Annotated in this window: 47 protein-coding genes, 1 tRNA gene and 1 pseudogene (2 of these 49 cut by a window edge); 29 read left to right on the top strand and 20 right to left on the bottom strand. The window is 65.6% G+C overall.

Annotation, left to right across the window (positions count from 1 at the left end; all coding sequences use genetic code 11):
• Positions 1-1,713, top strand: the 3' portion of a protein-coding gene (locus HY058_05260) for a response regulator (protein ID MBI3496693.1). It extends 1,122 nt beyond the left edge of the window; 1,713 of the gene's 2,835 nt are visible here — the last part of the coding sequence; its start codon lies beyond the left edge, outside the window; the stop codon is at positions 1,711-1,713.
• 165 nt (positions 1,714-1,878) lie between these two features.
• On the opposite strand, the gene HY058_05255 is transcribed toward HY058_05260, so the two are convergent.
• Positions 1,879-3,585: a response regulator gene (locus tag HY058_05255; GenBank protein MBI3496692.1), complete on the bottom strand. Its 1,707-nt coding sequence runs from the start codon at positions 3,583-3,585 to the stop codon at positions 1,879-1,881.
• 321 nt (positions 3,586-3,906) lie between these two features.
• Positions 3,907-4,920, bottom strand: coding sequence for a fatty acid desaturase (locus HY058_05250; GenBank protein ID MBI3496691.1), 1,014 nt, complete (start codon positions 4,918-4,920; stop codon positions 3,907-3,909).
• 186 nt (positions 4,921-5,106) lie between these two features.
• Here HY058_05250 and HY058_05245 point away from each other — a divergent pair, with 186 nt between their 5' ends.
• The 3 genes from HY058_05245 (at position 5,107) to HY058_05235 (ending at position 8,284) form a co-directional block, all read left to right on the top strand.
• Positions 5,107-6,093, top strand: coding sequence for a 2-dehydropantoate 2-reductase (locus HY058_05245; GenBank protein ID MBI3496690.1), 987 nt, complete (start codon positions 5,107-5,109; stop codon positions 6,091-6,093).
• A gap of 105 nt (positions 6,094-6,198) precedes the next feature.
• The gene (locus HY058_05240; GenBank protein MBI3496689.1) at positions 6,199-7,539 is read left to right on the top strand and encodes an amidase; all 1,341 of its coding nucleotides are present in this window, start codon (positions 6,199-6,201) and stop codon (positions 7,537-7,539) included.
• A 7-nt stretch (positions 7,540-7,546) separates the two neighbouring features.
• Positions 7,547-8,284 (top strand): aldolase, encoded by a 738-nt coding sequence (locus HY058_05235; protein ID MBI3496688.1) that lies wholly within the window; start codon positions 7,547-7,549, stop codon positions 8,282-8,284.
• Positions 8,285-8,302: 18 nt separating this feature from the next.
• Here HY058_05235 and HY058_05230 read toward each other — a convergent pair whose 3' ends face one another.
• The gene (locus tag HY058_05230; GenBank protein MBI3496687.1) at positions 8,303-8,815 is read right to left on the bottom strand and encodes an Lrp/AsnC family transcriptional regulator; all 513 of its coding nucleotides are present in this window, start codon (positions 8,813-8,815) and stop codon (positions 8,303-8,305) included.
• 128 nt (positions 8,816-8,943) lie between these two features.
• Here HY058_05230 and HY058_05225 point away from each other — a divergent pair, with 128 nt between their 5' ends.
• A complete protein-coding gene (locus HY058_05225; GenBank protein ID MBI3496686.1) occupies positions 8,944-10,317 on the top strand; it encodes a serine hydroxymethyltransferase in 1,374 nt (457 codons plus the stop codon).
• A gap of 27 nt (positions 10,318-10,344) precedes the next feature.
• Here the strand turns inward: HY058_05225 and HY058_05220 are convergent, their stop codons facing one another.
• Together HY058_05220 and HY058_05215 are read right to left on the bottom strand one after the other, a co-directional pair.
• On the bottom strand, positions 10,345-10,740 hold the full coding sequence (locus tag HY058_05220) for an L-2-amino-thiazoline-4-carboxylic acid hydrolase (GenBank protein ID MBI3496685.1): 396 nt from the start codon (positions 10,738-10,740) through the stop codon (positions 10,345-10,347).
• A gap of 10 nt (positions 10,741-10,750) precedes the next feature.
• On the bottom strand, positions 10,751-12,139 hold the full coding sequence (locus HY058_05215) for an aminotransferase class III-fold pyridoxal phosphate-dependent enzyme (GenBank protein MBI3496684.1): 1,389 nt from the start codon (positions 12,137-12,139) through the stop codon (positions 10,751-10,753).
• Positions 12,140-12,318: 179 nt separating this feature from the next.
• On the opposite strand from HY058_05215, the gene HY058_05210 reads away from it, so the two are divergent.
• On the top strand, positions 12,319-12,810 hold the full coding sequence (locus tag HY058_05210) for a RidA family protein (GenBank protein ID MBI3496683.1): 492 nt from the start codon (positions 12,319-12,321) through the stop codon (positions 12,808-12,810).
• Between the two features lie 34 nt (positions 12,811-12,844).
• On the top strand, positions 12,845-14,014 hold the full coding sequence (locus tag HY058_05205) for an N-acetyltransferase (GenBank protein ID MBI3496682.1): 1,170 nt from the start codon (positions 12,845-12,847) through the stop codon (positions 14,012-14,014).
• Positions 14,015-14,164: 150 nt separating this feature from the next.
• Here the strand turns inward: HY058_05205 and HY058_05200 are convergent, their stop codons facing one another.
• Genes HY058_05200 through HY058_05190 form a run of 3 tightly spaced genes read right to left on the bottom strand, consistent with a single transcriptional unit; the run spans position 14,165 to position 18,134 of the window.
• Entirely contained in the window at positions 14,165-15,601 is a 1,437-nt protein-coding gene (locus HY058_05200; GenBank protein MBI3496681.1) for a hypothetical protein, read from the bottom strand.
• The gene (locus HY058_05195) at positions 15,601-17,532 is read right to left on the bottom strand and encodes an AAA family ATPase (GenBank protein ID MBI3496680.1); all 1,932 of its coding nucleotides are present in this window, start codon (positions 17,530-17,532) and stop codon (positions 15,601-15,603) included. Before HY058_05195 ends, HY058_05200 begins: the two co-directional genes overlap by 1 nt.
• Complete coding sequence (locus HY058_05190; protein ID MBI3496679.1) at positions 17,532-18,134, bottom strand: hypothetical protein; 603 nt, start codon at positions 18,132-18,134, stop codon at positions 17,532-17,534. The genes HY058_05195 and HY058_05190 overlap by 1 nt, the downstream gene beginning before the upstream one ends.
• A gap of 84 nt (positions 18,135-18,218) precedes the next feature.
• Here HY058_05190 and HY058_05185 point away from each other — a divergent pair, with 84 nt between their 5' ends.
• A complete protein-coding gene (locus HY058_05185) occupies positions 18,219-18,512 on the top strand; it encodes a hypothetical protein (protein MBI3496678.1) in 294 nt (97 codons plus the stop codon).
• A 170-nt stretch (positions 18,513-18,682) separates the two neighbouring features.
• On the opposite strand, the gene bcp is transcribed toward HY058_05185, so the two are convergent.
• Positions 18,683-19,147: a thioredoxin-dependent thiol peroxidase gene (bcp, locus tag HY058_05180; GenBank protein ID MBI3496677.1), complete on the bottom strand. Its 465-nt coding sequence runs from the start codon at positions 19,145-19,147 to the stop codon at positions 18,683-18,685.
• Positions 19,144-22,146 (bottom strand): bifunctional [glutamine synthetase] adenylyltransferase/[glutamine synthetase]-adenylyl-L-tyrosine phosphorylase, encoded by a 3,003-nt coding sequence (locus tag HY058_05175; GenBank protein ID MBI3496676.1) that lies wholly within the window; start codon positions 22,144-22,146, stop codon positions 19,144-19,146. The genes bcp and HY058_05175 overlap by 4 nt, the downstream gene beginning before the upstream one ends.
• Positions 22,147-22,257: 111 nt before the next feature.
• Between HY058_05175 and HY058_05170 the strand changes: the two genes are divergently transcribed.
• The gene (locus tag HY058_05170; GenBank protein MBI3496675.1) at positions 22,258-25,374 is read left to right on the top strand and encodes an AsmA-like C-terminal domain-containing protein; all 3,117 of its coding nucleotides are present in this window, start codon (positions 22,258-22,260) and stop codon (positions 25,372-25,374) included.
• A gap of 105 nt (positions 25,375-25,479) precedes the next feature.
• Here the strand turns inward: HY058_05170 and HY058_05165 are convergent, their stop codons facing one another.
• Positions 25,480-26,769 carry a tyrosine--tRNA ligase gene (locus tag HY058_05165; protein MBI3496674.1) on the bottom strand — a complete coding sequence of 430 codons (1,290 nt, stop codon included), beginning with the start codon at positions 26,767-26,769 and terminating at the stop codon, positions 25,480-25,482.
• Between the two features lie 86 nt (positions 26,770-26,855).
• Positions 26,856-27,518: an alpha/beta hydrolase gene (locus HY058_05160; GenBank protein MBI3496673.1), complete on the bottom strand. Its 663-nt coding sequence runs from the start codon at positions 27,516-27,518 to the stop codon at positions 26,856-26,858.
• A 186-nt stretch (positions 27,519-27,704) separates the two neighbouring features.
• On the opposite strand from HY058_05160, the gene cysE reads away from it, so the two are divergent.
• The 10 genes from cysE to iscX all read left to right on the top strand — a co-directional run bounded on the left by cysE (position 27,705) and on the right by iscX (position 35,542).
• The gene (gene cysE, locus HY058_05155) at positions 27,705-28,418 is read left to right on the top strand and encodes a serine O-acetyltransferase (protein MBI3496672.1); all 714 of its coding nucleotides are present in this window, start codon (positions 27,705-27,707) and stop codon (positions 28,416-28,418) included.
• A 100-nt stretch (positions 28,419-28,518) separates the two neighbouring features.
• On the top strand, positions 28,519-29,001 hold the full coding sequence (locus tag HY058_05150; GenBank protein ID MBI3496671.1) for an Rrf2 family transcriptional regulator: 483 nt from the start codon (positions 28,519-28,521) through the stop codon (positions 28,999-29,001).
• 13 nt (positions 29,002-29,014) lie between these two features.
• The gene (locus HY058_05145; protein MBI3496670.1) at positions 29,015-30,133 is read left to right on the top strand and encodes a cysteine desulfurase; all 1,119 of its coding nucleotides are present in this window, start codon (positions 29,015-29,017) and stop codon (positions 30,131-30,133) included.
• A 19-nt stretch (positions 30,134-30,152) separates the two neighbouring features.
• Positions 30,153-31,442 (top strand): IscS subfamily cysteine desulfurase, encoded by a 1,290-nt coding sequence (gene iscS / locus HY058_05140; protein ID MBI3496669.1) that lies wholly within the window; start codon positions 30,153-30,155, stop codon positions 31,440-31,442.
• A 42-nt stretch (positions 31,443-31,484) separates the two neighbouring features.
• A complete protein-coding gene (gene iscU, locus HY058_05135) occupies positions 31,485-31,880 on the top strand; it encodes a Fe-S cluster assembly scaffold IscU (protein MBI3496668.1) in 396 nt (131 codons plus the stop codon).
• 31 nt (positions 31,881-31,911) lie between these two features.
• The gene (locus HY058_05130) at positions 31,912-32,247 is read left to right on the top strand and encodes an iron-sulfur cluster assembly accessory protein (protein MBI3496667.1); all 336 of its coding nucleotides are present in this window, start codon (positions 31,912-31,914) and stop codon (positions 32,245-32,247) included.
• A gap of 157 nt (positions 32,248-32,404) precedes the next feature.
• Positions 32,405-33,052, top strand: a complete 648-nt coding sequence (gene hscB, locus HY058_05125) for a Fe-S protein assembly co-chaperone HscB (GenBank protein MBI3496666.1) — start codon at positions 32,405-32,407, stop codon at positions 33,050-33,052.
• Positions 33,049-34,953, top strand: a complete 1,905-nt coding sequence (hscA, locus tag HY058_05120) for a Fe-S protein assembly chaperone HscA (protein ID MBI3496665.1) — start codon at positions 33,049-33,051, stop codon at positions 34,951-34,953. Before hscB ends, hscA begins: the two co-directional genes overlap by 4 nt.
• 22 nt (positions 34,954-34,975) lie before the next feature.
• A complete protein-coding gene (locus HY058_05115) occupies positions 34,976-35,314 on the top strand; it encodes a 2Fe-2S iron-sulfur cluster binding domain-containing protein (protein MBI3496664.1) in 339 nt (112 codons plus the stop codon).
• 33 nt (positions 35,315-35,347) lie between these two features.
• Complete coding sequence (gene iscX, locus HY058_05110) at positions 35,348-35,542, top strand: Fe-S cluster assembly protein IscX (protein ID MBI3496663.1); 195 nt, start codon at positions 35,348-35,350, stop codon at positions 35,540-35,542.
• 152 nt (positions 35,543-35,694) lie between these two features.
• Here iscX and HY058_05105 read toward each other — a convergent pair whose 3' ends face one another.
• Entirely contained in the window at positions 35,695-35,895 is a 201-nt protein-coding gene (locus HY058_05105; protein MBI3496662.1) for a DUF1127 domain-containing protein, read from the bottom strand.
• Between the two features lie 169 nt (positions 35,896-36,064).
• Between HY058_05105 and HY058_05100 the strand changes: the two genes are divergently transcribed.
• Positions 36,065-36,898, top strand: coding sequence for a winged helix-turn-helix transcriptional regulator (locus HY058_05100; protein MBI3496661.1), 834 nt, complete (start codon positions 36,065-36,067; stop codon positions 36,896-36,898).
• A gap of 29 nt (positions 36,899-36,927) precedes the next feature.
• Here HY058_05100 and HY058_05095 read toward each other — a convergent pair whose 3' ends face one another.
• Both HY058_05095 and HY058_05090 read right to left on the bottom strand, forming a co-directional pair.
• Positions 36,928-37,455, bottom strand: coding sequence for a methylated-DNA--[protein]-cysteine S-methyltransferase (locus tag HY058_05095; protein ID MBI3496660.1), 528 nt, complete (start codon positions 37,453-37,455; stop codon positions 36,928-36,930).
• Complete coding sequence (locus HY058_05090) at positions 37,397-38,944, bottom strand: helix-turn-helix domain-containing protein (GenBank protein MBI3496659.1); 1,548 nt, start codon at positions 38,942-38,944, stop codon at positions 37,397-37,399. The genes HY058_05095 and HY058_05090 overlap by 59 nt, the downstream gene beginning before the upstream one ends.
• Positions 38,945-39,098: 154 nt before the next feature.
• On the opposite strand from HY058_05090, the gene mnmA reads away from it, so the two are divergent.
• Together mnmA and HY058_05080 are read left to right on the top strand one after the other, a co-directional pair.
• Positions 39,099-40,307, top strand: coding sequence for a tRNA 2-thiouridine(34) synthase MnmA (mnmA, locus tag HY058_05085; GenBank protein MBI3496658.1), 1,209 nt, complete (start codon positions 39,099-39,101; stop codon positions 40,305-40,307).
• Between the two features lie 90 nt (positions 40,308-40,397).
• Positions 40,398-40,472: transfer RNA gene (locus tag HY058_05080), tRNA-Met, on the top strand.
• Positions 40,473-40,753: 281 nt separating this feature from the next.
• Here HY058_05080 and HY058_05075 read toward each other — a convergent pair.
• Positions 40,754-42,193 carry an MASE1 domain-containing protein gene (locus HY058_05075; GenBank protein ID MBI3496657.1) on the bottom strand — a complete coding sequence of 480 codons (1,440 nt, stop codon included), beginning with the start codon at positions 42,191-42,193 and terminating at the stop codon, positions 40,754-40,756.
• Between the two features lie 897 nt (positions 42,194-43,090).
• Positions 43,091-43,831, bottom strand: coding sequence for a cupin domain-containing protein (locus HY058_05070; protein MBI3496656.1), 741 nt, complete (start codon positions 43,829-43,831; stop codon positions 43,091-43,093).
• A 90-nt stretch (positions 43,832-43,921) separates the two neighbouring features.
• Between HY058_05070 and HY058_05065 the strand changes: the two genes are divergently transcribed.
• The 5 genes from HY058_05065 to HY058_05045 all read left to right on the top strand — a co-directional run bounded on the left by HY058_05065 (position 43,922) and on the right by HY058_05045 (position 48,227).
• Positions 43,922-44,062, top strand: coding sequence for a helix-turn-helix domain-containing protein (locus tag HY058_05065; protein ID MBI3496655.1), 141 nt, complete (start codon positions 43,922-43,924; stop codon positions 44,060-44,062).
• Between the two features lie 202 nt (positions 44,063-44,264).
• Positions 44,265-44,384 carry a MucR family transcriptional regulator gene (locus tag HY058_05060; protein ID MBI3496654.1) on the top strand — a complete coding sequence of 40 codons (120 nt, stop codon included), beginning with the start codon at positions 44,265-44,267 and terminating at the stop codon, positions 44,382-44,384.
• A 102-nt stretch (positions 44,385-44,486) separates the two neighbouring features.
• Complete coding sequence (locus tag HY058_05055; GenBank protein ID MBI3496653.1) at positions 44,487-44,798, top strand: SPW repeat protein; 312 nt, start codon at positions 44,487-44,489, stop codon at positions 44,796-44,798.
• Positions 44,799-45,208: 410 nt separating this feature from the next.
• Entirely contained in the window at positions 45,209-46,258 is a 1,050-nt protein-coding gene (locus HY058_05050; protein MBI3496652.1) for a homocysteine S-methyltransferase family protein, read from the top strand.
• Between the two features lie 286 nt (positions 46,259-46,544).
• On the top strand, positions 46,545-48,227 hold the full coding sequence (locus HY058_05045) for a SagB/ThcOx family dehydrogenase (GenBank protein MBI3496651.1): 1,683 nt from the start codon (positions 46,545-46,547) through the stop codon (positions 48,225-48,227).
• A gap of 689 nt (positions 48,228-48,916) precedes the next feature.
• Here the strand turns inward: HY058_05045 and HY058_05040 are convergent.
• Positions 48,917-49,269 (bottom strand): annotated as a pseudogene (locus HY058_05040) (XRE family transcriptional regulator).
• A gap of 90 nt (positions 49,270-49,359) precedes the next feature.
• Entirely contained in the window at positions 49,360-49,713 is a 354-nt protein-coding gene (locus HY058_05035) for a hypothetical protein (protein MBI3496650.1), read from the bottom strand.
• Positions 49,714-49,936: 223 nt separating this feature from the next.
• Between HY058_05035 and HY058_05030 the strand changes: the two genes are divergently transcribed.
• Positions 49,937-53,764, top strand: a complete 3,828-nt coding sequence (locus HY058_05030; protein ID MBI3496649.1) for a hydantoinase B/oxoprolinase family protein — start codon at positions 49,937-49,939, stop codon at positions 53,762-53,764.
• A 53-nt stretch (positions 53,765-53,817) separates the two neighbouring features.
• The gene (locus HY058_05025) at positions 53,818-55,419 is read left to right on the top strand and encodes an OPT/YSL family transporter (protein ID MBI3496648.1); all 1,602 of its coding nucleotides are present in this window, start codon (positions 53,818-53,820) and stop codon (positions 55,417-55,419) included.
• Between the two features lie 3 nt (positions 55,420-55,422).
• Here HY058_05025 and HY058_05020 read toward each other — a convergent pair whose 3' ends face one another.
• On the bottom strand, positions 55,423-57,488 hold the 3' portion of the coding sequence (locus HY058_05020; protein MBI3496647.1) for a glycoside hydrolase family 31 protein. Its footprint extends 202 nt past the window's final position; 2,066 of the gene's 2,268 nt are visible here — the last part of the coding sequence; its start codon lies off the right edge, out of view — the gene reads right to left on this strand; its stop codon occupies positions 55,423-55,425.

Below are 57,488 nucleotides of genomic sequence, written 5' to 3'. Positions count from 1 at the left end.
GACTTCACCGAGATCAAGGATCGCGCCGACATGCTGCGAGCCGTCATGGACACCATTCCCGACGGCTTGGTGATCTTGGCGGAGGAGCTGGGCGCGGTGTTCTGGAACCGGGGCTTCCTTCGCCTCTGCGGCCTGGCGGCGGCGGCCGCTCGGGAGGCCGAGGCCCTCCAAGGAAGGACGATCGAAGGTCTCTTGCGTCGCTTCGGCCTCGAACCGGCGGCGGTCGTGGACATGGAGACGACCGCGGAGCGGGCGATGGAACGCACGCTCGCCGATGGCCGCTCGGTCCGCTTCCAGGTGCTCAAGGTCGGCGGCGGCAGCGAGCTCCTGTGGGTCTCCGACACGACGGAGCGGCGGCGCCAGGAACGCGACAAGCTGGCGCTCCAGGAGCGGGTTCTGCAGACGCAGAAGAGCGACGCCATCGGCGCCATCGTCGGCACCGTCGCCCACGACTTCAACAATCTCTTGACCGCGATCATGGGCTTCGCCTCGCTGAGCAAGGTGCAGCTGGATCTCCTGATGGCGATGCCGGAGAAGCTGCAGGCGCGGGATCCCGAAACGATGCGGGTGATCATGCAGGTGGTGGATGCCGCCGTGCTGGTCGCCAAGACGCACCGGGACATCGTCGATGGCGCGACGCGCGGCCAGCGGATCGTCCAGAACCTGACGGAGTTCGTGAAGGCGCGGAAGGGCGAGAGCGCGGTCGGCGACATCATGACGACGGTGCGCGAGGCCAGGAAATTGATCGCCATCGCGCTCCCGTCATCGGTGGCGCTCGAGGTCGAGGGGGCCGAGTCGGTGTCGGTGGCGCGCCACGACCGGGTGACCTTGGAGCAGGTTCTCTTGAACCTCTGCCTCAACGGGGCCTATGCGCTAGGCGGCCGCCCCGGTCGGATCAGGGTTAGGGTGCAGACGGTGCGCACGGACGGGCGGCGCGCCGAGGTTCTGCGGGCCGAGGGCGCGGGAAAGCCGGAAAACCAGAACACGGTGGCGGTGGACGACACCGGCTGGGTGCATGTGTGGCGGGGCGTCATCGCCCCCGGCCCCTATGTCAGGATCGACGTCAGCGACGACGGCAGCGGCATGGACCAGGAGAAGATGTCGCGGATCTTCGAGACGTTCTTCACGACCAAGCCCAAGGGTGTGGGCACCGGCCTCGGCCTGGCCTCGGTTGCCAGCATCATGGACAGCCATGGCGGCGCCATTCACGTTCGCTCCCGGCCGGGACACGGCACGACCTTCTCCTTGTTCCTGCATGCCGCGAGCGAGACCGAGATCGTCGCTCCAGGCGACGGGGCCGCGGTGGCGGCCGAGGCGCGGGCGACCTCGAAGAAGGATGTGCGCAAGGGTGCCCGCATCGTGGTGGTCGATGATGAGCAATCGCTGGCCCGGCTCATGGAAATGACGCTGACCGATCAAGGCTACGTGGTCGAGCGGTTCACCGATTCGCTGCTTGCGGTGGACCGGTTGAAGCGGGATCCGGAGACCGTCGATCTGGTGGTGACCGACCAAACCATGCCCGGCATCACCGGGGTCATGCTGGCCGAGCAGATGGCCATGGTTCGCCGCAACCTGCCGGTGCTGCTGTGCACCGGCTATTCCGCCGAGCACATCGACGATCACGAGCTGCCGCAGGGGGTGAGCGGCGTGCTGCGCAAGCCGTACAAGCCGGAAGAGCTGGCCGAGCGCGTCAGGCGCATGCTCGCCTCATGAGGCGGGCGGCGGGCGTGGCGGGCCTTGCGCCATTGCTAATCCCGCGCAACTTTGAATCGTCATGGCCGTGCTTGTCACGGCCATCCACGTCCTGCAGCTGCTCGATGGAAGACGTGGATGCGCGGGTCAAGCCCGCGCATGACGGTCTTCTAACAGGAACGCGCGTTAGTTCAACCGGCGTTTGCGGGCGATGAGTCTCGCCACCTCGGCCTGCAAGACGCCGGGCAGGACGGGCTTGCGTAGATAGGCGTCCACGCCGGCCCGGCGCGCGGCGGCTTCCGAGAGCATGTCGCTGGAACCGCTATAGATCACGCAAGGCGTCGCGGGTCGGAGCCCTTTCACCCGATGAACGAGGTCGATTCCCTTGAGATCGGCCATGCCTTGGTCGGCAAAGACCACATCCCATGCATCGGGATCCGCCGCGAACGCCTTCCAAGCGTCCTTGCCATTGCCGTAGAGGCGTACCGTCATGCCGGCGCGCTCGAGGGCCATGGCGTTGAGCTCGCCCACTTCGAGGCGGTCCTCGGCCATGAGCACGCGCGCGGTGGCGCTGGCGTTGGCGATTTGCGGCGTTGCGGCAGCCGCATCCGGCTCCGCGACCGGCAGAAACACTTCGACCGTGGTCCCCTTGCCCCTGGCCGTCGTCAGGCACAGGGCTCCGCCGGCGGCCAGCACGATTCCATGCACGACCGAAAAGCCGAGCCCGGAACCCTGGCCCACATCCTTGGTGGTGAAATACGGATCGAACACCCTCGGCAGAATCTCCGGCGCGATGCCGCATCCCGCGTCGGCGACCATGAGCCGGACATAAGAGCGAGCCGGATCGAGATGGCTCACGAAGATCCGCTGCGTTCCATCGATGGGGGAGGTGACGGACACCCGCTCCGGCGAGGTCAGCGCCGACTTCGCGAGCAACCGGTAGGTCGAGCACTCCGGCGGCGCCCGGCCGATCGAGAGCTGGATGGTCGCCGCCTCATCGCGCGCGCTAGCCGACCGATAGGCATCGCCGGCATTGGCGCAGAGATTGGCGACGAGCTCGATCAGCTCCGAATGCGCGATCACCACGGCTTCGTTCGAAATGTCGATCCGCGTCTTGATGCGCAGCACCGCGGGAACGGCGGAATGGGCGCGCAAGAGAACCTCGTTCACGACGTCGGCAAGGCGCAGCCGCTCCGGTGCCGCATTGCTCCGCCGTGCGAAGGACAGCAGCCGCTCGATCAGCTCCTTGGCCCCGTGACCGGCCTGGATGATGCGCTCGAGCAGCCCGTGCTTGGCTGCATCGCCCCTAAGGTCTTCCTGCAACAGGGCGGAAAAGCCGATGATCGCGGCCAGGAGATTGTTGAAATCGTGGGCAATACCGCCCACGAGCTGGCCCATCGCCAGCATGCGTTCCTGCTGCGCCAGGCGCAGGCGAGCGAGCTCGAAGGAGGTGACGTCGGAGGCCATGCAGCGAAAGCCCCGAAACGCCTCGTCTCCCGCCGGCTCATGGGCGTCCGTGCGGGTCCCGTGCATGTCCTCATCAAACACCGGAACGCCGCTCATGCGGATCCAGAAATGCTTGCTCCCGGGCAGCACGATGGGCACGACCAGATCGCGGAACGGCACCCGCCGCTCGAAGGCGTGCCGGAACGCCAGAACCCCGTCGTCGTCGAGCGAGGGATCCGGCAGGTCGGCGGATTTGCGGCCGATGATCTGATCCGGCCGAACGCCAATGAGCTGCTCCACCCGAGGCGAGACATCGACGATGGTGCGCTCGCGGTCGAGCTCGACATAGACGTCGTTGGTGATCGCGAGCACATCCAAGAGCTTGCGCTCGGCGCAGCTCACCCTTCGGCTCATCGGCGCCGGTGCCTCCTCGGTCTTCCCCGCCATCGGTTCCTCCTTCGGGCGCTCGCGGCAAGCGCGTGCCCCGAATCCCAAAGGATGGAGCATCCGATCCCGCCTTGCGCGCATTGTCGGCGGAGACCGACGGTGAAGCGACTATGCAAAAGTATGAACGAGTCTTTAATCGGTGCGTCCGGCCCAAGTGTTCCGCCCCTGAAATTCGTCCGCGAATTTCAGGGATAAGCGGGCCACCAATCTATTGAATCTAGTGTGATGATTCCGAAGTTCGCCGACGAACTTCGGAATCATCACACTAGCGGCGGAGGGCCCGGCCTGGGATCGGCTTCTCGTCCGGACCGGCGTGGCGGCTCAGCCTTGGGCGCGAACCTGCCGGAACGAGACGAGCCGTTTCAGGTCCTCGTCCCAGAGCGCAAGCCGCGCGCATCTGAGGCTCTGCCTGAGCGAGACTCTTTCAACCCGGTGAAACGCCGGATTTTGCTCGAAGCAGGCGCGCAGGCGATAGTTGGGAATCTTGCTCGACAGGTGATGGATGTGATGGAACCCGATATGGCAGGTGAGCCAGTGCAGCAGGCGGGGTAGATCATAGAGGGAGGAGCCTTCGAGAGCCGCTGCGTGATAGCTCCAGCGCGACCCGGTTTCCCAGTAGGCGTGCTCGAACTGATGCTGGACATAGAACAGCCAAACACCCGCCACCGCGGCAAGGATGATGACCGGAAGATAGCCCGAGAGGAACGGGCCCAACCCGACCGTCCAGGCGAGGAGCACGCTAACGCCCGCCAGGGCCGCGTCCGTGCCGAGCACGCTCGACCATGAGCGCCATTCGCGAACCGGGCTTCCCGTCGGGATCCGGTAGCGGAGGAGAAACAGATAGATCGGGCCGAGCGCGAACAGGATGAGCGGGTGGCGATACAGACGGTAGACCAGCCGGCGCCATGGCGGGCTCGATACGTATTCGCGAACCGTCAGGGTGGCGATGTCGCCGGTGCCGCGACGATCGAGATTGCCGGAGGTCGCGTGATGCACCGCGTGGCGGTGGCGCCAGAACGCATACGGGGTCAAGGTCAGCACGCCCAGTACGCTGCCAAGGAGATCGTTGGCCCAGCGCGATCGGAAATACGACCCATGGCCGCAATCGTGCTGGATCATGAAGAGCCGCACCAGAAACGCCGCCGCCGGCACCGCCAGCATGGATGCGGCCCAGACGCCATGGTCGAGCCCGCCGATGATCGCTGCGGTAAGGCCGAGGAACGGCGCGGCGGTGCTCAGGAGCTGGATGACGCCCTGCCGCGTGCTGGGCCTGGCGTAGGGCCGCACCAACTCCCGCCATGAGCCGGCGGCGCGATCGGCAAGCGAATTGAGGATTTCAGGCAGGAGCGTTTCTCTTCATAGCAGCGGCGGCATTGTAGCAAATGTATGCATGGGCCGCGCGGCCTTATCGGAAATATTGTTTGGGGAGCGGGCGCTCGAGCGGAATCCTCTTGCGCCGCTCTTGGAGATCCGGATGCTGATGCGACGCGAGACTCGTTGTTCGTCGAGGGGACCCCTACCGTGAAAATCTGCATTTTCGGCGCCGGCGCCATCGGCGGCTATTTGGCTGGCTTCCTGCATCGCTCCGGGGCCGCTGTGTCGGTGGTCGCCCGTGGGGCTCACCTGAAGGCGATCCAGGAGCGCGGGCTCACGGTCGAGCTGGCCGACGGCAGCTCAATCCATGCCCGCCTTCCGGCCAGCGACGATCCGACCCGGCTCGGAATCCAGGATGCGGTGATCGTCACCGTCAAGGCGCCCTCCTTGCCTTCGGTCGCAGACTCCATCGGGCCGTTGCTCGGGCCCGATACACCGGTCGCCTTTCTCACCAACGGCATCCCCTGGTGGTACTTCCTCGGGCGGGGCGGGCCCGATGACGGCAAGAGCCTGGCGCGCCTCGATCCGGGCGACCGTCTGCGGGCCGCGATCGGGGCCGAGCGGCTGGTCGGCGGGGTCATCTGGCCGGCGAGCTCGGTGCCGGCCCCGGGTCATATCAAAATGGTGAGCGGCAATACCCGGGGCACCTTCCTCGGCCGGCCCGACGGCAGCACGACGCCCGGGCTGGAGGCGCTCGCCGAGGCGTTTCGCGCCGCCGGCTTGCCGATCACCGTGACCCCGACCATCCGCAACATGATCTGGGAGAAGGTCGCCTTCAACCTCAGCGCCGGACCCATGTGCGTGCTGACCCGCTCGCCGGTGCGCGCCACCTATGAGGAGCCAGTGCTGATCGAGACCTCGCGCCGGGTGATGGGCGAGACCTTGGCGCTGATCCAGGCCATGGGCTGCGCCATCGAGTTCGACGTGGAGCGGGTGGTCGCCACCAACCTGAAGCTCGGCCACCGCCCGAGCGTGCTGCAGGACCTCGCCGCCTGCCGGCCCATGGAGATCGACGCGCTCTACACCGTCCCGCTCGAGCTGGCGGCCTCCGCCGGCGTCCCCATGCCGACCCTGGCGCTGTTGGCGGCGCTCATCCGCGTGCGCGCGCGGGAGGATGGGCTCTACCCGCGCTAAGACGCCCGCCCCTTATTGACAGCCGCCATCTCCTCCTGTGCAGTTGCGCCCGCCGCTCTCTATCTTCGCGGGCGGCCGCAGCGGCGACAGGGGGCGGCCAAATAAATGACGGATCTCAGCTTCGGCCGGGCACGTGAGCGCTTTAGCACCGGCCGGCAATCTCCACGTGAATTCCTCGAAGCCTGCTTGAAGCGCATCGAGGAGCGTGAGCCGACGGTCAAGGCCTTCGTCGCGATCAACCCCGAGGGCGCCAAGCGTGCGGCCGACGCCGCAAGCGAGCGCTACCGGGCCGGCAAGCCGCTCTCGCTCATCGACGGCATGCCGGTCGCGATCAAGGACATCATCGAAACGCTGGATCTGCCGACCGAATTCGGCAGCTCGGTGTTCAAAGGCTGGAACGGCGGGCGCGACTCGGCGGCGGCCTATGCTCTCCGCCAGGCGGGTGCGGTGATCGTCGGCAAGGCGGTCACCACCGAGTTCGCCGGCGCACCCCCGGGGCCGACCACCAACCCCCACGACCCCAAGCGCACGCCCGGCGGCTCCTCCTCGGGCTCGGCCGCGTGCGTTGCCGCCGGCATGGTGCCCGTCGCACTCGGGACCCAGGTCGGCGGCTCGGTCCTTCGCCCCGCCAGCTTTTGCGGCATCGTCGGCTTCAAGCCGACCTTCGGGGCGCTCAACCGCGGCGGATCGAGCGACAATTTCAGCCAGAACTGCCTCGGCACGCTCTCCCGCACAATCGAGGATGCCTGGGCGGTCTGCCACGAGATCGCGCTCCGCGTCGGCGGCGATCCGGGCTTCCCCGCCTTCGCCGGCGGTGCGGCGCCGGCGGGGCCGCGCCGGCCCGACGTGCTGGCGGTCCTGGAGACCGCCGGCTGGGCGGTGGCGGATGCCGGCGCCAAAGTCGCGTTCGAGGCCTTCCTGCCCAAGCTGACGGAGGCCGGCGTCAGCCTCGTCAACCGCCGGACCTCGCGGCGGGTGGAGCAGCTCGAGCGGGCGCTCGCCGATGCGATGGAAATCTCGCAAGGCATCAATGACTGGGAGAAGCTCTGGCCCTTTGCCGAATTGGATCATCGCGCCGGAGCCGGCCTCAGCCCGGGCTTGCGCAAGGCGATCGCCGATGGCCGCGCCATGACCCCCGATGCCTATGCAGCGCTCCTGCGCCGGCGCGAGCATATGCGCTCGATGCTGCAGTCGCTGACGGGCGACGTCGATGCCTGCATCACGCTGGCGGCTCCCGGCATAGCACCCCTGGGCCTCGCGTCGACCGGCAACGCCATCTTCAACCTGCCGGGCTCGGCCTTGCGCACGCCGGCGCTCTCGCTGCCTTTGCTCATGGTCGACAAGATGCCTCTGGGCGTGCAGCTCATCGGCTATCCCGGTCGCGACCGCGATCTCTCGGCCATCGCCGGCTACGTGCTTGGCCTCGGCGGCAAAGAAAGGAAGTGAGCAGTCCATGCGACGGAACGACGAACTCTTCGAGGCGCGCACCGATCTCGCCGCCATTTGCCGCTGGGCCTATCGGCTGGGCTACCAATCGGGCGTCGGCAATCATTTCAGCCTGATGGTGCCGGGCTCGGAGGAGCATTTCCTGGTGACGCCGGAAGGGCTCTACTGGTCGGAGGTGACGGCCTCCAACCTGGTCGTCTGCGATCTCGACGGCAAGGTGATCGAGGGCGAGCACACGGTCGAGGCGACCGCCTTCTATCTGCACGCCCCGATCCACCGCGCCAACAAAGCGGCGAAATGCGTGCTGCACACCCACATGCCGAACGCAACCGCGCTCTGTCTCATCAAAGGGGCGCGGATCGAGCCGGTGCATCAAAGCGCGCTCGGCTATGTCGGACGCACCGCCTATGACGAGGTCTATTCCGGCGTGGCGCTCAGCTACGAGGAAGGCCTCCGGGTCGCCGCCATCCTCGGCGACTGCCACACCATCATGATGCGCAACCACGGCCCGCTGGTCGTCGGCGACACGGCGGCGGAAGCGTTCATGCGGCTGAATTCCCTGGAGGATCTCTGCCGCTGGCAATTGCTGGCGATGCAAACCGGACGGGAGCTGCAGCCGGTCGCACCGGCGGTTGTTACAAGCGTAATGAACGTCGTCGAGACGGATGGCGGGAACTATTCGAGGAAGCTCATCGCCGCGATGAAGCGCGTGCTCGACAAGGAAGAGCCCGACTTCCGCCACTGACCGCAAGCGGGAAGAGGCTCACGCCTCCAGCGGGATCTTGGTCTCCGCCTTGATCCGGGCGAGGTTGAAGCTGGTGCGGAAGCACTTGATGTTGTGCTCGTTCGCCAGCACCCGGCGGGCAAAGGCGTTGTAGCTGTCGATGTCCTTGCAGGCGACGACCAGGAGATAGTCGATCTCGCCGGAGACGAAGTAGCACTGCTGCACCTGCGGCTCCTTGGCGATCTTCGCCTCGAAGCTGGCGAGCACGTCCTCGCGCTGGCGGTCGAGCTCGACCCCGACGAAGGCGATCACCGTCTGGCCGACCTTGGCCGGATCGACCAGCGCCACGTCCTTGATGATGACGCCTGCCGTGCGCAGGCGCCGGACGCGCCTGAGGCAGGCCGGCGCCGACAGCCCGACCCGGTCGGCGAGCTTGAGATTGGTCAGCTGGTTGTCGTCCTGGAGCGCGTTCAGGATCTTGCGGTCGATGGCGTCGAGCGACGCGGGTGCCGCCGTTTCCGCCGCTTTCGCTTTCCTTCGTATCTGGCGCATGACTTTCCACCGATTGCGTGAAACCCCCATCCGGCCCGGCTATTTTGCCAAGTTTGGCATGGAAAATGGCAATTTCTTTTTGCCGATTGCACGCTAGCCTTGGTCCCGGATTTGTGGGGGAGGCTCCGATGACGGAAGCGGCGGCGCGGTTTGCGAACCGGATCGAGGTGCACGATCCCGACGTTCTGGCCGAGGCGCGTCGGATCCTCGATGCCGCGGGCGATGCCGAAGCCATGGGCAGGGCGATCGTCGAAGCGGTCGACCGCAACGCCGAATGGCGGGGACGGCAATGCATCAATCTTCTCGCCCCGGAGGCGCCGACCAGCCCGGGCGTGCGGGCGCTGCTCGCCGCCGAGATCGGGACCAGAGCGGCCGAGGGCCATATCGGACGGGTCAATCGGTGGTTCGCCGGCACGCGCCACATCGACGAGGTCGAAGCGCTTTGCGTCGAGCTCTTGAAGCGGCATTTCCGCTGCAACTATGCCGACCATCGTCTCTGCGCCAGCATGATCGGCAATGCGGTGGTGTATACGGGCCTGACCAAGCCCGGCGACACGGTGATGGCGGCAACCCAGCCCGTGGGCGGCCATTCCTCCAACCGCATGGACGGACCTGCCGGCGCCATGGGCCGCCGGGTCGTCGATTTGCCGATCGACCCGCATGAGCTCGTCGTCGATATGGAGGCGTTCCGCCTGGCGGCCTTGCGCGAGAAGCCGGTGCTGGTCGCCCTCGGCCTGTCGATGACCTTGTTCCCGCAGCCGGTCGCAGGCATGAAGGAGATCCTCGCCCCCTGGGGCGGCCGGCTCTTCTTCGACGCCGCCCACCAGCTCGGACTCATCGGCGGCCGGCAGTTCCAGGATCCGTTGGGCGAGGGTGCGGACATCATGACCGGATCGGCCGGCAAGACCTTCGCCGGGCCGCAATCGGGCATCCTGCTTTGGGACGACCCGGCGCTCACCGAGGCCGTGACCCATGCGGTGTTTCCGGTCTGGGCGGCGACCCATCAGGTGAACCGGGTGGCGGCCCTGGCGCTGGCGACCGCCGAGGCCTTGGCCTTCGCCGATCGCTTCATGGCGCAGATCGTCTTGAATGCCAAGGCGCTGGCGCGGGGCTTATCGGAGCGCGGCATCCCGATGCTGGGCGCGCATAAGGGCTTCACCGAGACCCATCAGGCGATCGCCGATGTGCGCGGGTTCGGTCGCGGGCTGAAGGCCGCACAGGCCTTGGAGCGCGCCGACATCATCACCAACAAGAACCTGATCCCGGACGACAAGCCCGGCGACTGGGATTATCCGGGCGGGCTGCGCCTGGGCACCATCGAGGTGACCCGGCTCGGCATGATGGAGAGGGAGATGGACGAGATCGCCGCCATGATCGCCAAGATCCTGGTCGAAGGCGAGAGCCCGGAGGCCATCAAGCCCCGCGCCGCGGCGCTGCGCTCCGGCTTTCAGACGCTCTACTACTGCTTCGAGCACGGCCTGCCGCAGGCGCTCCGAACCTAGCGGCCAAGTTCGCTGCTTGCCGCGTCGCTACGGCCGGAGATGCAGATGGCAGCAGCCGGTGCCTCCGGGCTGCCAGGTGTCGGCGGCGAAGCGAATGCCGCACGCCCCGAAGAGGCCGTTGTCGAAGCGGCCGGCGATACGGCAGATGGCGGCGAGATCCTGAGCGTGCAGATCCGCCTCGGCCCAAGCGTCCTTGAGCGGACAGGAGGTGACCTTGATGTGGACTTCGCCGTCACGGCGGACGATTTCGGTCGGGAACAGACGGCCCTGATCCGGGCTCGCCGCGAGGAAGCGATCGGCGACCGCGTCCGGCGTCCTCTCGGCGCGCTCGGGGCCGAGCTCGGTCTCGAGCTCGTCATAGATGTGCCAGTAGAGAAGCGCGCGATTCTCGAAGGAATCGCGGAGCTCCTTCGCGAGCGGCACGGATCGCCCCCTAGAGGCGGATTTCGCCCTCGTCCTTCAGCATCTTGAGCGTCGCCTTCATCGCGTCCGCCGTCTTGTTGAGATCGGCGTCGCTATGCACGGCGGAGACCGGACCGCCCGGCGACGGGCTGACATCGACGCCGTGGATCAGCATGCCGAGGCGGATCTTGTGCACGATCGTCGGGCTCCATTGCGACTTGTATGTGGATTCCGGCTGCGCGAACGGGTCGAACGTCAAGGGATCGATGGGCTTGCGCTCGGGATTGGTGAAGAGGTGCCAGGCGCCGAAGGTGCCGTAGGCGGCCCAGGGCACGCCCGCATCGGCGATCACCTGGTTGAGCGCCTTGCGCAGCTTGTCGGCATATTTCGCGGCGCGCGCGCAGGCATCGGTCTCCTTGATGATCTTGAGCGTGGCGATGCCGGCCGCCGCCGAGAGCGGGTTGGCGTTGAAGGTGCCGGGGTGGTTGATCTTCTCGCCGTTCTTCGCCTTGGCGGCGGCGAAATCGAGATTGTCGAACAGATCCTTCTTGCCGACGACGGCGCCGCCGGGCAGGCCGCCGGCCAGGATCTTGGCAAGCGAGGTCATGTCCGGCGTCACCTTGAAATGCGCCTGGGCGCCGCCGGGCGCGACGCGGAAGCCGGAGACCACCTCATCGAAGATGAGCTGGATGCCGTTCTCTTGGGTGATCTTGCGCAGGAAGGTGAGGAACTCCGGCTTGAGCGGCATGCGGCCGAAGGAGCCGCCGGTCGGCTCGATGATGACGGCGGCGATGTCCTTGGCATTGGCTTCGATCAGCTTGCGGGTTCCGGCCTCGTCACCGGCGTGCGCGAGCAGGACCGGCTCGGCCACACCCTTCAGCACGCCCACCGTCGGCGAGCCGTCGAAGTGATTGGCCACACCCGAGGTCATGTGGTCGTGCCAGCCGTGGAAATGGCCGATGAAGCGCACCAGCTTGGCGCGCCCGGTATAGGCGCGCGCCAGGCGCAAGGCCATCAAGGTCGCCTCGGTGCCGGACGAGGTGAAGCGCAGCCGCTCGGCCGACGGCACCAGCTCCTTCACCAGCTCGGCCCAGCGCACCTCCAGCTCGTGGCTGGCGCCGAAATGCGTGCCCTTGTCGACCTGGGCGTGCACCGCCTTCTGCGCCGCGGGGTGGTTGTGGCCGAGAATGAGGGCGCCGTGGCCGCCGAAATAGTCCACATACTCGTGGCCGTCGACGTCCCACTTATGGGCGCCCAAGGCCCGATCGATATAGACCGCATAGGGCTCGAGATAGCGCGAGTCATGGGTGATGGCGCTGGGAAAACAGGTGCCGGCGCTGGCGGCGAGCGTGGCGGAGCCGGGCGTGCGCTCGCGGTAGCGGGCGACGATGGGAGAGTTGGTAAGCGCCGTATCAGGCATGGGGCCTCCGGTTTCGGATCGGAAAGGAAGCTAAGGGACAAGCTTCGGCGCCGCAACAGAGACATTTTTACCGGCTTTGCCGGCACCGGCTGGCGGAAGGTGCGGGAGCCCTGGCCCTTTCCGCTCGACTGCGGCTATCGTTTGCCTAAAGCAACCCTTGGAGCGGTAGGAGACCTTGAATGGCGGATGCAAGCGCGGCGACGGGCGGGCGCATCGAGGCGCGGCTCAAGGCACTGGGCATCGAGCTGCCGAAGGCGGCGGCACCGGCGGCGAACTATGTGCCCTATACCGTCTCCGGCCGGCTGTTGTTCGTCGCGGGACAGATCACGGTCTGGAATGGCGAGCTCCGATTCCTCGGCACCATCGGCAAGGATCTGACGGTCGAGGAGGGCGCCCAGGCGGCGCGACTCTCGGGGCTCAACCTGATCGCCCAGGCCAAGGCGGCCTGCGGCGGCAATCTCGACCGCATCGGCCGGGTCTTGAAGCTGGTCGGCTTCGTGCAATGCATCGACGGCTTCAAGGACCAACCCAAGGTAATCAATGGCGCCTCCGACCTGATGGTCGAGGTCTTCGGCGAGCAAGGCCGCCACGCCCGCGTCGCCGTCGGCACCAACGCGCTGCCGCTGGGTGTGGCAACCGAGGTCGAGGGCACTTTCGAGCTGGCGCTGTAGCCGGCCGCCCGCGCGCCAACGCTCAAGGCAGGCCATGCCCGACGGAAGCGGTCCCCTCACTGTCAAGGTCGTGCCCGGCATCGCCGAGATCGATCCGGCGGCGTGGGATGAGTGCGCCGGCGCCGACAACCCGTTCCTCTCCCATGGCTTCCTCGATGCCTTGGAGGCGAGCGGCTCGGTTGCGGCGACGACGGGATGGCTGCCGCAGCATCTGGTGGTCGAGGACGAGCAGGCGCGCATGCTGGGTGCGGCGCCACTGTATTTGAAGAGCCACTCCTACGGCGAATATGTCTTCGACCACGCCTGGGCCGAAGCCTATCAGCGCGCCGGCGGCCGCTACTATCCGAAGCTGCAGATGGCGGTGCCGTTCACCCCGGTCGCCGGCCCGAGGCTCCTGGTGCGTCCCGGCGCCGAGCGCGATCAGGTGGAGCGGGCGCTCATCGAGGCGGCGGAGGAGCTGGCCCGCCGCCGGCGCGCCTCCTCGGTGCATACGACATTTCCCGAAGAGGAGCAGTGGCGCCGGCTCGGCGCCGCCGGATGGCTCCAGCGCATCGGCTACCAGTTCCATTGGGAGAACCACGGCTATTCCAGCTTCGATGACTTCCTCGGCGCGCTTTCGAGCCGCAAGCGGAAGTCGATCAGGAAGGAGCGCCGCGAGGCGGTTGCCGGCGGCATCGCCATCAAGACGCTCACCGGCTCCCAGCTCGAGCCCAGGCACTGGGATGCCTTCTACGGCTTCTATACCGACACCACCGACCGCAAATGGGGACACGCTTATCTCACCCGGTCGTTCTTCCAGCTCCTGGGCGAGCGCATGGCCGACCGGGTGGTCCTGGTGCTGGCGGAGTCCGGCGGCCGCTTCGTCGCCGGCGCGCTCAATCTGCGCAGCGCCGACACGCTCTATGGCCGCAATTGGGGCTGCAACGGCGAGTACAGGTTCCTGCACTTCGAGGCCTGCTACTACCGCGCCATCGACTTTGCCATCGAGCACGGAATGAAGCGGGTCGAGGCCGGCGCGCAAGGCCGTCACAAGATCCAACGGGGCTACCTGCCGTCCGCGACCTACAGCGCCCATTGGATCGCCGATGCCGGACTGCGCCAAGCGATCGAGACCTATCTCAGCCGCGAGCGCCGCCACGCCGCCGCGGAAATCGCCGCCCTGATGACGGAATCGCCGTTCAAGAAGGACGGCGAGGCAGAGTAGGGGGTGAGCTAGCTGCGAAGTCTCAGCTGGTTGTCCCCTCAGTTCCGGCCCAGGAGATTGACGTTGCCAAAGCATCGGCCATCGCGGCCGCGGCGGATCAGTTGGCAGGTAGGGTGAAGCCGATGCGTTAAATACCAACGAGCCAAGCACCTACGGGCGCCGTTGATGGGTTGCTCTCTTTTTCGGGTATTTCAAGCCTTGGGGCGCTTGGCCACCCGAAACCCTGTCCAAGCCGCGCTGTATGACGTCCTGTAAGTCGGCCAGAAACGCCTGCAGGTCATATCCGTTGCCTGGTGTATTCGCGAATTCTCGGTTCTCAATGTTCGGAAGAAGGGGCGTCTGGGTCGATGAACTAACGTTGCTAGCGCGCGGATGCCTGATCGTGCCTTGGAGACTCATAGCATGCGATACACCTGGCGCGAGTTCAACGAGCGCAAATGCGCGTTGGCAAGTGCGAAACGGAAGTCGCTTATAGTCAACTTGCGGATTCACAATCACTCGCAGTTCATCGAGACTTATGTCCGCGACAGGAATATCTGTTGGGTGCAATGGGGCCAATAGGTCCCGAAGAATTAAGCGACCAAGTCCATCAAATGCTCGACCCCATGGAAATGGGCGGAATAATGCAGGCAAAGTTGTCGCCCACACCATAGTTGCTGGTTCATTCCGACTGATCACATTCAGCAACTTTAGATTCGTCTCGCCAGCACCGATGCGCCCGACGAGATAGCCAATGGCAAAGCGCAGCAGCTCTCGACCTTTAGCCTCTCTGCGCCCAGTCATCTCGCGCAAGACCTCGACGAAACGATCAAACAAGCGCACGCGATCTTCAGCGCCAATAGTCTCAATTACAGAAAGGTCCCGTAGGTCCGGCGCTTCACGCGCCATCAGCTCGACCGACTTTTCGCTGATGGTCCCCGAGCCTTGAATCTCGGTGAGGGCAGAACGAATGATTTCCTGCTCGGACGTCGGCGATACCAGCGAAACGCCCGTGCCTGATTGGAGGTCAAGCAAGTGGAACCAGATGGCTGCAAGCCCCTCCGGGGGACGTAAGGATTCTGCTCTTAGGAGCAAACGCCCGGCGATGATGTCGTCGACGATTTTGTGTGGAGATCGTATGTCCCCCCAGAGGGCGCGGAAGCGGGCGACCGAATAGCCGTAAGTCGCATGCACCCAGCTGATCGGGATCTCGGTGAGCTCGACCGGTTCGCGGATTAGCACTTCGCCTAATATCGCGCCTACCCAAGCTGGCGCTAAATTCCCAAAGCTGGGACTGATCGAATCATTCAAGAGCCGTCGAGCCCAGTCCGAAGTAACGACTCTCATCCATTGGCTCAGGGGCGCTACATCAGCACCAAACGTGCTTATGCGGGCCAATATGTCGCGTTGGTCCGAGGTCGGGACAATCATTAAGAACGGGCGATGGAAACCATTCGCCGTGTAGACCAGCGTTACTTCGCCGCTCTTCGGATCGAGCGCCGAAGTCGGGGTGACGTGGGATTCGCGCCATCCGACCTCCGTATCCCGAAGGATAGAGATCAGCTGATCTTTAGGGACTTTGCGCTGCCGAATGTCGATTGAAGGCATCAGAAGGGCGACCTCGGTGGGCGCAGCTGCGAAAAAGCCGAGTTCAGCACCGCAGGCAGTGGCCTTGAATGATACACGTCCAAGGCAGTCTTCGCGCGAGTCGAGACTACGTACGCCTTTTCCCGCGTGAAGTACGGAGTGTCATCTGCCTGAACCCAATGTACGGCGCGAAACTCGGAACCCTTTGCTGCTTGAATGGTCATTATGCAAATTGGACGCACGGGATCGTACCATGGTTCATCCGTACCCGAAGACATCACTTTTGTCTGAGTTCCCAGCGGAGTGTCACTCAGATACGTGTTGATGAAGTCGCGGGTCTCACGGCGGCCAGTTATGACTCCAAGTGCTTCATTGCCATACGTTCGCAGCTGAGTGTCGAGCGTGCGAGCGAGTAGACTACACTGGGATTCCAGGTTTGCGCCTTGATGGACCTCAACTCGCGAGCCGAGAGCGGAATTGTACTTGCATGTGTCAATAAGCGGTTCCTCTGATGGCAGAATACGATCCGCGGACCTGCAAATCGCTGGTCCGATTCGGTAGTGCCAACGGAGCCGAACCACCTCATCGGCGATATTCTCAGCAGCTCTAATTCCGCTATCTTTTGCGTCCTTTTCAAAGATACGCTGGCGTACGTCTCCTGCCATATACAATCGAGTTGTGAGCCGACTCATGATTGTCAGCACTTCGCCCGGAAGATCTTGGACCTCATCGACGATGAGGGAGTCGTAATAATCGCTAACTCCTTCGGCGGCTTCCTTCAGAGCTAACAGCCTTGCCGCCCAAGCTGCAGGCTCATCGTAATCTCGTGTGTCAGGCCGGGGAAAACCGCGCTCGTCAAGGAATTGATTTATCCAACCCGCTATGGTCATCACCTGATCTTCGGGAAAGTTTATGTAATCTCCGCACCCGCTTGCTATGAACTCTCTCAGCACTCTCGTGTAGGTAAGCAATCGCACGTTGCTCTGTCCTGTCGAGGCAACATACGAGGCTCGAAGGACGAGTATGTTGCTCTTCCCTGACCCGGGGGGACCGACTAGCAAATAGTTCCCGTCCAAAGGCCACCGAAACGCTCGCGTTTGATCCTCGTCTAGATCAGAAGCGGCGCGCCACCAACCGCTGGAAACGGCTGGCGGAGCGACAATGGGACTTGGAGGCGCAGAGACAAGGGGCTCGGTCCGCGCCGATGTTGCGGTCACGCTCGTTGTAGTAGGATCGGCGAGAATTCTCCGACGAGCGTAGCAACAAACTAAGTCGGTCTGAAGAAATGTATGAAATCGTTGTAGGTCATCCTCTTGGAGGGGCGCGTGTCCAAGCGCGCTCGTCAACTTAGATTGGTTGAAGGTGATTGCTTTGTCGGTCACGAACAGGCTCAGGTTTGTCGCAACTTGATGCCGGGCTGCGGAAGGAAGACCTCGCTGTCTCAATATTGCGTGCAGAGCAAAAAGAGCACGGCTCTGCAGGATTGCTTCCTGCAACCACTTGAGGCGCCGGCTAGCTCCCCCCGTCACCAACGTTCGTTCGCATTCGACACCCTCTTCCTCAAACCACGCTGGATCGCCCGCCAGTTGAGCAAAATCCAGGCGCTCAAAGGGGCTATCTATCCGCGCGATCAGGCTCCGACGCGTGAGCAGCTGACTCTGTACCTTCTTGTACCGACCAACCAGGTGCCCTCTGGGTCTCTCTTCGAGCGCTACCCAACAAAGGATTTCTTCGCCGGGGGTCACCACCGGCGTTTCGAGTGGAGCGCCTTGGCTTTCAATGCATTCCCAATCGTTGGGAACTAAGACGTCAAAATCAATTATCGTATTATCAATACCGCAAGCTTGAATGAAAGAATCATTATTCTCGCGAGCGGAAAATACTGGAACGAAGATTGCTGGTATTTTTCCACGCGCATTAACGTACCCAGCCAGATTGTATTCCGCTGCCATTACTGAATATCCTGCATTTTCGCAATTCGCTCGAACTGCTGCTCAACAATCCTCGATGGGTTGCTCATCGCCTGTGGATGATATATTTGCACATCGACGCCGTTTGATTCGAATAGCTGCACTCTTGCAGCCATTTCGGCTGCGACGTCGTCGGGGAGCAAGAGGGCGCGCAACCGCCCCGGTAGAGGAAGGCTTGTTGGCCGCTGCACCTCAACAGTAAGGCACCGGTCATCGTGGTCCCGAGTCCCTGGCGCCGTCAGTAGTTTGTGAAAGGCGTCAGCGACGGGATTTGTCGCGGGCGGTATCAGTAATGTCGTTGCACGACCAAAAAAATAATTAAAATTGGAACGGAAGAACCTTGCCACGACTCGTTGCGCGGCAAATTCGATCGTCTGACAGTTGAGTTGGCAAAGAGTAATTCCGCTGAGTTGCGCATCAAAGAGGCCCCTATGATGGGCGCCCGTGTCGCATGGGTAGACGGAGTGGTACTGGTCTATGAGTTCAGCATCAAACAAGAAAAATACAGGCCTAAGATCTCGATGGATTTCTGTTCGCGCAAAGCCTCCTGGCCGATACGCCGGTCGACCGTAGAACAGGTACACGAGATCCGTCCCCATTATCGGGCACCTATAAGGCTCAAGCCTTTCCTCGTCGCAAATGGCGCGAAACGCAGCAACTAAGGTTGTGTGAATCAGCTTAAGCTGCGGCTGAGCGGGCGCGACGTTCACGATGTCTTCGGCAAGGGTCATGTGAGACAGTCGCTCTACGAGTGCTTTAGTGTTTGTATTCAATCTGTGGCTGTTGCTCAATTGTTTTCTTTTGGCGCTTCACGTTCCGCCCGCGGCAAAGTTTCGACTTCCTTTATTCTCATGCAACGCTCGAGCCTGGTCGCCCACGCAGTTGAGCGCCGCCACGCCGCCGCGGAAATCGCCGCCCTGATGACGGAATCGCCGTTCAAGAAGGACGGCGAGAGGGAGTAGGGCCTGTCCCACTGTCCCGGTCCCGGGCACGCGCGGGGCGGGACAACGCACCGACCAAGCCCCCACCCCGACCCTCCCCCACGCTGACGCATGGGGGAGGGAGCAGGGCCGATCTTGACTCCCTCCCTCGCCACAGGCGGGGGAGGGTCGGGGTGGGGGCTTCCTTGGCGCTACAGCCCCTTCGCCGCCTCCAGCACCTCGTCCACATGGCCCGGGACCTTGACCTTGCGCCAGATGGCGCGGACCACGCCCTTTTCGTCGATGAGGATGGTGGAGCGGTCGATCCCCATGTATTTGCGCCCATACATGCTCTTCTCGACCCAGGCGCCGTAGCGCTCGATCACCTTGGTCTCGGGATCGGATGCCAGCGTGAAGGGCAGCTCGTATTTCTTCTTGAACTTGTCGTGGCTGGCGACCGAGTCCTTGGAGATGCCGATGACCTCCGCCTTCGCCTTGCTGAAATTCGGCCGGTTGTCGCGGAAGCCGCAGGCCTCCTTGGTGCAGCCCGGCGTGTCGTCGCGCGGATAGAAGTAGACGATCACCTTCTTGCCCTTGAGCGCCGACAGCTTCACCTCGCCGCCGCCCGCGGCGGGCAAGGTGAAGTCAGGGGCCTTATCGCCAAGCTTGAGGCTCATGCAGTTGCTCCTTTGCTCTTTCGCTTCTCCGCCAGCTTTGCCGCCGGCGCCTCGATCAGCCGCTGATAGTGCCGGCCGACGCGCCGGGCGACATCGCTCATCTCCCTCTTCAGGCGATCGAAGTCGGCGGCGCCGCCGGCCAGCGCCAGGGCCTCTTTCACGCCGTCGGGAATGGTCCGATCCTCGGGCTCGCCGCTGACCGTCAGCCGCAACAGGCCTTGCAACCGGCGCCAGAACCCGGTCGCGCGGATGAGCTCGGCGGCGGTACGCTTGGCGATCAGGCCCGCCTCCGCCAGCTTCTCAAGCGCCACCGTGGTGTTGGTCGCCAGCACCTCGGGATGGTCATGGGCGTGGCGGAGCTGGAGATACTGGGCGATGAACTCCACATCGACCAGCCCGCCGCTGCGATGCTTGATCTCCCAATCGGAGATGGTGCCGGTTGGGCGCGCCTGCTCCTTCGCCATGCGCTGGCGCATGTCGGCGACGTCGATGATGAGCTTGTCGGGATCGCGCCGGCGGGTCAGCACGTCCTTGATCACCGCCGTCGCCGCTTGCCGCAGCCCTTCGGGTCCGGCGATCGGCCGGGCGCGGGTCAAGGCCAAGTGCTCCCAGGACCAGGCGGATTCGTCATGGTAGCGCACGAAGCCTTCGAGGTTGGAGGCGATCGGTCCCTTGCTGCCCGACGGCCGGAGGCGCATGTCGACCTCGTACATGCGGCCCTCCGCGGTCAAGGCCGAGAGCCCGGCCAGCAGGCGCTGGCTGAGCCGGCCGAAATACTGCCCGGCGAGCAGCGGCTTCGGGCCGTCGGATTCGACGTCGACCGCCGCGTCATAGACGAAGATGAGATCGAGGTCGGAGGCGATCGTCATCTCCCGGCCGCCGAGCTTGCCCAAGGCGAGCACGGCCATGTCGGCGCCGGGAACCCGGCCGTGGGTCTCGGCGAAGGCCCCGGCCACGAGCGGCATCAAGACCGAAACCACGGTCTCGGCGAGATCGGCCAGCTCGGGTCCGGCCGCTTCCGCATCGATCAGGCCGCGCAGCACCTGGACGCCGAGGCGGAACTTGCGGTCTTCGAGCCAGCGCCGCGACAGATCCAGCATGTCCTCGTAGTCGCGGGCCTGGGTCAGCATCGATTCGAGGTCGGCGCGAAGCTGGGGAGCGGCGGGCTGCAGGGCTTCCAACTGCTCGCTCAAGACCGCATCGAGGCGCGCCGGTTGCCGGCTCAAGGCCTCGGCCAGCCTGGGTGCCGCACCCATGATCTCGGCAATGAGCCCGAGCAGGCCCGGATTGGAATGAAAGAGCGAGAAGAGGGCGACGCCGGCCGGCAGCCGCGACAGGAACTCATCGAAGCGCAGGAACGCCGCATCGGGATCGGCGGTCTTGGCGAGCGCGCCGATGAGCGCCGGCATGAGCTCGGTCAGGAGCTGGCGCGCCCGCTCGCTCCTGGTGGCGCGATGACGTCCATGGTGCCAGCCGCGGACGGTCTGGCAGACCATGGAGGTGTCGCGATATCCGAGCGAGCGGAGGGTCTCGACCGTGCCGGGATCATCGTCGGCGCCGGTGAAGACCAGATTGCCCGGCGTGCTGAGGCTGGGCGCCTCCTCGAACAAATGCGCGTAGTGGCGTTCGACGGTTCGCAGGTTCTTGAGCAGCGCCTGGCCGAACGAGGCGGCATCGGGATACCCCAGAAAGACCGCGAGCTGGCGCATCCCTGCATCGTCTTCGGGCAAGGTCTGGGTCTGGGCATCGCCGATCATCTGCAGGCGGTGCTCGACCTTGCGCAGGTAGCGATAGGCTTCGATGAGCTCGGCGGCGGCTTTCGCCTCCACCCGGTCGGCCTCGACCAGGGCCTCGAGCGTGGCGCAGGTCGCCGTCGCTCGCAGCCTTGGGTCGCGCCCGCCCCAGATGAGCTGCTGGGTCTGGGCGAAGAACTCGATCTCGCGGATGCCGCCGCGGCCGAGCTTCAAATTGTGGCCATTGAGGCTGATGTCGCGGCCGCCGCGGTGCGCATAGATCTGCCGCTTGATCGAGTGGATGTCCTGGATCGCGGCGAAGTCGAGGCTGCGCCGCCAGATGAATGGGCGGAGATGCTTGAGGAAGCGCTCGCCTGCCGGCTTGTCGCCGGCGGCGACCCGGGCCTTGATCATGGCGGCACGCTCCCAGTTCTGGCCGAGGCTCTCGTAGTAGACCTCGGCCGCGTCGACCGAGAGGGCGACCGGCGTCGCCGACGGGTCGGGGCGAAGCCTGAGGTCGGTGCGAAAGACATAGCCTTCGGCGGTACGCTCCTCGAGGATGCGGACGAGCTCGCGGGTCGCGCGCACGAAGCGCGCCTGCAGATCGTCGATCTCGCCATAGGCGGGAAGCGCGCTGTCGTAGAGGACGATCAAATCGATGTCGCTCGAGTAGTTGAGCTCGTGGGCGCCGAGCTTGCCCATGGCGAGCACGAAGAAGCCCGATCCCGCGCTCGGCCTGAGGGGATCGGCCAGCTGCAGCCGCCCGGCGGCATGCGCCTGCCTTAGAACGTGATCGACCGTGACCTCGAGCACGCGGTCGGCGAACAGGCTCAATCCCTGGGTCACCTCTTCGACCGGCCAGGCGCCGGCGAGATCGGCGAGCGCGATGGTCAAGGCGGTGCGGCGGCGGGCGATCCTGAGCCTTGCCATGAGGTCGGGCGTGTCGAGCCCGGGGGTGCCTTGCTCGATCTCGCCCAAGAGCCGCGCCAAGGTCGCTTGCGGGCCGTCCTCGAGCAGCCTTTGCAGGAAAGGCGGTTCGGCCAGCAAGCATTCGGTCAGGAACGGGCTGTTGCCGAAGACCGCCGCCAGCATGCGCCGCCCGGAGGCGCTGGCGATCAGATCCTCGACCCAGCGCGTCGCCTGCCGCGCTTCGCCATCCGATTCGAGCGCGCGCTCGCGCCAGCGCTCCAAGCCGACGGCGGCGGCCTGCGGATCGGCCGGCTCGGGGAATTCCTCTCGTGGGGAGACTCGGAGTAAAGTGGACATGGGGCGGTTCGGGTTCGGTCAAGGTGCGGGAGCGCGCGGGGTGAGGTCAAGCAAAGCGAGGCTGCCGCGCCTGACAATACGAAGCCGGCCCCGGTACCAGCGAGGCGGCCGGTGATCCGGCGCACGGGCGTAGTCGCGGCCGAAATCCTGGCCGGCGTCATGATCGTTGCCGCGCTCGTCCTGTGGCGGCTCTCGGCCGGGCCGATCAATCTCGGATTTCTGACGCCTTTCATCGAAGCGGCGCTGACCGCTCCGGACGGCTCGCTCACCACCAAGGTCGGCGGCACCGAGCTGGTCTGGGCGAGCTGGGAGCGCTCCGTCGATCTTCGCGTCCGCGACGTGCGCGCGCTCGCCGCCGACGGCAAGACCGTGGCGGCGGTGCCGGCGCTCGCCATCCGCTTGAGCCTGAGCGCGCTCCTGCACGGGGTCGTGGCTCCAACCGGCATCGACATGCTGGGACCGCGCCTGAGGCTGGTGCGGGAGGTAGACGGCTCCTTGAAGCTGGGCCTTGGCGATGAGGCTGGCCTGGACTCCGAAAGCGCCGCCGGCGGCCTTCTCGGCAGTCTCCTGGCCCCGCCGGGACAGAACTCCCCCGCCGGATTGCTGAACCGCCTCAAGATCGTCGATGGCGAGCTCGCGATCGAGGACCGCGCCAGCGGCCTCGCCTGGCGGGCGCCCAGCCTCGATCTGGATGCCGCCCGCGACGAGGAGGGCATCTCAGCCTGGATCAGGGGCGAGCTCGACATCGGCGGGCAGCTGGTGCCGGTGCAGGGCGGCGGGCGCTATCGCCGCGCCACCGGCGAGGCCGAGGCGAGCGCCACCTTCCGCGGCATGGATCCAGCCTTCCTCGCGGCACGTCTTCCTGCGCTCGAGCCCGTGGGCCGGGTCAAGCTGCTCATCGACGGGTCGGCCAGCGTCAGCTTCGATGCCGGCCAGCATCTCCTCTCCGCGCGTCTCGACCTCAATGGCGGGCGCGGCCGCTTGGCGTTGCCGGAACTCTACGGCGGCGACCTGCCGGTCGAGGCTGTGAACCTCGGTCTCGGCTACGAGAGCGCCACGCACACGCTTCGGTTGGATCGGCTTTATGTCGACTTGGGCGGGCCCAAGCTCAAGGCAAGCGGCCGCTTGGTCGGGCTGGAAGGGCCGGGTCTCCTCGAGGCCGACGCCGCGCTCGAGGAGATGCCGACGAACGCCTTCAAGGATTGGTGGCCGGAGCGCGTCGGCAGCAATGCGCGCCAATGGGTGCTCGCCAACCTCTCGGGCGGCATGCTGCACGAGGCGCATGCCAGGATCATCGGCCAGGTCAGGGACCTCGAGCCGGGTTCGTTCGTGCTGAGATCGATCGCCGGGGCGATGAGCTTCGATGGCATCACGGTTCGCTATCTCGCACCCTTGCCGCCGGTCGGCGGCGTCGGCGGCAGCGCCACCTTCTCCAACGACCGCTTCGACATCCAGCTCAATACCGGCGTGCTCAAGGGTTTGCGGCTCGGTCCCTCGACGGTGGCGATCACCGGTCTTGCCGAGCCCGATCAGCAGGCGGGGATCGAGATCGTGCTCCAGGGGCCGCTCAAGGACACCCTCGAGGTGCTGGATCAGAAGCCCCTGGGCTACCCGAGCAAGCTCGGCCTGGACATCTCGCAGGTGCAAGGCCGGGTCGCGGTCAGGCTGGTCTTCCGCTTTCCATTGATCAAGCGGCTGACCTTGGAACAGGTGGCGCTGGCGGCCGCCGCCAATATGCGCGAGGTCGTCGTCCCCAAGGTGGTGCGCGACTGGCAGTTGAGCGACGGCGTCTTGGGTCTGCGCCTGGATGGCCAGGGCATGGATGTGAGCGGTGATGCGAAGCTCGCCGGCACCCCGGTCAGCCTCGCCTGGCGGGAGAACTTCGCGAATTCCGCCAGGGAGCGGCGGCGCATCGACCTCAAAGGGCGCATTGACGATGGCGGGCGCGCCCGGCTCGGGTTCGGCACGGGAGGTTATCTGCAGGGCCCGGTCGCCGCCGAAGTGCACCTGGCCCAGCCTTCGGGCGAGCCGATCAAAGTGGAGGTGGCCCTCGATCTCGCCGGCGCGTCCGTCGCCGTCCCGGAGCTGGGCTGGCGCGAGCCGAGCCTGAAGGAGGGGCGCGCATCCTTCACCCTCTTCATCGACGGCGATCGCGTGACGCGGATCGAGCCCATTCGCATCCGCGCCGGCGCTCTGGAGACGGCCGGCAAAGTCTCCTTTGGTCCCGGCGGCGCCATCGAGACCGTCACCATCGAGCGCGTGCGGCGCGGCGAGACGGATCTTGCCGCCGTGATCGCCCAGCAGCACGAGGGTGAATACGTCGCCACGCTCAACGGCCCGAGCCTCGATCTCCGGCCCTTGTTCGAGGACGAGACCAGGCCGAGCAGCGCCGAGAAGACGGGGCCGCGCCTGCAGATCGCCATCGCGGTCGACCGCCTCATGGTGTTGCCGAAGCACGCGATCAATCATGCGAGCGCCATGCTGACTTCCGATGGCAAGGTCTGGCGCACGATCAGCGCCAACGGTGTCGCCGGGGCTACCGGCAGCTTCAAGCTGGCGCTTTCCGGCCAGGACCGCGGCCAGACCTTCCAGCTCACCGCGCCCGATGCCGGCGCGCTGTTGGCCGGATTGGGCGTGCTCGACAATCTTGCCGGCGGCAGCTTCAGCCTCGAGGGGAGCTGCGACATCGATGCCCCCGGGCTGCCGTTTCAAGGGACTCTCGACATCCGCAACGTCACCGCCAATCGCGCGCCGGTCCTGGCGCGCATCGCCTCTCTCGCCTCCTTGACCGGCCTCCTCGAGGCCTTGTCCGGGCAAGGGATCGGCTTCTCGCGCGTGGGTGGCACCTTGAGCCAGGATGCTCGCACGGTCTCGCTCGCCGATTTCGGCGCCTACGGCCCGGCGCTCGGCCTTTCCGGCAAAGGCCAGATCGAGCGCGCGAGCGATAAGGTGCATTTCGAAGGCACCCTCGTTCCCGCCTATGGCCTGGGCCAGATCCTGGGCGCCATTCCGCTCATCGGCAGGATCATCACCGGCGTGAAGAGCGAGGGATTCCTCGCCGTCGATTTCGTCGTCAACGGGTCGCTGCAGGAGCCGGACGTGACGGTAAAACCGCTGACCGCGATCGCGCCTGGATTCCTCAGGGATCTCGTGCGGCTCTTCGGTTCAGCCGAAGGCATCGCCAACGACCTCCGTGACGGCGCCGAGCGGGGAGGCACCACGCGCTAGCCTGGTAGGATTCTCCTGCATGGCCGGCGTGCGTCCTTCGAGACGCGCCCCGGCGGGGCGCTCCTCAGGATGAGCCAGTCTTGCGCATGGCACCAAGGAGTAGGCTCATGCTGAGCTTGTCGAAGCACGAGCCGGTCCAATAACGCCGACGCGAAGCAGCGCATGCCGCTTCTTTCCCACTGATAGCTTGATCACGTTTTCAGGATTGAGATCATCGAGGGTGAGCTTCCGCAGTTCGTCCGTGACTTGCTGATCGTTGACACGCACCGCACCGGATCGGACGAGCCGCCGAGCTTCGCTGGTGCTCTTGGTGAGCTCGAGGGCCATGAGCTGAAGTATGAGCGATTGACCGCCTCTGAGTTGGTCTTCCGCAATCAAGCCGGTCTTCAGATCTTCGCCGAACCTACCCTCTTCGAAAGTACGGCGCGCGGTCTCGGCGGCCGCTTCCGCCGCCGCCCGTCCGTGGCAAAGCGCGGTCGCTTCGAAGGCCAGCACCTTCTTCGCCTCGTTGATCTCCTGGCCCTGGAGCTGCTCCAGGCGGCCGATCTCGGCCAAGGGCAGCTCGGTGAAGAGCCTGAGGAAGCGGCCGACATCGGCATCCTCGGTGTTGCGCCAGTATTGCCAGTAGTCATAGGCGCTCAGGCGATCTTCATTGAGCCAAATTGCCCGCTCGGCGCTCTTGCCCATCTTGGCGCCCGACGTCGTGGTGATGAGCGGCGTGGTCAAGCCGAAGAGCTCGCGATTGTCGACGCGGCGGCCGAGCTCGACGCCGTTGACGATGTTGCCCCATTGGTCGGAGCCGCCCATCTGCAGCCGGCAGTCATGGCGCCGGGCGAGCTCGAGAAAATCATAGGCCTGCAGGATCATGTAGTTGAACTCGAGGAAGCTCATCGGCTGCTCGCGCTCGAGCCGGAGCTTGACCGAATCGAAGCTCAGCATGCGGTTGACCGAGAAATGCCGGCCATAGTCCCTGAGAAACGCGATGTATTCGAGCTTGTCGAGCCAGTCGGCGTTGTTCACCTGGAAGGCATCGGTCTTGCCGGCGCCGAAGCGGATGAACTTCGCCAAGCTGCGGCGGATGCCTGCGGCGTTCCGGGCAATGTCGGCCTCGCTCAGCAACCGCCGGCTGTCGTCCCTCCCCGAGGGGTCGCCGACCCTGGTGGTGCCGCCGCCGATGAGCGAGATCGGCCGGTGCCCGGCGCGCTGCAGGTGGCGCAGCACCATGACCCCCACCAGATTGCCGATATGCAGGCTATCGGCAGTGCAGTCGATGCCGATATAGGCGGTGACCATGCCCCTCTGCATGGCAGCATCCAGCCCTTCCAGGTCGGTCGCCTGATGGAAGAAGCCGCGTTCGATCATCGTGCGCAGGAATTCGCTCTTGGGCGCGCTCATGGCCGGATGCCTTCGCAGGAGGTGCGGGGGCGCATTTACCACGGGCTTCGAGGGCGGGACAACGCCTCAACGGCGCCGGCACCGCTTCAGCGGGCGGCGGGCGCCTGCTGCTTTTCCAGCATCTGGGCCAAATAGCGGTCCACCACCTTCGACAGGGCGTCGGTCTTGCCGTGGAAGAAGTGGTTCGCTTCCTTGATCACCTCGTGGGAGATGGTGATGTCGCGCTGGGAGGAGAGCTTGTCGACCAGCTTCTGCACCGACTCGGCCGTGACTAGCTCGTCGGCGGTGCCGTGCACGACCATGCCGGAGGCGGGGCAGGGGGCGAGGAAGCTGAAATCGAAGATGTTCGCCGGCGGGGAGACCGAGATGAAGCCGGCGATCTCGGGCCGGCGCATCAGGAGCTGCATGCCGATCCAGGCGCCGAAGGAGAATCCGGCGATCCAGCAGGCGGTCGCGTTGGGGTTGTAGCTCTGCAGCCAGTCCAAGGCCGAGGCGGCATCGCTCAGCTCCCCCTCGCCGCGGTCGAAGGTGCCCTGGCTGCGTCCCACGCCGCGAAAGTTGAAGCGAAGCGTGGAAAACCCGCGCTGCGCGAAGGTTTGATAAAGGGTGTAGACGACCTTGTTGTTCATCGTCCCGCCATATTGCGGGTGCGGGTGCAGCATGAGCGCGATCGGCGCCCCGGCGGACTTGCTGTGGAGATAGCGACCCTCGAGCCGGCCCTCCGGCCCGTTGATGAGGATTTCTGGCATCAGCGCGTCCAGTCTCTGCGCTCGCCGATCGATACCCTACTTGACATATGGGATATTATTCTCAAGACCAAGGCAGCGCCCCGCGAAAATACTTGACCTATTTACTCGGGAAACCTATATGGCACCCCATGGCAGACCGCGGCGCTGCCGGCATCGTCCGCGACCCATGTTACCACAGCAGAACCTATGATTTTCAAGAAGCTCCGCGAGGACATCGACTCGATCATCGTCCGCGACCCGGCAGCGCGGACCCGGCTCGAGGTCATTCTCTGCTATCCCGGCTTTCATGCCGTCGTGCTCCACCGCCTGGCCTATGGCGCTTGGGCGCGGGGCTGGCGGCTCATGGCCGCCTGCATCGCCTATATCGGCCGGATCATCAGCGGCATCGAGATCCACCCCGGGGCTCGCATCGGCCGGCGGCTGTTCATCGACCACGGCCTGGGCGTGGTCATCGGCGAGACCGGCGAGATCGGCGACGATGTGACGCTCTACCAGGGTGTCACCCTGGGCGGCACGGCCTTGCACAAGGGCAAGCGCCATCCGACCCTGGAGGACGGCGTCATCGTCGGTGCCGGCGCCAAGGTGCTGGGGCCGATCACGGTCGGTGCGGGTGCGCGCGTGGGCGCCAATGCGGTGGTGCTGAAGGATGTGCCGCCGGGGGTCACCATGGTCGGCATCCCGGCCAGGCAGGTTCTGCCCCGGGCGCGCGACAAGGCGCCGGAATTCGTCGCCTATGGAACGCCGACCGCCGATCTGCCCGATCCGGTCGCCCGCGCCATCGACGGCCTGTTGAGCGAGATGCTGCAGCTTCGCGCCCGGATCGAGGAGCTGGAGCAGGGCGGCGAGCGCCGACGCGAGCGAGCGCCGGATCGCGCCCCAGAGCATGCCCCGGAGGCATGACCATGATCGCGCGTTCCGCCATGGGTGGGACCTATGAAGACCAAGATGGGCGATGCCGGCGCGTGCCGGCCTTGCCCGGTCAGTCGGGAGGATTGACGCCGTGAAACTCAGCACCAAGGGCCGTTATGCGGTGATGGCGATGGTCGACCTTGCCCGGCACAGCGAGGGCAGTCCGGTGGCGCTCGCCGACATTGCCGAGCGCCAGGAGATCTCGCTGTCCTATCTGGAGCAGCTTTTCGCCAAGCTGCGCCGCGGCGGCCTCGTGCGCAGCGTGCGCGGGCCCGGCGGGGGCTATCTGCTCGGCCGCGCCACGCCGGATCTGCGCATCTCCGACATCATCCTTGCCGTCGACGAGCCGATCCGCGCCACCCGTTGCGCCGTGGGATCGCCCAGCGGCTGCAAGTCGAACAAGGGACGCTGCCTCACCCATGATCTGTGGGAAGAGCTCGGCAACCAGATCCATCTTTATCTCCGCTCGGTATCGATCGCCGACGTGGTCGAGAACCGGGTGCTCGGCACCTCCGGGGTGATCCGGCCGCGCTTCGGCGAAGCCGTTTCCGGCGATGCCGTGGCGGCGGAATAGGTCAGGGGCCCCGATGTCCATCGCCACCTACCTCGACTACAACGCGACCGCCCCGCTCCGGCCCGAGGCCGCAGCCGCGATCGGCCGCGCGCTCGAGGTATGCGGCAACCCGTCCTCGGTGCACCGGTTCGGCCGCCAGGCGCGGCGCCTCATCGAGGAGGCGCGCGAGGACGTCGCCGCCCTGGTGGGCGCGCGGCCGAGCCAGGTGGTGTTCACCTCCGGGGGCACCGAGGCGAACGATTTGGCGCTCAACGGGACCGGGCGGGCCCGCGTGCTGGTCTCCGCGGTCGAGCATGATTCCATTCGCCAGGCGCGAGCGGGCGCGATGCTCCTGCCGGTCGACGGCGACGGGCTCGTCGATCTGGGCGCGCTCGAGGAGCTGCTCGGCGCCGATCCGGCCCCGGCCTTGGTTTCGGTGATGCTCGCCAACAACGAGACCGGCGTCCTCCAGCCGCTGGGCCGCGTGGTCGAGATCGCGCACGGCGCGGGCGCGCTCGTCCACACCGATGCGGTGCAGGCGCCGGGGCGCGTGAAGGTGGATTTCCGGGGGCTCGGCGTCGATCTCATGAGCGTGTCGGCGCACAAGCTGGGCGGCCCGCAAGGCGTGGGCGCGCTGATCGTGGCCGATGGGGTGGAGCTCACGCGGCGTCTCGGCGGCGGCGGCCAGGAGCGCGGGCGGCGCGCCGGCACCGAGAACCTCGCCGGCATCGCCGGCTTCGCCGCGGCCGGCACCGCGGCTGCAGCCGAATTGGCCGGCATCGAGCGTGTGGCCTCGCTGCGCGACGGCTTGGAGAGCCGGGCCTTGCGCGCGGTCCCCGAGGCCCGCATCTACGGAAAGGCGGCGCCGCGACTACCCAATACCAGCTGCATCGGCGTTGCCGGTGCGGCGGCCGAAACGCTGGTGATCGCGCTCGATCTCGCCGGTGTCGCGGTCAGCGCCGGTGCGGCGTGCTCTTCGGGCAAGGTCAGGGCGAGCCATGTGCTGGGTGCGATGGGTGTTGCGGCCGACGAAGCCGGTTCCGCCATTCGCGTCAGCCTCGGTTGGCGGAGCCTGGCCCTGGACATCGAACGGTTCATCGAGGCATGGGGCGCGTTCCACGCGCGCAACAGGACGAAGCTGGCCGCGGCGTGACGCCGGCGGCCTGGAGGGTATGAAGGTGAGCATCGAGAGCGTGACTCCGGTCCAGTCGGCCACTCAGACGAAGACGGCGCGCGCCGGCGACAATCGCCCGCAGCGGCCGATCTATCTCGACTATCAGGCGACCACGCCGATGGATCCCCGCGTGCTGGAGGCCATGCTGCCGTATTTCGTCGAGAAGTTCGGCAATCCACATAGCCGCAGCCATTCCTACGGCTGGGAGGCGGAAGAGGCGGTGGAGAAGGCCCGCGCGCAGGTGGCCGGCATCATCGGCGCCGACGAGCGCGAGATCATCTTCACCTCGGGGGCCACCGAGTCGAACAATCTGGCGCTGCAGGGCGTGGCGCATTTCTACAAGGACAAGCGCAACCACGTGGTCACCCTGCTGACTGAGCACAAATGCGTGCTCGATTCCTGCCGGCATCTGGAGCAGGAAGGCTTCAAGGTCACCTATCTGCCGGTGCATCAGAACGGTCTCGTGAATCTGTCCGAGCTGGAGAAGGCGGTCACCGACAAGACCGCGATCGTGTCGATCATGGGCGTCAACAACGAGATCGGCGTGGTCCAGCCCTTGAAGGAGATCAGCCGCATCGTGCATGCGAAGGGCGCACTCTTCCACACCGACTGCGCCCAGGCGGTCGGCAAGATCCCGCTCGACGTTGAGCAGATGGGGATCGACCTCATGAGCATTTCCGGCCATAAGATCTATGGCCCGAAGGGGATCGGCGCCCTCTATGTCAGGCGCAAGCCGCGGGTGCGCCTGCAGGCGCTCATCCATGGCGGCGGCCAGGAGCGGGGCATGCGCTCGGGCACGCTGCCGACGCCGCTCTGCGTCGGCTTGGGCGAGGCCTGCGCCATTTCCCTTAGCGAGATGGCGGCGGAGGCCGAGCGGCTCACCCGGTTGCGCGATCGCTTCTACGAGGCGATCACGGCGCGGCTGCCGGAGGTGTACCTCAATGGCGATCTCGATGAGCGCGTGCCGGGCAACCTCAACATCAGCTTCGCCTATGTCGAGGGCGAGTCATTGATCATGGGGATCAAGGGCCTGTCGGTCTCCTCCGGGTCGGCCTGCACCTCGGCCTCGCTCGAACCCTCATACGTGCTGCGCGCTCTCGGCGTCACCGAGGATCTGGCGCATACCTCGCTCAGGATCGGCTTCGGCCGGTTCACCACGGAAGCCGAAGTCGACTTCGCCGTGGAAGAGATCGTCGAGCATGTGGAAAAGCTGCGGGCGATGAGCCCGCTCTGGGAAATGGTGCAAGAGGGCATCGACATCAAAAACATCAAATGGGCGGCGCATTGAACTGCGGCCGCCGCCAAACCGCTATCGAGGAGTGGATGTGACATGGCATACAGCGAGAAGCTTCTGGACCATTACAACAACCCGCGGAATGTCGGCTCGTTCGACAAGAACGCCGCCGATGTCGGCACCGGGCTCGTCGGCGCGCCGGCCTGTGGCGATGTGATGAAGCTGCAGATCAAGGTCTCCCCGGAGGGCATCATCCAGGACGCCAAGTTCAAGACCTTCGGCTGCGGTTCGGCCATCGCCTCCTCCTCGCTCGCGACCGAGTGGATGAAGGGGAAGACCTTGGACGAGGCCGAGACGATCAAGAACACCCAGATCGCCCGGGACCTGGCGCTGCCGCCGGTGAAGATCCATTGCTCGGTCCTGGCCGAGGATGCGATCAAGGCGGCGATCAACGACTACCGCGCCAAGCGCCAGGCGAAGGCCGCGGAGTAGGGCCAAGGACGAACGCAGGAACCGGACGACCATGGCCAAGACGGCAATTACGATCACCGAAGCGGCAGCCGAGCGCGTGCGGGCCCTTCTGGTGAAGCGCGGCAAGCCCTCGGTCGGCATCCGCATCGGCGTGCGCACCAAGGGCTGCTCCGGCCTCTCCTACACCCTCGAATATGCCGACGAGCGCGGCAAGTTCGACGAGGTCGTGGAGGACAAGGGTGTCACCGTGCTGATCGACCCCAAAGCGACCATGTTCATCCTCGGCACCGAGATGGATTACGTCGAGGAAAAGCTGCAATCGGGCTTCACCTTCAAGAATCCCAACGAAAAGGGCCGTTGCGGCTGCGGGGAATCCTTCCACGTCTGATGCTTTCGGCCGGGCCGGTCTTGATTCCCCCCGCGCGCGCAGCCGCCACACCAACCCTGCGCGCGCCGGGAAGGACTGCCCGGCCACTCTCCAATCGAGCGCGCTCGGGCCTCCTGGCCGCGGGCGCCCTTGCGCTTCATGAGGAGCCTCTCAGCGAATGAGCGCTGCCGAGGACATTGTGCGGGGCCCCGAGCCCAGCGTGATTGCCTGCTGGTCCTGCCGCGGCCCGACTCCGGCGGCTGAGCCCTTCTGCCCGACCTGCGGGGCGGTGCAGCCGCCCGGGCAAGCCGATCATTTCCGCCGCCTCGGCCTCCCCCGGAGCTTCGCCATCGACACGGCCGAGGTCGAAGGGCGCTATTTCCAGCTGCAACGTCGCCTGCATCCCGACCGATTCGCGACCAAAGGCTCGCGGGAGCGGGCGCTCTCCCAGAGCCAGGCGAGCAGCCTGAACGCCGCCTATGAAACCTTGATGGACCCGGTGCGCCGGGCAGGCTATCTCCTCCGCCTTCAGGGCATCGAGGTCGATGCCGGGGACGGCAAGACCATCGACGATCGGGAGCTCTTGATGGAGGCGATGGAGATGCGCGAAGCCCTCGCCGAGGCCGCCGATGCGGCTGCGGTCGAAGACGCGCTTGCCCGCACCCAAGCGGCAGTCGGGGCTTGCCGCGACCGGCTCGCGGTTGCCTTCGCCGCCGCCGATCGGGCCCTGGCGCACCGGCTCACCCTCCGCCTCAAATATCTCTCGAAGCTGCAGGAGGAGACCGAGCAGCGTCGTCTCCGCTTTTTCGCAGCCAAGGCCGGATGATGCTCCTCCAGCTGCACGAGCCCGGCGAGACGCCGACCCCGCACGAGGCCGACAGCCGGCTCGCCATCGGCATCGACCTCGGCACCACCAACTCGGTGGTGGCGATCGCGGTCGACGGCAAGCCCGAAGTGCTGCGCGACGAAAAAGGCCGGAGCCTGGTGCCGTCGGTCGTGGCCTACCCCAAAGAGGGCGGCGTCATCGTCGGCGCCGAGGCTCGGCACCTGCTGCTGGATGAGCCCGAGGCGGTGGTGAGCTCGATCAAGCGGCTCATGGGCCGCGGCGCCGACGACGTCAAGGCGCTGGCCGGCACGCTGCCTTATCGCTTGGATGCGGCCAAGGGCGGCATGGTCCGCCTCGAGCTGAATGGACGGAGCCTGAGTCCGGTCGAGATCTCCGCCGATATCCTGAAGCGCCTCAAAGCCATCGCCGAAGAGCACCTGGACCGGCCGGTCGCCCATGCGGTCATCACCGTGCCGGCGTATTTCGACGATGCCGCCAGGCTCGCCACCAAGGATGCGGCCCGGCTCGCCGGCCTCGAACCCCTACGCCTGGTGAACGAGCCGACCGCGGCGGCGCTCGCCTACGGCTTGGACAAGGGGGCCGAAGGCCTCTACGCCATCTACGATTTGGGCGGCGGCACCTTCGACATCTCGCTCTTGCGCTTGGAGAAGGGGGTGTTCCAGGTGCTGGCGACGGGCGGCGATGCGCAGCTCGGCGGCGACGATTTCGATCATCTCGTGGCCGAGCGGTTCCTCGCCGAGCACGCGGGCGTGAAGCCGAGCAATACCGAGGTCAAGCTGGCCCTCCAGTCGGCGCGCCTGGCCAAGGAATGCCTCTCGGACCAGGACGACGGCGAGTGGCGCATCGAAGTGGGCGGCCGGGTCAGCCGCCATCGGCTGGATCGGCCGGGCCTGGAGGCGATGATCCGGCCGCTGGTCGAGCGGACCGTGGCGATCTGCCGCGGCGTTCTGGTGGATGCCGGGGTCGCGCCGGACAAGGTCAAGGGCGTGGTGCTGGTCGGCGGCTCGACGCGGGTGCCGCTGGTGCGCCGCCTGGTCGCCGATCTATTCGGCAGCGAGCCCTTGGCCGATATCGATCCGGACGAGGTGGTGGCGCTGGGTGCCGCCTTGCAGGCCGAAGCGCTCACCGTCGGCTCCGACACCTTGCTCCTGGATGTGCTGCCGCTGTCGCTCGGGATCGAGACCATGGGCGGCATCGTCGAGAAGGTGATCGACCGCAACACGCCGATCCCCGTCGCCAAGGCCCAGGAAATGACCACCTACCAGGATGGCCAGTCCGCCATGCTGATCCATGTGGTCCAGGGCGAGCGCGAGACCGTGGATGCCTGCCGGTCGCTGGCGCGCTTCGAGCTGCGCGGCATTCCAGCCATGGTCGCGGGTGCGGCCCGGATCCGGATCACCTTTACCGTGGATGCCGACGGCCTCCTCACTGTCTCCGCCCGGGAGAAGACCACCGGCATCGAGCAGCGGGTCGAGGTCAAGCCCAGCTATGGCTTGAGCGAGGACGAGATGGCGACGATGCTGCGCCAGAGCCTCGAGCACGCCAAGGAGGACATGGAGCGCCGCCTCCTGATCGAGGCCGAGGTCGAGGCGAAGCGGGTGCTGCTGGCGCTCGCCGCCGCGCTCAAGGCCGATACCGCTCTCCTCGAGCCGGGCGAGCGCGTCCGGATCGGGGCCGCCGAGAAAGCGGTGGAGGCACGCCTCCAGGGCGGCGACCGCGATGCCATCAAGCAAGCGGTCGAGCAGCTGGAAGAAGCCTCCCGCGCCTTTGCCGAGCGGCGCATGGACAAGGCGATCCGCCTGGCGCTCGCCGGCCACAAGCTCGAAGAATTCCAGGGCGACCCGGGCGGCTGCCTGGCGCCCGACAAGCAACAACCGTGAAGAGACGGAGCCTCCGACTGCTATGCCGAAGATGACTTTCATCGATCCCGACGGCACCCGCCATGAGGTCGAAGCGCCGATCGGATTGTCGGTGCTGGAGATCGCCCACCGCAACTCGATCAATCTCGAGGGTGCGTGCGAGGGCTCGCTTGCCTGCTCCACCTGCCATGTGATCGTCGACGCGGAAGACTATGAGCGCCTGAAAGAGGCAACCGAGGACGAGGAGGACATGCTCGACCTCGCCTTCGGGCTCACCCACACCTCCAGGCTCGGCTGCCAGATCGTCATGACCGAAGAGCTCGACGGCCTCACCGTCACGCTCCCGTCGGCCACCCGCAACATGATGGTCGACAAGACCTGACGGATCAGCAGCGAGGGAGGGCCGAAGATGGGCATGCGCTGGATCGATATCCGCGATATCGCGATCGGACTCGAGGAGGCCCATCCCGAGGTCGACATTCTCGCCATCCGCTTCACCGATCTGCACAAATGGGTGATGGCGCTTCCGGGTTTCGAGGACGACGCCGAGCGCTCGAACGAGAAGATCCTGGAAGCGATCCAGATGGCCTGGCTCGAGGAGCGCGACTGAGGCGAAGCGTTCTCTTTTCTTTCTTGCTCCCTCTCCCGCCGGGAGAGGGCCGGGGTGAGGGGCAATCTCACCGCGCCGCCACGGCCACCAAGCCTTGCCCGGCCGCTTCCCCTCACCCCGCCCCTCTCCCCATGGGAGAGGGAGCAAGAGCATCACGCACGCCAGAACGGCTTGTCGATCTCCCGTCCCGCATCCAGGCGGCTAATTCCGATATCGCTCAGCTCCCGCTCGCCCATCATCGAGAGATGATGCCGGCTGTTGGCGCGCGCCTGCCAGACCAGCAGAGTTTGCCAGAGCCGCCGGATGAGTCCATGGAAGATTCCCAGGCGCTCGCCGCCTTGCCTGGCGAGCATGAGCGGTTGCTGCCGAACCTGTTTGCCGCCGGTGCGCATCGTCTGCCTCGCTTTCTTCATCGGAGGTGAAGGTGATGCCTCCGCGGGCGAAGGTCACGGTCGATCGCTTCGTCCGCGGGCGAAGCGATGGCGCGTGAATGGCCGTCTATTCGTGCCTATTATTCCGCCCATGAGCCTTGGAACCTCGATTGCCGAGATCGCCGCGCTGGTCGGCGATCCGGCCCGCGAGAACATGCTGTTTGCCCTCATGGACGGGCGCGCGCTGACCGCGGGCGAGCTCGCCTATGCCGGGCGGATCACCCCGCAAACGGCCAGCATGCATCTGCGCAAGCTCACCGAATCCAGATTGCTGGTGGTGGCGAAGCAGGGCCGCCATCGCTATTACCGGCTCGCGTCGGCCGAGGTCGCGCGCATGCTGGAGTCGATCGCCTCGGTTGCGGTCGACGCCGCACCGCGCTTTCGCCCGCCTTCGCCCAAGGACCATGCGCTGCGCCACGCCCGGCTTTGCTACGACCATCTGGCCGGCAGGCTCGGCGTGGCGTTCGCCGATGCGTTGACGGCGCGCGGGATCCTGGCGCTGGGCGAGGATGGCGGCGAAGTGACCGAGACCGGCACCCGCTTCCTTACCGAGTTCGGCATCGATCTCGATCGTGCGGCGCGGCAAAAGCGCTGCTTCTGCCGGATCTGCATCGACTGGACCGAGCGGCGCCCGCACATCGCCGGCGCCATCGGGGCGGCACTCGCCACCAGGTGCTTCGATCTGAAATGGATCGAGCGGGTCAAAGACAGCCGCGCCGTCACCATCACCGCCTCCGGTCGGCGCGGCCTGGCGGAATCCTTTGGCCTCGAGCTGGCCGAAATGAGCCAGGTCAATCCAAGGGCCGCATCCGTTCAACGAATCCCGCCGGTACCGCGGCAATCGGCTGCTTCGGCGCCGATGCGACAGCACCCGCCTGCTTCCATTGCAGGCGCAACCGCCGGAGGCCGTCGCCCGAGGCGCTGAGGGCAGACGCCACGTCACGTGGCTGCTCGCTAGGCGGCGGCCGCCGGCTTCGGGGCAACGAAGGCGGCACCCTCATGCTGCAGCAGCCAGCGTTTGCGCTCGAGGCCGCCGCCATAGCCGGTGAGCGTGCCGTCGGATCCGATGACCCGGTGGCAAGGGACGACGATGGCGATGGGATTGGCGCCGTTGGCGAGACCCACCGCCCGGCAGGCGCTGGGCTTGCCGATCCTGGCGGCGAGCTCGCCGTAGCTCGTAGTCTCGCCGAAGCGAATCTTGCGCAAGGCCGCCCAGACCTTGCGCTGGAATGGCGTGCCGCCGGTCTCGAGCGGAATCCCGTCGAGCGCGTTCGGCTCGCCCTCGAAATACGCCTCGATGCGCCGGCTTATGTCGCGCGGGCTCGACGATGTCTTGAGCGTGCACGGGCCATAGTGGCGCTTGAGGAAATGCTGCAAGCGCGGCTCGTGGTCGCCGAAATCGAGCGCGCGCAATCCCGCATCGTCAAAGACGAGCAGGATCGTGCCGATCGGCGAAGCCAGTCGATCGATCTTGAGCTCCATCCTTTTTCTCCGTCTTCGCTTCGGCCGCGGCATCGGCCATCCACAGATGCAAGGTCGCGTAGGCGCGCCAGGGCCGCCAGGCCTCGGCGGCCGCCAGCAACTCCGCCGGACTCGGCCGCCCTTCGGGGGTCGCCATGGCGCGCAGCAGGCCGATGTCGCCGGTGGGAAAGGCATCGGGCTCGTGCAGCGCCCGCATGGCGATGTAATGGGCGGTCCATTCGCCGATACCGGGAAGCTGCCGCAGGCGCAGCACGGCCTCTTCGAGGCTCTGCAGGGGATGGAAGAGCCGAGCATCCGATGCTGCCGCACGCGCCAGGCTGGAGAGGGCGACGCCGCGGGCGCGCGGCATCCCCAGCGTCCGCGCGAGATCGATATCGGCGATCCGTTCCGGCCGCGGAAACACCAGGCTCAGATCTTCGTCCGCGCCGGCGCCCTCTTCTTGCTGCAGCCTTTCGCCGTAGAGCGCCACCAGCTTGCCGGCGAGCTTGGTTGCCGCCACCACGGTCACCTGCTGGCCCAGAATGGCGCGCACCGCGAGCTCGAAGCCGTCCCAAGCGCCGGGCACGCGCAAGCCCGGGCGGGCCGCCAGCAAAGGCGCCAGGATTGGATCCTTGGAGAGGTCGGCGGCGATCGCCGCGGGGTCGGCGCCGAGATCGAAGACGCGCCTGAGGCGTCCCACGATCGTCGGCAGCGCGGTCACCTTCGGGAACCGGATGCATGCCATCAATCTGGGCGAGCCATCCGCGGCCGGCCGGACCTCGACCGTGCCATGGGCGCCGTCGATGGCGATGGTGCGGCGATAGGCTCCGTCGGCGACGGACTCGACGCCGGGTATGGCGCGCGCGCCTAGAAACGCCAGCAGCATGGGCCAGTCATAGGGTGGGCTGTAGGGCAGCGAGAGACGCATCGCCGTGCCGCCGCCCGTCTCGCCGTGGCTGCGCCGCAACTCGCGCGGCGCGCGCGCGTAGGTTCGGCGGATCTCGGCATTGAAGCGGCGCACGCTGCCGAAGCCGGCGGCGAGCGCTACTTCGGCGAGCGGCATTGCGGTCTCGGTGATGAGCTTTTTTGCGAACAACAGCCGCCGTGTCTGTGCCACGTCGATCGGCGAGACGCCGAGGTGGCGTTGAAAGAGACGCCGGAGATGCCGCTCGCCGAGGCCGAGCCGTGCGGCCAGGCCGTCGACGCCGTCCTCGTCGAGGGCCCCTTCGGAGATGAGGCGGAGCGCCCGCGACACGCTGTTCGACGTGCCGCGCCAGAAGGCGAGGTCGGGCGAAGCCTCCGGCCGGCAGCGAAGGCAGGGACGATAGCCGGCGCCGAGCGCCTCGGCAGCCGTGGCGAAGAAGGTCAAGTTCGCCCGCTTCGGCACGCGGGCCGGACAGATCGGCCGGCAGAAGATGCCGGTGGTCTTGACCGCGCTGAAGAAGCGGCCGTCGAACCTGGCATCGCGGGTGAGCAGCGCCCGGTAGCAGGCGTCGCGATCGAGTTCCATGGGCGGATTATGAGTGTTCGGCCGGGGCATTTCTCGCCATTTTCGGACATGATCGCCAAGCCCGGCGGCAAAATCGGAAGCGATCGATCCAATCGGCCCCGGGTGCCGCCGGTGGCGTGGTCTCGGGGCCGACGGGCTTGCTATAGTAGCGCCCATGAACGCGATCGGCATCGACAAGCCCATCGGCCTGACCAGGGTGGTGGTCGCCATGTCCGGCGGCGTCGATTCCTCGGTCGCCGCGGCACTCATGGTCGAGGCCGGGTTCGAGGTGGTGGGCGTCACCCTCCAGCTCTACGACCAAGGTGCTGCCATCGGCCGCAAGGGCGCCTGCTGCGCCGGCCAGGACATCGAGGACGCGCGCCTTGTCGCAGACCGCCTCGGCATTCCCCATTACGTGCTCGACTATGAGGCGCGGTTCCGCAAGGAGGTGATCGATGCCTTCGCCGACAGCTACCTCAAGGGCGAGACGCCGATCCCCTGCATCACTTGCAATCAGACCGTGAAGTTCCGCGACCTCGTCCGGGTCGCCCGCGAGCTCGGCGCCGATGCGCTGGCGACCGGCCATTATGTCCGCCGCGCTGTTGGTAGCGAGGGCTCGGAGCTGCATCGTGCCGCCGATGGCAGCCGCGACCAGAGCTATTTTCTGTTCGCGACCACGCCTGAGCAGCTCGACTATCTGCGCTTCCCCTTGGGCGGCCTCGAAAAGCGAGAAACCAGGGCGATCGCCGAGCGTCACCGACTGCCGGTCGCGGCCAAGCCCGACAGCCAAGACATCTGCTTCGTGCCCCGGGGCCGTTACGCCGACCTCGTCGCCAAGCTCAGGCCGGGAGCGAGCGAGGGCGGCGACATCGTTCATGTGGACGGCCGCGTTCTCGGCCGTCACCGCGGCATCATCGGCTACACCATCGGCCAGCGGCGCGGGCTTGGGGTGGGCGGAGATGGCCCGGCGAGCGAGCCGCTCTATGTCGTTGGCCTGGAACCGGAGACGCGGCGGGTCGTGGTCGGCCCCCATCACGCGCTCGCTCGCGATCGAGTGGCGTTGGGCGCGGTCAATTGGCTCGGGCACGGCTCCGGCCCGACCAGTGGAACGAAGGTCGCGGTGAAGCTGCGCTCGGCGATGGCGCCAATCGACGCCGAATTGCAGGTCTCGCCCGATGGCACTGTCGTGGTCAAGCTCGACGAGCCGCATCACGGCATCGCGCCGGGCCAGGGCTGCGTTTTCTACCGGGGCTCGCGGGTGCTCGGCGGCGGCTGGATCCGCCGGGCGGAGTTGGACGCCGGTCGCGGGACTCGGCTGAAGCATGCGACGGAGGGGGTGCTGGTCGCATCCGGCGACCTCGGCGTGGGGCGTCCCCAGCCTTGACACTCTCGGGGCCGCTACCCTATTAGCCTCAGTCCCCGCCGGAGCCGATGCCAGTCAGCGGCTCAGAAGGGCGGGCATGGCGCACCGTAAGGCGGCGTAGCTCAGCGGTAGAGCAGGGGAATCATAATCCCTTGGTCGGCGGTTCAAATCCGTCCGCCGCTACCAGATTTAAGCCGCTGATTTAGTTCAAGAATCAGCGGTAACATGTGGGAACGGGGCAGCAACTTGCGTGCCCCGTTCTTTACTTCAGAATACCGCGGTTTCTGCGGGTTTCTGTTGCTTGATAAACCAAGGGGTGGACATGCGGGCGAACGCGCGTTCGCCTCAAGTTCGTGGTCTGTCCACCTAGTCATCGGCTACCGGCGTGCTTGACGCAAAGACAGTCTCGTTCTTTAGCCATTTCGCCATGTGCGCATCGCATTGCCGCGCGGCTTGTTCGTCGTCTCTCAGCTGCTGATCGGCTTCCGTAGTGCCTCTTCCGCTTGCCTGCGGGCAGTCACGTCGTGGAACACGCCCAGCAGGTGGCTGGGAATACCGGCCTCGTCGATCACCGCCTCACCCGCGGCCCTCAGATGTCGCAGGCTGCCGTCGGGACGGAGGATTTTGGTCTCGAACCAGAACTTACCCGCGGTTCTGGCCGCGTTCCTGAGTTGCGCCTCGACCCGCTTCCGGTCGTCCTTGTGAATGCGCTCCAGGAACGCCTCCAGGGATTGGGAAATCTCATGTGGCAATGCGCCGAAGATGGCGAAGAGATGATCGGAACCGGACACGAGATTGTGGACGATATCCCAGCTCCAGCCGCCGAGATTGGCTAACCGTTGCGCCTCCAAGAACTGGATGCGGTGTTTATGGAGCTCGGTTTCGAGCCGCATCCGACGTTCGTTCGCCAAGTTTAGGGCGGCGTTGATCTCTGCAAGCGCGGCGGCATGCAGCTCGGCTCGCTGTTCTACGATGTCATGCTTCTGCCGCAGCTCCTCTTCCGTCTTTCGGCGCCGCGCCACCTCGGCGCTTAGTACAAGGCTCGGCACAGTGACGCTAACCATGAACATCACTGTCAGGTTGAGGGTCCCGTACAGGCCAGAGCGGGCGAAAGGTCCGCCTCCGACCACCGCACCCCAGATGGCGAACCCTGCCAGCACCAAGGCGACGCTCACGGTGTCCCGCGGTCCGCGGCGCAACGCCGCCCAGAACAACGGCAAGATGCCGAGAAAACCAAGCGCATCGCGGTTCGAGGTCTGCTCCAGGAGCGGGCTGAAGGCGATGAGCCCGACCAGCGCCGTGGCGGCCAATAGCAGCATGAGCTCGATTGCCTGTGCCACTCCCGTGTGCGGCTCGGTATTCTTCACCCAAAGCACGATGACCGGCGTCACCACTAGCGCGCCCGCCATGTCGCCCAGCCACCAGGTGACCCAGATCGAGGCGAACGCATCCCAGGGCGCGAAGCCCGCAAAGCTGATGCTGCTGACCCCGACGGTGGCACTGATCGAGGAAGCGATCCAGACGATGAGCGCGAACCGTGCTATCCTCCCCGGCGTCTGGAAGGTGTCGGTACCGCCCGACCAGGAGAGAACGAGATCGCCGCCGACCAAAGCCTCCAGGGTGTTGCCGGCGGCGATCGCGGCCGAGGCGTAGAGCGAACCCTCGGTGGTGAAGTTGACGAGGAAGGCGCCGATGAGGATCGCGGGCCAGACCCGGTAGCCCCAGAGCAAGACGGCGGCGATGGCAAAGCCAGTGGGCGGCCAGATCGGCGACGGCGAGGCCAGCATAAACGAGGCCTTTGCCATAAGCGCATAAGGCACGCCGACCAGGACCAGCAGGGCACCATAGCGCGCAACCGCGACGAGCCCACCACGAGTGGCGAAGCGACCATGAAGCGACGGAATCATGTCGACCGCTTGCCCGATTTTCCTTACGCGTGACGACACTTGCGACCGCCCGTGCCGAGTTACTCACGGCCACGGCAGCGGCAGAATGGCTCGCGGGCATCGGCCCCATAACCGAGGCCGCGAGTTGATCCCAGCAATACTAGCAATTCACGCTAAATACCATACGAACGCGGAGAGCCGGGCGCGGCTCGTTGTTAACAATGTAAATGTTGTCGACTCGCTCCTTGTGCTGGCGAGCCTGCCTCTGCTCGAACTCGGGCCGAACCTAAGCGTGGCCCGCGCTCCTGCACAGATCATCACCTCTCGCTCCCGTGTGAGGTGCGGATGGCGAAACGTCCCCCTGGTGCGTGCCCTCGATCGCGTAATCGATTGAGGAGTCTCATTGGCGCACCAAAATCATAATCCCTTGGTCGGCGGTTCAAATCCGTCCGCCGCTACGGTGCATCCATAGATCGATAGGCACGCAGGGCGGCGATTGGTGGAGTGCAGTAGATCCCTCCGCTCCCACCGGTCTAAGCGATTGGGTTGTTTTGATAAATGGACTTGGGAAACGAAACGGGGCAGGAGCCAACGCCCCCGTTGTGTGTTTCGGATTACGTCATTTTTTTGCGGTTTCGCACGGTCGGCTAGTTCAATGCCGGACAAGCAAGTGAAAGCCGTTAGCCTGTTATTCAAGCCAAGTTCCACACCCATTAGGGGGGTGCGGGTTGTCGGACCTTCTTAGCGCCATTGAGCAGCTTGGCCAGGAGACTCACATACCCGGCGGCAAGGTCGAAGTGCAACTTCGATCGCGGCGCGATCACCGTAGCGGGCGATGAAGGCGCTTGCCATGTGCAATGTATCTTGCGGGATCACGTCTTTTGGTAGCGAAAATCGGGCCATGACAGCCATGAGTCTTCAGGGTGCACCCGAAACAACCGCTGCAACTCCTTCCTGATTGATGTTGAAGGCCAGGAACGTCAGCGGCATGTCCCCAGGATTTCCCCACTGGTGCACGAGGCCGAACGGCTCGTAAATAAATGAGCCGGGTCCTCTAGCCTCTGTCTTGCCTTCGACCGTGTTAGCGCCAGTTCCGGAGATGATGTAGTAGAGTGCCGCTCCTGAGCGATGATGTGGCGGGTTGGATGCCATGTGTGCTGGAAAGGTGACCCGCGTCAGGTTGAGATCGTAACTGCCGGGCTTAAGGTTGGGTATCGGTGCCGCAGTGCGATAGAGCTCCTTCACGTCGGCGGGTGCTGTCCCGAGAGGGCTATCTACCTCGCCAGTTGACGCAAGTAGGAAGTGGAGGAAAGTCGAGGCCTCCGCGCTTCCCGCCTTCAATAACGCTGCCTTTCCACCGGCGATAAATAGTCCATCCCCAGCGGTCAATGTTTTTGACTCTCCACCGATCGAGATCTCCGTCGATCCAGCAAGCTGGTAGAGAATGCCGGTAGGTGCCGTGACACGGCTCATCGCTCCTGGTGGAATGGTGATACTCACGGCTTTGAATTGGAGCGGGGTGTCGATCACGCTTGGCAACTTGGTTGCCGCGACCACCGTTCGCGTCGTCGGCGATGGTGTGGGCGTCGTTTGTGCGGCAGCAGATCCTGCAAAGGCGGCGGTGCTGAGGAGCAAGAGTGCGGTTGTCCCGAAACGCATCGTGACCTCCCTCGTCGAAGGATAATCAGTGCACTTTAGCGGACAGACGCAGCCCGTGCACGTGGCCGCAAGGGTGGTCGGCCGCCATCCCTGTCTGGCCGTGATCTGACTGCCGCAAAGGCGATGCTGCAAGATGCCGAGATCACCGTTGAGGAAGTCGCGCGCCGGTTGAACGTCGCACCATCGACACTTTATCGACATCTACCCGGGGGTCGAAGCAGCGTGGCTTAGACAAGAATTCGTCCCGAGACCACGCGGAAGAAATTCAAACGGAAGAGTTCGGATCGAATGGCGAAGTTCCTGCATCCGTCTAAACCACGCGAACTGCCGAAGCCGCGATCCCTCGACGTGATATTCCTTGTCGAAAAACACGTGCGCGTAGAACGACGCCGCACAGGCAATGACTTGAACCACGAAGAGATCGAGCGGCAAGATGAAGCTGGTACCGGCCGATTATCCGATGGTCGCCCCTCGGTATTCAGAGGAGCGGTCCAAGACGGCGAACCGGATTGGCCTTGGAACGAAGGCCCAGCGGGAAAGCCTGGGGAGATAGGCCCTAAGCCCGAATACCGGCTAGAACCGCCTGGCGGTTCGAGGAGGCAACATGGCGATCGGCAAGTTCTCGCGACCTGAGCAGTGGGAGGATTGGCTCAACCTGGCCCTGGGCATCTGGCTGTCCGTCTCACCATGGGCACTTCAATTTGCCAACGACCAGACAGTAACAACAAACGCTGTCGTGGTCGGGCTGGTATTGGTCGTATTGCAGAACATCACGCTGACGGCCTTCAGTGTTTGGGAGGAATGGGTCAACGTCGCTTTGGGTGTGTGGTTAGCGGTCTCGCCCTGGGTCCTCGGCATGGTGGCTTTGGTGCCGACAGCGAACGTCGCCATTGTCGGCGTGCTCATCCTGGCGTTAGCCCTCTATGAAATCTGGGACTTACGCAGGCATTCGGAACACCCAGCATAGGTCACGCGACTGGCAAGAGTGTTGAGGTGGTTAGTTACGAGTGGAATCGGGAATGACGCCTGGCCCAATGTGAGAAGAGCTCTCCTGCACAATCGCCGCGCACGGCATAGCCGCGAGTTTGGACAAGAGCTGCTATCCAGTGTCATCGTCGTACTCTGGCGCTTTCTCGTCGGCCGATAGATTCATCGCACCCGACACCACCGATCCAATTCGGTCAATCACCGCCAAAGCCGGATCGATGTCCATTGAAGAGCAGTGCAGGCTATTAAAGGAGATATCGCCTCGAGTTTGCAGAAGACAAATTAGTGCCGCATCCAGAACAGCTTCCAGCGAGCATCGGAAAATGATGGTGCATCGCGAACATTAGTGGCTTCAATAGGGCTACAGCGGTCACGCGGGGGAATACGGCGATGACACAAACCAAGAAGCTTGGATTGATGGAGCGCCTAGCCGCGGGACCGGTCATTTGCGCCGAGGGCTACCTTTTCGAGTTCGAGCGTCGCGGCTATCTGCAGGCCGGGGCCTTCGTCCCGGAAGTCGTACTTGAGCATCCCGAGATGGTCGCCGGGCTGCACCGAGAGTTCGTCCATGCCGGTTCGGACGTGGTCGAAGCATTCACCTATTACGCGCACCGGGAGAAGCTGAGGCTCATCGGTCGCGAGTCGGACCTCCAGACAATGAACCGCCAGGCCCTCAGAATCGCCAAGGAGGTGGCGACGGAGACTGCAGCACTGGTCGCGGGCAATATTTGCAACACTAACATCTATGACCCTGGCGACGCGGCGAGCGCTCGGGCCGCGCAGGAGATGTTCGAGGAGCAGGTGGGCTGGGCCGCAGAGGCCGGCATCGACATGATCGTCGCCGAGACCTTCTCCTACGCGAAGGAGGCGCTCGTCGCGCTCAAGGCGGCAAAGGCGGCGGGAGTGCCGGTCGTGGTCACCTTGGCGATGCACCGTTCGGATCTGACCCGCGAAGATTGGACAGTCTCCGATGCCTGCAAACGCCTCGAAGATGCCGGGGCGAGCGTCGTTGGCCTCAATTGCATTCGCGGCCCTCGCTCGATGATGCCGCTGTTGAAAAAAATACGCTCAGCGATCAAAGGGCCGATGGCAGCGCTGCCGGTCCCTTATCGGACCAACGAGCAAGAACCCACTTTTCAGTCCCTGCGCGACCATGGCTATGAAAAATTCCCGGCAGGCCGCCCCTTCCCGACGGGGCTCGATCCGTTCACCTGCAACCGCTACGAGATCGCCGATTTCGCGCGAGACGCGTTCGCGCTTGGCATAAGCTATCTCGGGGTGTGCTGCGGCGCGGGCCCGCACCATATCCGCAGCATGGCTGAAGCCCTCGGTCGCCAGCCGCCAGCCAGCCGCTTCAGCGCCGACATGTCCAAGCACGCCTTCTTGGGCACAGACAAGACATTGAAGCAAGTAAACCGTGACTTCGCGGCAAAACTCTAGAGAGTCGCGCGCCGCGCCGCCTTACACTGGATTGCAGAGGCAGTGAAGGTCGCCGAACGGGTAATCCGTACCAACAATGGATCACCACGTACAGTGGCCCTCATTTTCAGGCCCTCGCCACGCGAGTTGAATCGTTACTGGACTCGATGGCGAAAGGCACCCCGGCGGTTCAGGATGCCTACGCGTACGCAATGTGGTGCGAGCTGAATTTCTTCGCTGCCATGGCGGAGCACCGAGCATGACGCCGATTGCCTTGACCATCGCCGGGTCGGATCCGTCGGGCGCTATTGCCGCGGGCGGCGACCTTTGCGCCGAAGAAATCGTGGCGGCCTATCACGAGCGAACCAAGCACCACCATCATCGCTACGCCGCGTCGCTTGACTACCTGGATTGGGCGACGCAGCCGGATCCGTTTCGCCGCTACCATGGGGCGCCGCTGCTTCGCCTTCCTCTCCTCCAAAAAGGGCGGGTGCTGCCGTACTGGCAGCTCTATGTCACAGACACCATGGAGCCGGCCCCGCTTTCGATCGAGTCCATCTCACTCTTCTTCCGCTACGCCCTGTCCCTGACCGCCTGGAAGCGGTTTCGCGATACCACGTGGTCTCTGCGCGCCAATCCTTCGAGCGGAAACCTGCACCCGACGGAGGGATATGCACTGCTGCCTGCGCTATGCGCCGTCCACGACCGTCCCGGCGTCTATCACTACGCGCCGCAGGAGCACGGTCTCGAGCGCCGGGCAGATCTTGACCCTTCGGTCTGGACAGCCCTGATGGGCGCGTGTCCGGAGGGTGCCTTCCTCGTGGGACTGTCCTCCATTCACTGGCGGGAGGCATGGAAGTACGGCGAGCGGGCGTTCCGCTATTGCCAACACGATGTTGGTCATGCGCTGGGGACGATGCGCTACGCGGCGGCCGCCCTCGGGTGGAAACTCCACCTCCTCGATCATGTGAGCGACACCGATGTCTCACGACTCCTTGGTCTCGACCGCGCTGCGGACTATGTCGGTGTGGAACGAGAGCATCCCGAACTCCTGGCGCTCGTCGTACCGGGAAATGGAGCCACGTCCCGGGGCCTGCGTCCACCAGAAGAAACCCTACGTGAACTGGCGGCTTCCCGGTGGTATGGCACGGCCAACGCTCTCAGTCCCGAGCACAGCGTCGATTGGCCGGTAATCGACCTGGTCGCTCTGGCCGCCTCGCGGGAAGCAAACTCGATCGACGAAGAGTTCTCGGGGTTTCCTTCGGAGGGCGAGTGTTTCATGGCTCCAGTGCGGTCTGGCGCGGCCACCGCCGAGAGAGTCATCCTGGGGCGCAGGAGTGCCGTGAGCATGGACGCATCCACCGCCATTTCCGCGGCGACGTTCTTCCGGATGCTCGCTCGTCTCGTGCCCATCCGAGACGGGCGATCCGTGCCGTGGGACGCTATTCCCTGGCGCCCGCGCATCCACCTGGGCCTCTTCGTGCACCGCGTGAACGACCTTTCTCCTGGTCTCTACGCGCTTGCTCGCGATCCGGAGAAGGTCGAGCCACTCCGGCAAGCGATGGGGAGCGAGTTCCTGTGGCGGCGCCCTCCGTCGTGCCCGCGTGGGCTCCCGCTGTACCTGCTCAAAGAAGGGGACTGCCGCGCTCTGGCTGCGAGCGTCTCCTGCGGTCAGGACATCGCGGGAGATGGGGCCTTCAGCCTAGGGATGATCGCCGACTTCATGGACAGCTTGGTTACCTACGGCGCTGCGTTCTATCGAAATCTCTTCTGGGAGGCCGGTCTCGTAGGCCAGGTACTGTATCTCGAAGCTGAAGAGGCGTGCATTCGTTCTACCGGGATCGGCTGCTATTTCGATGACCCCGTTCACGAGGTGTTCGGCATCTCTTCGCGCGACTGGCAGAGCTTCTACCACTTCACGGTGGGTGGCCCCGTCGAGGACAAACGGCTCACGACGTTACCAGCGTACAAGTTGGAGGAAGAACGATGAGCCCTCTGACATCTGTCTCGGCAAGTCGGATAGACCAGCTACCGGACAGATACGAAAGGAATGACTGTGAAACGGCGTATGGGGTCTCGACGCTGATCGGCGCGGCAAGTTATTGATCGGCGAAGATTCTCGAGGGTTAGTTTGGTGTGCCGATGCACAAGCTGACAGACTCATCGCGCTAGCCACGACCGATCCGATGCGATCGACCACCGCCAATGCCGGATTAATTTCCACGCGAGCGTAGCGGTTCGTCGTGCTTGCTTGAGTAGGTCCGAAAGGCCGAGGTTTTAGTGTCAGCTCATTCCCAATGTCTGGCACTTAGCGGCGCTCGATGAGATGTGGAGGGCGCGTCTGCGGATCAAGATCGTCCGGACGGGCGCACCGTCCGACGGACGAGGCCGGCCTCGGCTGGCATGGCGGCGATCGGACTAAGGTGATGATTCCGGCCGCTGATCGGTGCCCCGCCTAGAGATCGATGACCACGCTCGGCAGCGATTGTTCGTATTGCTCAAATCGCCCCGCCGCTACGGTGCATCCATAGATCGATAGGCACGCAGGGCGGCGATTAGGGTATTGCACCAATCTCTCCGCCGCACCCGGTCTCAAGGGTGGCAATTCGTCAATACGATCAGGAGCTTCAATATCCGACGGAGAGCGACGGATCGAAGCTCCGTCCGCGCCGCACGGCCTCAAGCGGATTCCACGACCCGGATCTGCCCTCGCTCGCGGCCGCGGGGTTTCGTCTTGACGACGATTTCCACGTCCTGGCCAAGGGCGGTCAGCAGCCGCATCAATCTGTCGCTGGAAAATCCACCGAGGCGGCCATTGATGAGGGCGGAACCTTGGGCTGGTCCAACCCCATGAGTTCCGCGGCGCGAACCTGGGTTAGTCGACGACGGAGGATCGCTTGTCGAATGTGGCTGGCGCGCTGCGCCTTCGCCAGTTCTTCCTCGGGCTCGACGACGCCCATGTCGGCGAAGACATTGCCGCTGCTCCGGGTCACCGAGATTGTTTCGGCCGGTTTTGCTGCTCGTCTTGCCATTGCCGGTAGTCCTCTCTCGCCCGATTGAGGCGTCGCCATTTCTGGCTTCGACGTGTTCCAGACGTTCAGCCGGCGCATTACGAGCGTGGGCTAAGGGCGCTGATTTTCACGCTCGCCCGAGGGGTTGATGCGGGCACCGGCTTTCACTTGTCGTATGGCGGCAAGCTCACCACGGAGGACAGCCAAAGCATCCTTCTCCGCCTTGCTAAGGTTGGCGAGCTTGATATGGGCCAGCAGCACTTCGAGCGCGTCTCCCATGTGACCGAGTTGCCGTCCATAGCTCCCCACCTCGTCGAGGACGGCTTGCTCCACCTCGGGATGTGGCGTTTGTCCCAGGTTGATATTGACGAAGCCGAACTGCGCACCCTGCTGATAGAAGGTCCAGGGGTTGATCGCCTGCCAAAGCTCTTGGGGTGCTAGCGACAATTGGAATTTCTTCGACATGCGTGGCCTCTTCAAGGAGCTGCGACGTAAGGTAGCGTAGCTCAGTGGTGGAGCGGAGGAAGCATAGTTCCTTGGTTGGGCGCTCAAACCCCTCTGCCGCAACCGGCCCAAGTGACTGATTAACTTCGGTGAATAGCTTCCCCTGCCGATCTCCTCGGGGCGATGGCGATTGCCGCGGCGGATGCTAAGCTGGCCCTAATCGACCGGTCTTAAGGACAGCTTCATGGCAGCGCGCTGGCGCATCGGTTTCGACATCGGCGGCACCTTCACCGATTTCATCCTGCTCGACCGCGAGCGGAACGACATCCGGCTCTACAAATGCCTGACCACGCCGGAAGATCCCTCCATCGGCGCGCTCGATGGTCTGGGTCAGCTCCTTTCGGCCGCGGACGTGGCCTTGGCCGATGTGGGCGACATCGTGCATGGCACCACGCTCGTCACCAACGCGCTCATCGAGCGCCAAGGCGCCAAGCTCGGGCTCATCACCACCCAAGGCTTCCGCGACATCCTGGAGATGGGGACCGAGCAGCGCTACGACATCTACGATCTCTTCCTGCAATATCCCGAGCCCTTGGTCAGGCGCCGGCATCGCCTGGAGGTGCCCGAGCGCATGGACCGCGACGGCAATGTCGTGGTGGCGCTCGACCCGGACAAGGTGGTCGCCGCCGCCCGCCAGCTCGTCGCCTCCGGCGTCGAGGCGATCGCCGTCTGCTTCCTCCATTCCTATCGCAACCCGGCGCATGAGCGCGAAGCCGGTGCCGCGATCCGCCAGCACTTTCCCCAGGTTGCGGTCTCGCTCTCCTCCGACGTGGTGGCCGAGCTCTGGGAGTACCAGCGCATAACCACCACCTGCGCCAACGCCTTCGTGCAGCCGCTGATGGACCGTTATGTCCGGCGCATGGAGCGCGAGCTGTGGCAGCGGGGCTTCCGCGGCGCGCTCTATCTCATGCACTCCGCCGGCGGCCTGGTCTCGCCGGAGACGGCACGGGCCTTTCCGATCCGGCTGTTGGAGTCCGGTCCCGCCGGCGGCGCGCTGGCCACGGCGTTCTTCGGCCGGGTCGCCGGCAAGGCGGACGTGATCAGCTTCGACATGGGCGGCACCACCGCCAAGGCGTGCCTGATCGAAAACGGCCATGCCGCCACCGCGGCCGAGATGGAAGCGGCCCGCGTCCATCGCTTCAAGAAGGGCTCCGGCCTGCCGATCAAGGCGCCGGTCATCGACATGATCGAGATCGGTGCCGGCGGCGGCTCGGTCGCCGCCCTCGACGAGCTCGGGCTCCTGCGCGTCGGTCCGCACTCCGCCGGTGCGGATCCCGGGCCCGCCTGCTATGGCCGCGGCGGCAGCGAGCCCACGGTGACCGACGCCAATCTCCTGCTGGGATATTACGATCCCGGATTTTTCCTGGGCGGGCGCATGGCCCTCGACCGCCAAGCCGCGGAACGGGCGCTCGCCGGCATCGGCGCCAAGCTCGGCCTGTCGGCCGTGGAGACCGCCTGGGGCATCCATCGCCTGGTGACCGAGAGCATGGCGGCCGCCGCGCGCATCCACATCGTGGAGAAGGGCAAGGATCCCAGGCGCTATGCCATGGTCGGATTCGGCGGCGCCGGCCCCGCGCACGCGGCGGGCGTGGCGCGCATTCTGGGGGTGCGCGAGGTCTTGATCCCGCCGGCTTCCGGTGCCGCCTCGGCCTTGGGCTTCCTCGCCGCTCCCTTGTCCTTCGAGCAGGTGCGGAGCCATCCTCTCCGCCTCGATGATCCCGGCGCCGCCCTCCGCATGGATGCGGTCTTGGGCGAGCTCGAGCGCGAGACCGAAGCAAGGCTGACCGCCGCCGGCGTTGCCGCTGGCGACATCGTGACCGAGCGCTCGGCCGATATGCGCCTCATGGGGCAGATCCATGAGATCAACGTCGATCTCCCTTCCGGCCGGATCGGTGCGGCGGCGCTGCCGGCGATCCGTGCCGCCTTCGCCACCGCCTACGCCCACCGCTACACCTCGGTCTATGAGGGGGTCGCGGTGCAGGTGGTCTCGCTCCGGGTCCGCTGCCGCGGCCCGCTGCCGGCCTTGAGCTTGGCCGAGGCCGATGCCCGGTCCTCGGGGCAGGCCTTGAAGGGCAAGCGGCGCGCCTATTTCGGCCCAGCCCAGGGCGAGGGGGGCTTCGTCCTGACTCCGGTCTACGATCGCTATGCGCTGCCGGCGGGTACCGCGATCCTCGGCCCCGCCATCATCGAGGAACGCGAGGCCACCACCATCCTCGCCCCCGGCGATCGGCTGATGGTCGATGCCGCGGGAACCCTCCGCATCGAGATCGCGGTCGCACCGGCCGCGGCCGCCCGCATCACGCCCATGACGCCGCTTGACGAGGCGCGCGGCCTGATCGAGTCCGATTCCGTCTCCCTCGAGATCATGTGGGCGCGCCTGGTCACCGTGGTCGAGGAGATGTGGCACACCATCGTGCGAACGGCCTTCTCCCTCATCATTTCCGAGGCGCAGGATTTCGCCACCGACCTCTTGGATCCCGACGGCGAGAGCCTGGCCCATTCGCCTAGGGCCATGCCGGTCTTCAACCTGACCCTGCCGATCGCGGTGAAGGCGCTCATCAAGAAGTTCCCGCCCGACACGCTCAAGCCCGGCGACGTGCTCATCACCAACGATCCCTGGCTCTGCGCCGGGCATCTTTTCGACATCGCGGTGGTGACGCCGGTCTTCCGCGCCGGCCGCCTGGTGGCGCTGACCGCGACCGTGGGCCATGTCGGCGACATCGGCGGCACCAAGGATTCGCTCCGCGCCCGCGAGATCTACGACGAGGGCTTCCAGATCCCGCCGATGAAGCTCTGCCGCGAAGGCGTGCCGAACGAGGATCTGCTGACGCTCTTGGCCGAGAATGTGCGCAAGCCCGAGGAGGTGCTGGGCGACATCCACTCCTTCGTCGCCGCCAACCAGCTCGGCGCCGACCGGCTCGTCGCCTTCATGGACGACTATGGCATGCACGATCTGAGAGCGCTCGCTTCCGTCGTGCACGACCGCGCCGAGCGCGCGGTGCGCGATGCGATCAGGCGCCTGCCGGACGGCGAATACCGCTCGGAGGTCTGGAACAATCCGCTCGGCACCAAGCTCCGCTATCCGGTCAAGGTGACGGTGAAGGGCGACGCGATCGAGGTGGATTTCGCCGGCGCCCCGGCCGAGCTGGCGCAGGGCGGTCTCAACTGCACCTTTACCTATACGGCGGCGCACTCGACCTACCCCTTGAAATGCATTCTCACGCCGCAGATCCGCAGCAATGCCGGCTGCTATCGGCCGTTCACCGTCAAGGCGCCGGCGGGATCGGTCCTGAACGCCTCGAAGCCGGTCGCGGTCAATCTCAGGACGCGCACCGGCTGGTATATCGCGCCCAACATCTTCAGAGCACTCGCCCAAGCCGCACCGGGCCAGGTGCAGGCCGCCACCGGGCTGCCGCATGCCATCAGCATCTACGGCCGCGACGAGGCAGGCCGGATCTATTCCGACCATTATTTCATGGGCGGCGGGCAGGGCGGCTCCCAGCAGAGCGACGGCAAGTCGGCGCTGCTTTATCCGACCTCGGCGGCCAATACCTCGATCGAGCTCATGGAGACGCGGGCTCCGGTCTTGGTCTTGGAGAAGACTTTGGTGGCCGATTCCGGCGGTCCCGGCCGGTTGCGGGGCGGGCTCGGCGTTCGCACGCGTCTTAGGAAGCTCTTCGATGATGGCCTGCCGACCCTGTTCTCGATCTATCCCGAAGGCGTTGGGGTGGCAACCGAAGGTCTGTTCGAGGGCAAGCCGGGCGGCAGCGTGCACGGGCTCGTGCTCGACCGCGACGGCACGCTGGTGCATGACTGCGGCACCGGCGAGCTGGTGACGCTCACCACGGCCGATCGTATCGTCGAGGTGCAGCTGGCCGGCGGCTCGGGCTATGGCCCGCCGGCCGAGCGCGACCGCGCCCGGCTCGAGGACGACGTGGCCGACGGCTACGTCTCGCCGGCCTCCGCGCTCAAGGACTATGGCGGGCAGGCTTCCGCGAGCGCGGCGGAATGAGCTAACCTCGAAGGACCCGGTCGCCGACCGCGGCAATATCCATGGGGGGCCCCATGCAACAGTCGACCGGCGCAGAGCATCCGCGCTTCTTCAGCTTCGAAAGCCTGGCGCTGATCGCGCCCTTGTGCGTCGTGGGCGCCATCATCGGCACCGAGCTCATCACCACGCTCGGCATCACCACCAACACCTCGCTGATCGGCGCGCTCGCCGGCATGGCGCTGGCACGGGTGCCGCTGGCGCTGCTCAGGCGCTACAAGTCGATCCATGTGCAGAACCTGGCGCAGAGCGCCATCTCGGCGGCCACCTTCGGCGCCGGCAACGCGCTCCTGCTGCCGGTCGGCATCCCCTTCGTGCTGGGCCGGATGGATCTGGTGGGTCCCATGCTGCTCGGCGTGTTTCTGGCGATGCTGCTCGACGGCTACATGCTCTACCGCATGTTCGACAGCGAGGTCTTCCCGGCCGAGGGCGCCTGGCCGCCCGGTGTGGCGGCCGCCGAAGCGATCCGCGCCGGCGATGAGGGCGGGCGCAAGGGCCTGGTGCTCCTGGGCGGCATCGGCGTGGGAATTCTAGGATCGATCTTCGCCATCCCGATGTCCGCCTTCGGTGTCGCCTTCATCGGCAACATCTGGGCGCTCACCATGTTCGGCATCGGCCTCTTGACCCGCGGCTATTCTTCCACGCTGCTCCCTTGGCTGGCGCCGGGGGGCGATCTCATGAAGGCCTACATTCCCCACGGCGTCATGGTCGGCGCCGGGCTGGTGGCCCTCATCCAGGTGGTGATGCTGATGCTGCAGCGGGACTCCGCCAAGCCCGCCTCCAGCCGCACCGGCACCAGCGCCGAGGAGGTGCGCCGCACCATCGCATTCGGCAGCGGCGCCTACGTCCTCATCGCGGTCATCATCGCGCTTTTGGGCGGCATGATCTCGGAGATGTCCTTCGGCATGCTGGTGCTGTTCATCGTCTACGCGGCCTTTGCCGCCTTGACCCATGAGCTCATCGTCGGCTTGGCGGCGATGCATGCGGGCTGGTTCCCGGCTTTCGCCGTGGCGCTCATTACCTTGGTGATCGGCATGCTGATCGGTTTCCCGGCACCCGCACTCTGCCTCCTCGTCGGCTTCTCGGCCGCGACCGGCCCCGCCTTCGCCGACATGGGCTATGACCTCAAGGCCGGCCACATGCTGCGCGGCTATGGCACCGATCCCGCCTTCGAGCGGGAAGGGCGACGCCAGCAGCTCTATGCCGCCATGTTCGCCTTCGTCATCGCCGGCATCGTGGTGTTCATTTCCTACCAGGGATATTTCGCCGCCAACAAGGTGGCCCCGGTCGACCGGGTCTATGTGGCGACCATCAAGGCCGGCGCTTCCTGGGAGGTGGCGCAGCAGCTGGCGATCTGGGCGATCCCGGGGGCGATCGTGCAGTTCCTGGGCGGACCCAAGCGGCAGCTGGGCGTGCTGTTCGCCACCGGCCTCCTCTTGCTCAACCCGACCGCCGGCTGGGCGGTGCTGGTGGGTGTCGCCTTGCGCACCATTTGGACGCGGGCGACGAGCGGGGCGCGCCAATCCGACATGGAGGTCTTCGCCGCCGGCGCGATTGCGGGCGATGCGCTCTACAGCTTCTACGACACGATGACGAGGGCCTTCCTGGCGAGGAAGTAGCGGCTATCCGGCGAAGGTCGCCACACCGTTCGAAACGACCGCATTCGCTTCGGCCCAAGAGCGGACCGTCGCCCCGGCGGCGAGTCCGGCAATGCGGACGCTGCGGCCATCCTCTTCCAGAGCCAGGCCGCCGGCGCCGCGGCGTGGCTGCGGGCGGCCGAACGCCCATAGCTCGGTGATCGGGCTCGGCTGCGGCAGCTCGCCCGTGTGCTGGACGACGGGGCCCAGCGGCAACAGGTGGCCCTCGCGCCCGAAGACCGGGATGTGATCGAGCGGTACCTCCAAGGCGACCGCCCGGCCGCCTTGGATGCTCTCGCCGCTCCACAGCGCATGCCAGGTTCCGGCGGGCAAATAGGCGCTCACCCGCCCGCCCGGCTCGACGACCGGCACCACCAGCAGGCTCGGGCCGCAGAGGAACTGCAGCTCGAAGCGCCAGGAAGCGGGATCGTCCGGGAAGGCAAGCGGCATCGCCCGCATGACCGGCAAGCCGGTGTCGGCTGCCTCGATGAGGCAGGCCTCGAGATAGGGGATCAGCCGATAGCGGAACTCGAACCAGCGCCGGGCGATCGCGGCCGCTGCCTCGCCGAAGGCCCAAGGCTCGCGGGCACCCACGCCGTGAAAGCGGAAATGCGAGGCGAAGACCCCGACCTCGACCCAGCGCAGATACAGCTCGGCGTCGGGCTGTGGGCCGTAGAAGCCGCCGATGTCGGTCGCATAGCAAGGAACCCCGCTCATGCCCCAGCCAAGCGCGCCGCGCAGGCTCGCCGCCATTCCCTCCCAATCGGACTGCGGGTCGCCCCCCCATTGCACGGGATAGCGTTGGCTGCCAGTCCAGCCGGAGCGTCCCCAGACGACCGGCGCGCCGCTGCCGTACCGTTCGGTCGCCTCGAAGACGCAGCGGTTGTAGATGAGCGGGTAGACGTTGTGCAGACGGGGCCCGCGGTCGCCATTGGCGGCCACCACGCCGTCGGGGATCTGCTCGCCGAAATCGGACTTCATGACGTCGACGCCGGCCTCGAACAACGGACGATGCGCGTCGCGCCAGAAGGCATAGGCTTCCGGATTGGTGAAATCGATGAGGCCGCTCGGCGGCAGCGGCGTCAACACCGAGCCGAACGGCCCCGGGTCCCATTCGTAGCGATAGGGCGCCCCGGTCTCGTCCTTGAGGAAGTAGCCCTTCTCCGCCAGCTCCGCGAAGCGCGGATTATGCACCGAGACGCAAGGGTATTCCCAGCAGCAGACCCGGAACCCGAGCGCTTTGATGCCGGCAATGACGGCCTTGGGATCGGGGTAGCGCGCGGCATCCCACTCGAAGAGAAAGCGAGTGTTGGTTTCCTGCCAGGCGCGGCCATCGAGGGTGAGAACCTCGCAAGGAAAGCGCCGTTGGCGCAGCGTGCGTGCCGCTTCGAGCGCTTCATCGGCGGTGCGGTAGTAGGCGCGGGACGCCCAGATGCCGAGGCTCCAGCGTGGCGGCACCACCGGCCGGCCGGTCAATTGCGTGAAGCGATCCAGAATCTCCGCCGGGCTGGAGCCGCTGATCAGGAACAGGTCGAGGAGCGGCTCCTCGACGAGGAGCGCGTAGCTCCGGTGCGACCACGGCCCATGCCCGATCCCATGCGTGACCTTGGCCGGGGTGTTGACGAAGACTCCCCAGCCGCTGGGCGACCAGGCGAAGGGGATGTTCTTGTAAGAGTGTTCGGTGTTGACGCCGAGCGCATCCTCGTTGCGCGAGACCAGGAGCTGGCCGCGGCGGTCGAGCGGCCCGAACTTCTCGCCAAGCCCATAGATCGGCTCGCCGGTGCGGAGCGCCAGGCTCAAGAGCCAGCCAGCATCGGACCTTGCCAATGCCGGCAGACGCGTCTGCCCGCGAAAATGCCGGTCGGTGATGCTCTCGACCAGGAACGCATCGCCGCGGGCGAGCGTGAACCGCAAGGGATCGGCTTCGAGGGTGAGCCGAAGATCGCCGGCCGTCATGCGCCAGGATCCGGCTTCCGTCTCCAGGCGGATCGATCCGGGGGAGGGTTGGGGAGGGGGGCGTCCCCACCCCCGCCCAAAGTCCACCCCCGAAG

The organism is Pseudomonadota bacterium (genome assembly GCA_016195085.1).
Classification (GTDB): Bacteria; Pseudomonadota; Alphaproteobacteria; order SHVZ01; family SHVZ01; genus JACQAG01.
Note: the sequence above shows the minus strand (reverse complement) of the source record. Positions and strands in the feature narration are given on the sequence as shown.

What these genes read in the sequence shown, in the direction of transcription:
- HY058_05255 (MBI3496692.1), bottom strand. Translation starts at nt 3,585, where the DNA reads ATGGCGGGGAAGACCGAGGAGGCACCGGCGCCGATGAGCCGAAGGGTG.
- HY058_05240 (MBI3496689.1), top strand. Translation starts at nt 6,199, where the DNA reads ATGACGGATCTCAGCTTCGGCCGGGCACGTGAGCGCTTTAGCACCGGC.
- HY058_05235 (MBI3496688.1), top strand. Translation starts at nt 7,547, where the DNA reads ATGCGACGGAACGACGAACTCTTCGAGGCGCGCACCGATCTCGCCGCC.
- HY058_05230 (MBI3496687.1), bottom strand. Translation starts at nt 8,815, where the DNA reads ATGCGCCAGATACGAAGGAAAGCGAAAGCGGCGGAAACGGCGGCACCC.
- HY058_05225 (MBI3496686.1), top strand. Translation starts at nt 8,944, where the DNA reads ATGACGGAAGCGGCGGCGCGGTTTGCGAACCGGATCGAGGTGCACGAT.
- HY058_05215 (MBI3496684.1), bottom strand. Translation starts at nt 12,139, where the DNA reads ATGCCTGATACGGCGCTTACCAACTCTCCCATCGTCGCCCGCTACCGC.
- HY058_05210 (MBI3496683.1), top strand. Translation starts at nt 12,319, where the DNA reads ATGGCGGATGCAAGCGCGGCGACGGGCGGGCGCATCGAGGCGCGGCTC.
- HY058_05205 (MBI3496682.1), top strand. Translation starts at nt 12,845, where the DNA reads ATGCCCGACGGAAGCGGTCCCCTCACTGTCAAGGTCGTGCCCGGCATC.
- HY058_05200 (MBI3496681.1), bottom strand. Translation starts at nt 15,601, where the DNA reads ATGCCTTCAATCGACATTCGGCAGCGCAAAGTCCCTAAAGATCAGCTG.
- HY058_05195 (MBI3496680.1), bottom strand. Translation starts at nt 17,532, where the DNA reads ATGGCAGCGGAATACAATCTGGCTGGGTACGTTAATGCGCGTGGAAAA.
- bcp (MBI3496677.1), bottom strand. Translation starts at nt 19,147, where the DNA reads ATGAGCCTCAAGCTTGGCGATAAGGCCCCTGACTTCACCTTGCCCGCC.
- HY058_05175 (MBI3496676.1), bottom strand. Translation starts at nt 22,146, where the DNA reads ATGTCCACTTTACTCCGAGTCTCCCCACGAGAGGAATTCCCCGAGCCG.
- HY058_05165 (MBI3496674.1), bottom strand. Translation starts at nt 26,769, where the DNA reads ATGAGCGCGCCCAAGAGCGAATTCCTGCGCACGATGATCGAACGCGGC.
- HY058_05160 (MBI3496673.1), bottom strand. Translation starts at nt 27,518, where the DNA reads ATGCCAGAAATCCTCATCAACGGGCCGGAGGGCCGGCTCGAGGGTCGC.
- cysE (MBI3496672.1), top strand. Translation starts at nt 27,705, where the DNA reads ATGATTTTCAAGAAGCTCCGCGAGGACATCGACTCGATCATCGTCCGC.
- HY058_05145 (MBI3496670.1), top strand. Translation starts at nt 29,015, where the DNA reads ATGTCCATCGCCACCTACCTCGACTACAACGCGACCGCCCCGCTCCGG.
- iscS (MBI3496669.1), top strand. Translation starts at nt 30,153, where the DNA reads ATGAAGGTGAGCATCGAGAGCGTGACTCCGGTCCAGTCGGCCACTCAG.
- iscU (MBI3496668.1), top strand. Translation starts at nt 31,485, where the DNA reads ATGGCATACAGCGAGAAGCTTCTGGACCATTACAACAACCCGCGGAAT.
- HY058_05130 (MBI3496667.1), top strand. Translation starts at nt 31,912, where the DNA reads ATGGCCAAGACGGCAATTACGATCACCGAAGCGGCAGCCGAGCGCGTG.
- hscB (MBI3496666.1), top strand. Translation starts at nt 32,405, where the DNA reads ATGAGCGCTGCCGAGGACATTGTGCGGGGCCCCGAGCCCAGCGTGATT.
- hscA (MBI3496665.1), top strand. Translation starts at nt 33,049, where the DNA reads ATGATGCTCCTCCAGCTGCACGAGCCCGGCGAGACGCCGACCCCGCAC.
- HY058_05115 (MBI3496664.1), top strand. Translation starts at nt 34,976, where the DNA reads ATGCCGAAGATGACTTTCATCGATCCCGACGGCACCCGCCATGAGGTC.
- iscX (MBI3496663.1), top strand. Translation starts at nt 35,348, where the DNA reads ATGCGCTGGATCGATATCCGCGATATCGCGATCGGACTCGAGGAGGCC.
- HY058_05105 (MBI3496662.1), bottom strand. Translation starts at nt 35,895, where the DNA reads ATGCTCGCCAGGCAAGGCGGCGAGCGCCTGGGAATCTTCCATGGACTC.
- HY058_05100 (MBI3496661.1), top strand. Translation starts at nt 36,065, where the DNA reads ATGAGCCTTGGAACCTCGATTGCCGAGATCGCCGCGCTGGTCGGCGAT.
- HY058_05095 (MBI3496660.1), bottom strand. Translation starts at nt 37,455, where the DNA reads ATGGAGCTCAAGATCGATCGACTGGCTTCGCCGATCGGCACGATCCTG.
- HY058_05090 (MBI3496659.1), bottom strand. Translation starts at nt 38,944, where the DNA reads ATGGAACTCGATCGCGACGCCTGCTACCGGGCGCTGCTCACCCGCGAT.
- mnmA (MBI3496658.1), top strand. Translation starts at nt 39,099, where the DNA reads ATGAACGCGATCGGCATCGACAAGCCCATCGGCCTGACCAGGGTGGTG.
- HY058_05075 (MBI3496657.1), bottom strand. Translation starts at nt 42,193, where the DNA reads ATGATTCCGTCGCTTCATGGTCGCTTCGCCACTCGTGGTGGGCTCGTC.
- HY058_05070 (MBI3496656.1), bottom strand. Translation starts at nt 43,831, where the DNA reads ATGCGTTTCGGGACAACCGCACTCTTGCTCCTCAGCACCGCCGCCTTT.
- HY058_05060 (MBI3496654.1), top strand. Translation starts at nt 44,265, where the DNA reads ATGAAGCTGGTACCGGCCGATTATCCGATGGTCGCCCCTCGGTATTCA.
- HY058_05050 (MBI3496652.1), top strand. Translation starts at nt 45,209, where the DNA reads ATGACACAAACCAAGAAGCTTGGATTGATGGAGCGCCTAGCCGCGGGA.
- HY058_05035 (MBI3496650.1), bottom strand. Translation starts at nt 49,713, where the DNA reads ATGTCGAAGAAATTCCAATTGTCGCTAGCACCCCAAGAGCTTTGGCAG.
- HY058_05030 (MBI3496649.1), top strand. Translation starts at nt 49,937, where the DNA reads ATGGCAGCGCGCTGGCGCATCGGTTTCGACATCGGCGGCACCTTCACC.
- HY058_05025 (MBI3496648.1), top strand. Translation starts at nt 53,818, where the DNA reads ATGCAACAGTCGACCGGCGCAGAGCATCCGCGCTTCTTCAGCTTCGAA.